Raw genomic sequence first — 57,671 nt, forward strand, 5'->3', positions numbered from 1 at the left:
CTGCACCCCCAAAGGCAACTGTTCCAGAAGGACAAGCGCATGCAGGCAGATTCGGCTGGAAGCGCGTGCCAACTGTTCGAAACTGGTTTCCAGAAGAGGATGCTGACTATCGGGGGAGTAGACCCTGGCGATGCTTTTCACGAGTGCATGAAGTTCCGTCCGGATCGCCTCGGTATCCAACCCACCGTCGACCCAGTATCCATTGATACGAATCTTCTCATAAACCCGTTCTGCCTCGGCTTCAAGAATTCGATTGACCTGTTTGTCTTTCTCAGAAAGCTGGCTGATCGAAGCCATATCTGCTTCCGAAAATACCTGCTCGCTCTTGTCAGGGTATTCCATGATCTCCTGAAACCGCGCCATACGCGTCGCCAGATCTCTTTCCCGCTCGGCTAGTCGGTCTGAGAGCTGGTTGAATCCATCCGCGGTACTTGCACGCAGCACTTCGAATTCTTCTCGTTCGCGTAGAAGTGCATTCCTGACGGAATCGAGGCTGGTTGCCTGGTCATCTGTCGTTCCCTGCCTGTTAGCTGATCCCCTGAGAAGGATCACAATCATTGCCAGACTGATGAAAAGTGCGACGGATCCCCAGCCAAAGACAGTTCCATCACCCGACTGAAAAAGCACCACCGCGACGATCACGTGACAAAGGATGCAGACGGAAACAGCCACTAGTCTTGTGTTGGTGGGCACGTTTGGCTCCTGGTTCCGTCATGAATCGTGGACATAGCGTTTGACGTTTTCAAAGAGCAGCAGCTCTAACGTTAAACACCGGCAAGGATACTGAAGCAGTGACTTCGGTCTGGACGGGTTGCGAAATTATCGAACACAGCCTTCGATTGCCGACGGTGGTACTACTTCAATTCGATCTCGTCTGCTTGTTTTGGTTGAGATTCCGAAGGACGAACATCACGCTGCAGATCGTAGATCACCACGGGTTCTGCTTTGAAGTTCGCTGCGGGGTATTTTTCCCTGGCCTTTTGTAGTGCTTTTCCCCGAGCGGTGTCATCGACTTTGTATCGCGAATGCAGATCCTTGTGTTTCTGAGCGAGCTCGATTTCGCCGATCTCGCGATAAAGGCTGGCGAGATTGTAATGAGCGTCAACGTTTTCAGAATCTATGGAAAGCGTCCGATGAAAGATCTGAATGGCCTCTCTCATCCTTTCGGCACGCTCTTCTTTGCGAGCATCACCTCGAATCTGCAGCGCGCGATCGAAGATTGTCTGGCCTAAGAGATTGTTAACAACGTAGTCGCGGCTGAAGTCAAATTTTCGTCGGACTGTCTCCTCGGTTTTGTATTCCAGCACCTGTCGGAAATTGTCTTCAGCCTCCTTCAGGTAACCCTGTTGTCGATTCACGACTCCGCTGAGCCAGGCAAGGGTCCACGGTGGAGCTGGTGGATCGGTGTAAGTTGCGGCTCGCTTCACAGCTTCAACAGCTTCATCCAGTTGTCCGTGTCCGGCTTCTTCGAACAACACACGGGCCAGATTTAAAGGTCCGTCGTAGCGTCCCAGCTGCTCAACATGCCGAAACGCATCGGCCGCCTGTTTGAGTTCCGCTTTCCCCTTCAATAGCAGGCCGATGCCGTAGTCGTTCCATCGCTGCCATTCGGGAATCGTGGAGGGAGCATTCTCGACGTCAATGCCACTTCCGTGTACAGGAAATGTCATCTCGTCTTCGGCCAGCAATGTAATAGGAAGTTCATTTCGATACGCCTGCCCGGCTTGATGCCCTCGAATTGGACTTCCCATCTCCGCCAGTTTCCTGTCAACGTATTCCATGTAGATCGAGTCGAACTTCCGATACAGAAGCCGCGCCTTGACCGTGACGGGATGCGCTACGTCGTGCGGGACGGTAAATCGATAGTGAGCGGTCTGCCCTGCACCAGGAGGAATCTGGTTGGTGTAGAGTGGGATAAAGATATCCTGAGCATTTCTCCGGTCGATGCGATTACCATCTTTATCCAGCATGAAATTGTTGACGAAATGTGCGTACGGATCGACGCTGTTGTCTTCCAGCAGTTTTCCACTTTCTCCCAATGTTTGGCCGTCACTGGTCATGGTCAGATGCAGCCAGATCTCGTTGGAGTCCGTCGTCCCCTGCGTAAAATGGTGCCCCATTTTCAATGTTCTGATCACTGCCTCCAGCAGGTAGGTCTGGCCGGGTTTCAATGGCGGGACTTGTGGCCGCAATGGAGCTGTCAGCGGTGCTTCGACCGAAGGACCTTCCCGCAAGCCAAACAGATCGACCCGCATGACGCCCTGAAGATAGTCCTGATGAGCCTTGATAACCTCCGGCTGGTCTCTGAGCCAGGCAACAGCAGTGTTCGCGGACGGAAACAAATGGTTGTGGACCTTGAGCTGCCCGGATTCATCCACGACCTTCGCACCAAAGTCACTGGATTCGCCGACGGGCATGTGACATTCGTTGCAATTGTTCTGTGCAGTCGGCGGGTAGTAGAAGCTCCTTGAACCATGTCCGGATACTCCGCTCAATAGCCATGAGTCATAATGATTCTGTCCGCGCAGAAAGTCACGATAGTGGTTCAGTGCAAATGGCAAATGCACTTTGTGACAGGCGCCGCAGTATTCGGATGTCTTGTGAAGCGGCTTCAGGAATGTCTTCTTATGGAATGACGGTTTTGCTTTGACAAGCTGATTGTTCACCCATTGAAGTACCGGGTTCTCGCTGAATGCGAATGGGTAATGTTGAGGCTCTTCAATCGTGAAGTCAGCGTTACCAACATTGCTGTTGACATGAGTAATTGCGTGGCAAACGGTGCAGGTGATGCCGGACTTCGCCGTTTCGTGGTTCAGCATATCGAAGTTGGGATCGTCGAATGCTCCGCTGAAGAATGGCACAGGATCATGACATCCGGCGCAAAATCGTGATCCCTGAACATTTCCATCTCGCTGCATCCCGACTTCACGAGTTTCAGCAACCGATGCGAGATAAGCCGGGTTGTTGAAAGAACTGAACTTGTGAACGCTGTTCGCCCACTGGTCATGAGCGTCCTGATGGCACTTCATGCAGTAGTCATTCATATCCAGCGTCTTTGCCGGAATGAATTTGCCGGTCGCGGTCCGTGCGAGTGACGGTTCAAAGTACCTGGTACCTGTCTCTGGTCCGACAACATTCCAGTCGCGAGGATCCTGCGACTGCAGAATCACCATCCCTATGGCCGCGGCCCCGGCCAGACTGGCGAGCGCCAGTCCCGACTTCCATCGCATTCGCGGGCCGACAAGGCGATGCAGCCAGTAAAGCCATCCTGCCAGAACCGGACACGCCACATGCATCCAGTACACAGCATTTCGAGCTGTTGGATGTTTCAGGTCAAATACTCCGTCGATACGAAGGAGCAGAAATCCGGAAAGGAGCACGAGAAGACAAACGGCGAACAAGGCATACCCAATGCGAACCGTCCGACGAATCTTCCGATCCTTCGTATTCTGCATGTGGATGATGCCGAAGACCAGAAATGGTCCGACGATGCATAGACCGAGGACAATATGAACCAACAACATCAAAACGTAAAAGTAGTCCTGATATGTTTGACTGGTCCACCACTCCAGACAGGTCACCCCCGCAAGGTACGTGCTGTTTGCGCCGATCAACGCCAGCAGAGCCATCATCACGTAGAACAGAACTCGCAACCGAGGCCCGATTGCCGTTTTGACAACTCGCCTGGGAATGACCGCGCTGGACGCAGTGCCCTCTTCAGAGTCTGATGGAATGACAGCCATGGTTGTCTCAGTTTATCTGCGTCATGGATTGGTAATACAAGTATGAAGAATCATCACTTCTCGGCCCCCCGCTGGGCGACCGTCTGCCGCCTCACTCGGAATCATCTGCAACCGGCGCAAAAGTCGGGGCAACTGCCTGCGGTACATCACTGTACGTTCGAAAGTTGCCCCTTGTTTGCTGATTCACTCGCGGAACGGGTCATCAGACTTCAGGATATAACGGTAGTGAAACGCCGAAGAGCCTCTTCTACGTTAGCTCGGCTATTGAACGCGCTCAGGCGAAAATAGCCCTCTCCTGCAGCCCCGAATCCGCTTCCCGGCGTTCCTACCAGATGTCCCTTCTGCAACAACTTGTCAAAGAAGTCCCAGCTTGACAATCCGTCGGGAGTCTTGAGCCAGACGTAAGGGGCGTTAACTCCACCAAAAACGCGAATTCCCAGCGACTCAAGTCCATCGCGAAGCAACCTGGCATTGGTCATATAGAAATCAATCAGACCCTTCATCTGTTGACGGCCTTCATCGGAATAAGCCGCTGCCGCCCCTTTTTGAACAATGTAGCTCGCACCGTTGAATTTGGTCGAATGCCGTCGACTCCAGAGTTGATGGAGTGAAACTTCTGTACCGTCTGATGTTGTGGCAGTCAGTTGCTTCGGGATCACGGTCATGGCACATCGAACACCCGTGAAACCAATGTTCTTGCTGAAGCTGCGAAATTCAATCGCGCAATCCTTCGCACCTTCGATTTCAAAAATGCTGTGGGGAATCTCCGGGTCGGAGATGAAAGCTTCGTAGGCTGCGTCGAAGAGAATCAGAGATTTGTTCTCTCGCGCATAATCCACCCACCGCTGGAGCGATTCCTTGGTCGCCACCGTTCCTGTTGGATTATTCGGATAACACAGGTAGATGATGTCAACCTTTTCCGACGGCAGATCCGGGACGAAGTTGTTGTCTTCTGTCCCCGGCAGGTAAACGAGTCCCTCGTACCGACCGCTGGCGTCTGCATCACCCGTATGCCCTGCCATGACGTTGGTGTCGACGTAAACCGGATAGACCGGGTCTGCGACGGCAATTCGGTTATCCGGGCCGAGGATGTCCAGAACGTTGCCGGTATCACACTTCGAGCCGTCGGAGATAAAGATTTCCTCCGGCGTGATATCCACACCGCGAGCCTGAAAGTCGGATGCAGCGATTGGTTCACGGAGAAATGAATAGCCCTGTTCCGGACCGTAACCATGGAACGTGTCGCGGTTGGCCATTTCGTCCACGGCGTCGTGCATGGCTTGCACGATCGCTTGTGGCAGGGGCTCTGTAACGTCTCCAATACCGAGCCGAATGACCCTGGCGTCGGGGTTGCTTTTGGTGAACGCCGTGACACGCCGACCAATCTCAGGAAACAGGTAACCAGCCTTCAGCTTCAGGTAGTTCTCGTTAATTTGAAACATGAACCGTCGTTCTCACGTTTGTCGCCAATGAAACAATGCGCTGCTGCGCTTAATGCAATACGGGGTCGCATTGCCAGTCAGCGGCAAATCTTGTGGAGATCCGAAGCAGATTTCCACCCGAGTACGCAAGATTGGTGCAATTCCATCAACAAGGAATCACACGAGTGCGATTCGCTGGTTTCTAGCGGCCGACCAGCATTCCGAGGTATTCCTTGCCCATGGCGGTGTTGGCCGCCAGTGCATCCGCGGACGGAATCAGCATCAGGAGAACTTCTCCTGTTGTTGGAGGGTTGATGTCGGGAGACTTTCGGAAATCTGCCGGTAATGGCTGCGGATTGAAGTTGTTCCGGCGGGCCAGCCTGAGTGCGCGAGGCAGGTGCCATGCGGACGTCAGGATCCCGATTCTCTTGTCCGACGTACCAAACCGTTCCCCAAGTGTCTTCATTTCTTCCGATGTATTCCGACCACCAAGCTTTTCGATCGCAGATTCAGGGACTCCAAGTTTCTGAAGCACTTCTGCTGAAACATCGGATGGATCGACCCCTGAGGAATTCATGGATTCGATTCGCTTACCCGTGCAGATGAAGTTCTCTGTAATTCCCTGATGAAACAGCTGCGCTGCGAGAATCAATCGGTCACCTGAAGAGTTGCCCTGCATCCGGTTGTTACCGCCGATGGAACCTCCGCCCCCCAGCACGACGACAACGTGGAAAGGCTCTTCTTCCAGCGGGCTGATCGCAAGGAATGGCGATTCCAGAGAGTCGGCCACCCAGCCGGCGACAAATCCGCTTCCCGCGAATGTGACTGCCAGCCAGATCATAAAAATAAACATTGCTGATGCTTTTTCCCGGCGGGCGATTGCCACCGCACAGGCGAACAACAGGAGCATCCAGATGATCCCAACCGGCATTGCAATTGCCGTCGCAACTTTCTCGGCCGCCATTCGGCCTAGACTAATCCAGATGGTTGCCAGACTGACGCTCGTGATCACCACAAATCGGATTGCAATTGCATGAAGAGAAACGGAGTGCATAGTTTGCAACTTTGCTGCAGTGATCAACGCATGGCATGCGCTACTGCAATGGGAAAGCTTCAGCGAGGGATGGTGTAGGCGGTATTCCGCTTTTCGATGAGAACAAGGGTCGTGCACCGTTCGTTGACGGAATGTTGGACCGTATTCTCCTGTTGTCCCCATCGCACTTCAATGCCGACCACCTCATTTTCCGGTTTCCCGCTTTCGCTCCGAAACACAAACACAGACTGAAATTCGTTGCTTGCCTGATACCCCGAACCTGCCTGGACCTGACGGAATTCAGATTCATCGGAATGCGTACCAGACAACGAAATCAATGTGCCGACGGCATCCCTGGAGACTGAGGTGCCAACCACCTTTACCGCAACGCTGTTGACACGATCCTTGATTTGCAGCCCCGAGATGTTCTCCAGCAGTGCGTATCCTGAGTTCAGGTGAGAAACTGCCAGGTCCTCTGCACCATCACGATTCCAGTCCAGCCGAGCCACAGCCCGGCCAAGCCATTCCTGCTGGAAGTAGTCAGAGTCTGCGTTTTCTGCACGTACTTCAGAAAAACGCCGGGAGCCTTCGTTCAGAAAGAGCTGCGGACGCATCGCCCACGGTATCCCGCGATCCCTGAAATCGTCCACATGACCATTGGCCACAAACAAATCCAGCCGACCATCCAGGTTAGCATCGATGGCCTGAGTTCCAAACCCAAGCGACTGAATACTCGCCGGACCAAGGTTGGAATGGACGGAATGGTCAAGGAAAACGGACGTCCTGCCAGTCGGTTGATAGAACGTGTTTGATTCCTCGTAAAAGTTGGTCACGAAGATCTCAAAGAATGTATCCCTGTCAAAATCCGCAACGGCCACTCCCATACACGCTTCGGTTCTGCCGGTCTTATCAAGAGCAACTCCGAGCGGAAGCGCAGCCTCACGAAATTGAGGGCCGGTGTCTCCTTCAGAAACGCCGGCGGGCTTCTCCACTTCATTGAGAAACAGAAAATTGGGCGTACCATCGTTCGCAATGAAGAGGTCTGCGTGTAAGTCGTTGTTGAGATCACCAACGATCAGACCAAGTCCCTTTCCTTCATAGCCGGCAAAGCCCATGGCAGCTGTTCCATCAACGAATGAACCGTCGCCCTGATTCACGAAGATTTGATTCTGGCTGCCCGGAAATGCCTGCGGTGCGCAGGAGTCACGTGGTCCGGATTCATCCCTGCAAATCCGTGTCAGATAGTCGCCCTCGACGTAGCTGATTGCGATCAGGTCCGGCAGACCATCTTCGGTGATATCGGCGATGCCGCAGGAGGTTGACCAGCGTTCTGCATCGCCATTGACCTGTTCGGAGACGTTCGTGAATGTGCCATCACCGTTGTTAAGCATGAGTCGGTTGCGACCAATATTTCCGATGAACAGATCAGGGAATCCGTCGTTGTTCCAGTCACCAGCCGCAACACCCTGACTATAGTCCGCCAGCACATGATTCAGCGCGACGTCCGACACATCAAGGAATTGGTGGCCTCTCACGTTGCGGAATACCCCCTCGTTTGGCACGATCTCCCGACGATGTTCGCTGTCAACTGAATTCAGATAAGTCCCCTGCGCACAGAATATGTCCGGCCACGAATCACCATCCAGATCGATGACACCTACGCCACCGCCAGTGAAGTCATATGCCCATTGTTGCCCCGTAATTCCGGTTGAAGTACCGTTATTGAATTCGAACTCGAAACCTGATGCCTCGGCAATATTCCGGAACATCCTGTTCGTTGTCCAGGCAGGTGATTCATCCGAAGCCACATCGACGTGCGATTGACTGTTGGTTTTGCGGAAGAGATCTGCCACGACATGGCTCAGGTCTTTCGTAACGATTGCCCGTTGTGCCGTTTCACTCAGTTTTGGCAGTTCACACCGCTTCTCTGTCGGCGGTAGACGCGTTCTGCGTTCCTCTGCTCTGCTATCAGGTTGAGACTCGGTAATTCCACGTGTCTGCTGACGATTGGCAATGAGAGTTTGCCATGCTTCTGCTTCAATGGCTAATCCCAGCGAGGTCGCAAGGTCCTGCCCCTCGCGCAATGTATCGATCGTAACGACAGACTCATCCCCTGCAGTGGCCGCATGGTCCAGCAGTTTTTGGTAACGCTGCAATTGCTGAGCTCGCAACAGGAAAAGCTCCGCGTCTGTTCCCAGTTGCATCAGCTGGAGACAAATCCCAAATCCATAGTTCGCCTGAATAGAAGCCGGAGTCAATTCCAGCGCAGAGAAAAAACAGGATGCCGCGAGCCGGGGCTCATTCTGCTGCCGAGCGTACTCGCCCGCGACCAACCAGAACCCTGGGTGAGCTTCAGCCCCGCCGGGCTTGATGTCAAACCAGGTCCTAAGTTCTCCGGACGAGTCTTCCAGAAGAAGCAGGTTGCCGAGTTGTACCCACGCATCGACGGATTCGGGATCCTTTTGACATGCCGTTCTTAAAAGAGCCTCCGCGTTCCGGAAATCCTTTCGGAGCAGGAGTGGCTTTGCTTCAGCCAGCCATAGTCCGCCGCATGTCGGGTCGGATTTCTGCAATATCTGAATCAACGCAGTTGCCGGAAAGGCGAGATCACCCTGAATGACGGCGATCAGCCGACTCAAATCCCCAGGAGCCTCATGAAGCGCGGAAATCTGCAGGACAGCTGATTCGTGATCGCGTCCCTGCAACTGTAGCGTGAACAGCAATCGATCCCTGGCAAAGGTACTGGAATCATCAGACTCAAAAGCCGACCGGAAGCACTGTTCAGAGCGTTTGACCTCGCCCTTCCAGTCGAGCAGCAGATTTCCTGCCATCATCATCGCGTTGGAGTATTGTGGGGATCCGGGAGCGACGCGAAGACAGTAGTCCACTGCGGTCTGGTAGTTCCCCAACTCCGCACTGGCAACAGCAGCGTGAAAAAGAGTCTCGGAGTGATCGGGATGTAAGGCAAGGATGGCGGAGGCCAACGCGTCCGCATCACGGAATCGCCCGTCGGACATTGCGATCCGGAGGTCCGGCAAGGCGTTGCCGATAGTGGCAGCCGCAGAAGCATTGTTCGCGCGAGGCTCTTGATCGTTCCCGGTATTACAACCCGGAACACAAGCAAGCAGCAGACTGAAAAGCAAAGTGAAATTCAGCAGGCGAGAGAGCATCAGTGCGTTAATGATCGCGAAAGTAAAACGCCCTCTGGCGAAAGCGTCAGAGGGCGTGATGTTAACTAAGCACCATCTTTTCCCATGCTTGGATCGTCGAAGCCAACCCCGCCATTGGGGTCGTCGTCTCCGCCGGGTGCACCCGGTGGCGGAGGTGGTGGTGGTGCACCATTCGGGACTGCACTTCCTCCACAGCCAACAATATTGGCCGTGATCATCAGCAACATTGCGAAAACCACAATTCTCATTGGACCTTCCTTCGCGAACAAAAAATCGACCGTTTTGGCACCGGACTGAACCAACCGCTGATATCACGATGAATCATCGTCGATCGTTCATCTGCAGTATTGACTTCAGTTGCTCGCTCGCCGCTCCGGCTCGATCAAAATGCGGGTCAAGCCGCAGGCATTGTGCATAGCCAGCCATCGCCTTGTCAAACTCTCCGATGGCTCTGTTTGTTTCTCCCAGGTAAAACCACGCCTCGGCATGCGCAGGCTGCATTATCACACATTCCTGCAGACCCTCCAATGCTGTACTGAGTTCGTTGTCCCGAAATGCCTCAACTGACCGCAAGTATCGGACTCGCTCCTGGTGCAAAGCCTGTTGCTCAACATTATTCGCGTAAGAATCAGCCAGCAACTGATGCAAATCCACTGATGGCTTCATGGCAAGAGCACGTTCCCAGATCTGCCGCGCTTTTTCCTCTCGACCTTCCTGCTGCAGAATCAACCCTTCGAGTTCCAGAATGTCGGTCCCGTCGTTCGAATTCTTTCGAATCTCGCTAATCAGGCTGCGCGTGGCCTGCAGGTTGCCGAGTCCAAATTCAACATGAGCTGCTGCCAGAAAAACCGACCGATAGTTCCATAATTCATTTCGTCGAATGATCCGAAGGGCTTGAGCCAGTGCTGCTTGTCGCTCCTGAAGCGTGCCGGTATTTTTGAGCTGCATAGCCTGTGAAAGAACGGCCGAAACTCCGTGCCTGGCAGCGAACATCGTGATGAAGCTCTGTCCATATTCCAGCACCAGCATGTAAGTGGCGCGTTGCTCGCGGGACGCCCATTCCTCAACAGCTGCGGGATCATTTCTCAAACGTGCCAACTGAAGCTGAAGCTGTGTCAACTTGAGAGAATTCGGATATGCGGCGAGTTGTTCCTGCAACAGTGTGGATGCTTCATCGAGACGATCAGTTCGCAACAGAATTCGTATCAGCTGATAGGTGGCTGCTGCCGAATTCGGAGTTTTCCGGAATGATTTTTCTGCATCCGCCTCGTTACCATCTCTTAAGTGACAGCGACCGATCTGGTACCAGCAAGTTTCCGCCAGTTGCGGGTCGGCCCGTCGAATGGTGGCTTTGAATGCTTCAACAGCCTCAGCGGTCTTGCCAACTCTTTCCAGACAAAATGCCTTCCCGTACATCGCCTGATCATCGTCCGGAGCCATTCCGGCGGCGTGATCGAAGCAACGCTCTGCTGCAAGATAGAACCCCGTCCCCAGATAGGATTCGGCAAGGTAACGCCAGTCTTCGCTGCTGCCTTCAATGGCTCTGAGACGCAGGTTCTGGATTTCGTCGGCGGCGTCATCATCAAGTTTGTTGAGATTCGGAACCGGAGGCACTGACATCCTGAGTCTTCGGACAACAACCACGGAAGTAGCAACGGATTCCAGGAGGATCACGGCCAGCAACAGTTTGAATGCTGTTTTCATTTTGTCAGCACCACCTTCCCTGTCGCGTTCGGGACACCCTGGTTCTGCCAGATCGTGACCCGACCAATGCGATCATAGGGACCGCGGATATGCAGACCTCCCGCGACAATGTCGTTAATCCCGTCTCCCGAAATGTCACCGATGGAGACTGTGACCAGATGGGTCGGAGCGCTGGCCACCTGCCATGTCGTGAAATTCTGCTGACCATCATTCTCGAGCCAGACCAGGCTGGCACGATCTGATGCATCCCAGACATTAGCCATGCTGACCAGGGCAACATCGTTGTCACCATCCCCGTCCAGATCACCCACATCGGCGGCGTAGGTTCCGCCGAGCGTCGCAATTCTCCGGCTTTCGAAATTCCAGTCTCCCTTGTTCTCCAGCCAGAAGCAACCGTGGTAAGGCTGGGGAAAGGGATCGAAATCTTCAAGGTTGTCACCAGCAGGAAGTAGCAGGTCCATGTCGCCATCCTGATCCAGATCGGACTTGACCAGACCGGCGCTCCCGAGGTCAAAATTCCAGGTAAACCAGATTTTTCTCGCTTTGAACTGCCCGGTGCCCGTGTTCTCGAACCCCCAGATTTCTTCTTCATCCTGTGAAATCACGGCGGCAAAATCGAGATCGCCGTCGCCATCAAAATCTGCCGCAGGCACATGAATGACGCCCGGAGCCGTCAGCAGTTCGTGCCGGACAAAATGGAGCTCGCCCCGGTTCTCAAGCCACAGAACTTGACCTCGGTTGTACCCGAACACTGCAACAGCGAAATCGATGTCACCGTCTCCGTCAAAATCCCCCGGCTGTACATCGGCGACTCTTCGCACATCGTCCAGGATGACATGCGGTTGAAAACTTCCTGAATCGTTGACCAGCAGGATCACCTTGCCAATAACGTCGTCGTCCGGTTCGATGTTGCCGAGAACCGCCACCGCGATATCCGGATCAAGATCGCCATCGATGTCGCACAATGTTGCATGGGCGGGAGCGATGACATCTTCGAGTATTGTCTGTTCATTCCATAAGCCCGATGCATACTGCATAACAGAGACAGTATTGCGACCTGCATCACAGACGATAATCCCGTTCCCGCTGGTGCCTGATGTGCCGGTCAGCCCGGTCACTGGCTGCACATCGACATGACAGATTCTCGGATGCCCGACCGGAGCGGATGGAATCACCTGCCGGAACGCCAGCTTCGATGTTGGAAACTGTGAGCCATCCACCGGCATTTCCACCTGAAGTTCTGTCGCAGGGACCAGCGGTAATAGCAGGTAAGTACAGATGGGTATTGCCATCGCTGTAATCACCAGAAGAATGAGCTTCCACTGAGGTTTCATCACCGACTATCCTGGCTCCGGAATGAAGACACCTGGAGACATTTCCGGCAGGGAAAGAATCTCTGCTTCACGAGTTTCAGTATCAACTACGGCGACCGTCGGTTTCCGAAACATCCATCCGCCGACTTCACCTGGGTTTACGAATAAGCGTCCATGCCGATCCTTCGCAACACTCGATCGATGCGTATGCGCAAAGATGACGACATCAGCACCATCGATGCAGTTTCGAATGTCTTCCAGCTGATGGGCCATCAGGAAGTGAACGCCGTCGGGTGATCTCCAGCAGATCGCTCCAAAGCCGACAGTACCGATAATCTTCATCCCGCCGAGGATGCCGGTTTGATTGCCGTCGTTGTCACCAAAGCAGGAAATGACGGGGCACGTCAGTTTGCGCATAGACGGTACGACGAGCGGTGATACGAAGTCACCAGCCAGCAGAACTGCTCTCACCTGAAGGTAGTTAAAGAGATTGATTGCGTGCCGAAGATTATCCACGTTGTCGTGAATATCTGACATGATGCCGATTTTCATTCGGGAACATTCTTCCAGGGGGAGTTGAAAATGATCAGGGCACCAAAAATAAGGCCTGACGATGAAGGACATCGCCAGGCCGTTATTCGTTCAAGCGGGGCTCCTCAACGAATCGATCACAAAACCTTTGTCACACCGGGCATTGGAATCGCGTATTCGAGGTTCTCATTCGGAAGCACTGGCGGCGTGTCTTCAAAGCTATGGTACTGCTCCACTGGTGAGATGCGAACTTCACTCGCCAACGCATCTTTCCATGAAACAGGCTTCCCGGAATACGTCGCCATACGCCCCAGTACTGATGTCATACTACTGTAGGCACCGTACTCCGCTTCATTGGGGATTCGACCCGCTCGCAGGTCAGCGAACAGATCGTGGTGTTCCTGCTGGTGGCCATCATGCAGACCGCCGCGGCGTTTGCCGTTGGCGTCCTTCTTCGGGAACTCCCATTTCACATTGCCCTTCGCGTCATAGATGATCCCGTCAGCGAGGTGGCAAAATCCATCGCTGCCGTGGGCGTATTCATCCACTTCATTCCAGCAGTTTGGAATATGCCGACATTGACTCAGCAGTGGCACTTTTATGCCATCGCTGTCTTCATAAGTGAATTCAACGAAGTGATGGTCGTAGATCTCGCCGTATTCTTTTCCGGTTCGAACCTGACGCCCCCCCTGGCCCTGGGCCATGACTGGATAACCTTTCATCAGCCAGTTGATGACGTCCAGATTGTGAATGTGCTGTTCGGTGATGTGGTCACCGCAAAGCCAGTTAAAGTAGTACCAGTTTCTCATCTGGTATTCCATTTCTGTTTGTCCATCCTTGCGAGGGCGGACCCAGACACCAGCACCGTTCCAATAGCAACGAGTTGCCACAATTCGGCCGATGGCGCCATCATGAAGTCGCTGGATCGTTTCTTTGTAGATGGGTTCGTGGTGACGCTGAAGACCAACAGCCACAGCCAGATTCTTCGCTTTGGCTTCCTGTGCGACCGCAACTACCTTTCGTACACCTGCGGCATCGACAGCGACAGGTTTCTCCATGAAAACGTGTTTGCCAGCGTTGATTGCTGCTTCGAAATGCAGAGGACGGAATCCGGGAGACGTCGCCAGGATTACAAGATCGATGTCCTGCTCCAGAACCCGTTGATAGGCATCGAAGCCAACAAAACGACGGTCTTCAGGGACATCAACTTTGTCTTTGTGGGCTCTGACCAGAGTCTTGTGAGCACTCTCCAGATTGTCAGCAAATGCATCCGCCATCGCGACCAGTTTGGTCGGACCTTCCGTGTTCATCGCCTGCTCAGCGGCGCCACGACCTCGTCCCCCACATCCGATCAGACCGATCTTGATGGTTTCGTCGTAACTCGTGTGGGCAGCCATGACAGGGCTGAGTCCTGTCAGCAGGCTTGCTCCAGCGGTTGCTGCTGAACTGGTCTGCAGAAAACTGCGGCGGGTAGTTGAATCGGAATTGTTTTTCGCCATCGCTTTTGGGCTCCGGGTAGATCGGTGAATTTACAGCAAACCAAATGACCGTGTTTCCATGGTAACGTCTTGTTACCCCAGATCAAAGTCGGTCGAAGTTAAGGTAGATCGGTGGTACCCATGAGGTATCGGTCCACTTCACGTGCCGCTCCACGTCCTTCATTGATTGCCCAGACAACCAGGCTCTGCCCGCGTCGACAGTCACCGGCGACAAAGACGTTGCTGACGTTCGTGGTGTACTTCTCGTGTTCTGCCGTGAACCAACTCATCCCGCCGCGACCCTCGCGGATATCGATTCCAAGCTGCTGCGCTGCCGGATGTTCGGGCCCGAGAAATCCGAGTGCCAGGAAGACCAGGTCCGCAGGATATTCCTTCTCACTGCCCGGGATTGGCGTGAATGGAGCTCCACCTTCGGTGATTTTCTGCCAGTCGACTTCACAGGTCTTAACGGCCTTCACGTTGCCATTTTCATCACCAATGAATTCGAGTGTCTGTACGCAGAATTCGCGAGGATCGCGGCCAAACTTTGCTGCAGCTTCCTCATGACCATAATCCACACGGAACACGCGAGGCCACTGCGGCCAGGGATTGTTTGACGAACGCTGCAACGGCGGCTGTTCGACGATTTCAAAGTTGACAATCGACTTGCATCCATGCCGCAATGATGTGCCCAGACAGTCATTCCCGGTGTCACCACCGCCGATCACAACCACGTGCTTGTCTTTTGCATTGATGTGGTTTCCATCAGCCAGATTTGAATCCAGAAGGCTCCTGGTATTCGGCCGCAGGAAGTCCATCGCAAAATGAATTCCCTTGAGCTCCCTTCCCGGAGACGGCAGATCTCTTGGACGAGTAGATCCCGTACAGAGCACTACGGCGTCAAATTCACTCTTCAGCTTGTCCCCCGGGACATCCCGGCCGATTTCCGTGTTGGTAACAAAAGTGATTCCTTCCTGCTCAAGCAGTTTCACTCGACGTTCAACAATGTCTTTCTTGTCCAGCTTCATGTTCGGGATGCCATACATCAGCAGGCCGCCCACGCGATCATCCCTTTCAAAAACCGTCACCAGATGGCCAGCCTTATTGAGCTGGGCTGCGCAGGCAAGCCCGGCCGGGCCTGAGCCGACAACTGCAATCTTCTTCCCTGTACGGGCGGCGGGCGGTTCCGGAACAATCCATCCGTGCTCGAACCCATGATCAACGATCGCACATTCGATGTTCTTGATCGTAACCGGGGGTTCATTCACTCCAAGGCAGCAGGAACCCTCACACGGCGCCGGGCAGACTCGCCCGGTAAACTCAGGGAAATTGTTCGTCTTGTGAAGTCGGTCCAGAGCATCCCGCCAACGACCGTTGTAAACCAGGTCATTCCACTCCGGAATCAGATTATTGATGGGACAGCCGCTTGCCATATTGGCCATCATCTCGCCGGTATGGCAGAACGGAACTCCGCAATCCATACATCGCGCGCCCTGCTTTCGCAGTTCAGGCTCGTCCATGTGATTGTGGAATTCGTTCCAATCCAGAATTCGCAGCAGCGGTTCACGGTCGGTTGGTGTCTGTCGGGCAAATTCTTTGAAGCCTGTTGGCTTTCCCATGACTCTCTACTTTCATTCTTCAGAACGTTGTGCGTGAGTAACTGAACCAGAAGGACCGCCAGCATTGATGGGCGGATCCTTCTGCAGGCGTCAGCGAGAAGCAACAGCGGCTTGTTCTTCGGCAAGCTCTCGAAGTGCTCGTTTGTAGTCCACAGGCATGACTTTCCTGAATTGACGCAGGCTGTTGACCCAGTCGTTCAGGATTGATTTTGCCACAGTGGAGCCTGTGTATTTCAGATGGCTTTCGATCATCGTCTTCAGTTCAGACACATCCTGCTCTTCAACGACGTCCTCCAGTTCAACCATTTCCAGATTGCAATTCACGAGCAGCTTGCCCTCAGGGTCGAAGACGTAGGCAATGCCACCGGACATGCCAGCAGCAAAATTGCGACCTGTCTGGCCGAGAATGACGGCTCTGCCGCCCGTCATGTATTCGCAACCATGGTCCCCGACACCCTCGATAACAGCCGATGCTCCGGAATTTCGAACGCAGAATCGTTCGGCCGCCACTCCTCGGAAGTAGGCCTCACCCGACGTCGCGCCATAGAGCGCGACGTTTCCGATCAGGATGTTTTTCTCAGCGACAAAATCAGACGTTTTCGGTGGGTACACAATGATCCGCCCACCAGAAAGTCCCTTGCCGGTGTAGTCATTTGCATCTCCCTCAATCTCGATCGTTATGCCGTGGGCCAGCCACGCTCCGAGACTCTGCCCTGCCGAGCCCAGGGCTTTAATGTGGATCGTGTCTGTCGGCAGACCTTTGGCACCGTGGGCCTTGCTCACTTCGTTGCTCAGTATGGTGCCGAACGCCCGATCAATATTCTGAATGGTCGTATCAATCCGAACGTGCTTTCGTTCACGGATTGCGGGCTGACATTTCTCCAGAAGTTCCATGTCACGGACATTGTCGAGCGCATGATTCTGGTCGACGGTGCAGTAGGTGCCCACGTTTTCGTGAGGCTTCTTTGCCGGCGTCAGAATGGGCGACAGATCGAGGTGTTTTGCCTTCCAGTGGGCCACATTCTCGTCCAGTTCCAGCATATCAACACGTCCCACCATTTCGTTGATGGTCCGAAATCCCAGTTCGGCCATGATCTCCCGCGTTTCTTCGGCGACCATGAACAGGTAGTTGACGACGTGTTCCGGCTTGCCCTGAAATTTCCTGCGAAGTTCCTTGTCCTGTGTGGCTATGCCAACCGGACAGGTATTCAGATGGCACTTCCGCATCATGATGCAGCCAAGAGTGATCAGGGGGGCAGTTGCAAATCCATATTCTTCTGCTCCCAGCAGTGTTGCGATAACAACATCGCGACCGGTCTTCAGCTGACCATCCGTTTGCAGTCGAACCCGACTTCGCAGGTCATTCATCACAAGAGTCTGGTGGGTCTCTGCGATCCCCAGCTCCCACGGCAGCCCGGCATGCTTGATGCTGGTCAGCGGGGAAGCACCGGTACCACCTTCGAACCCTGAAATCAGGATGTTGTCGGCATGGCCTTTTGACACGCCGGTCGCAACTGTTCCCACGCCAACCTCAGAGACCAGCTTGACGCTGATTCGGGCGGCCCGATTCGAATTTTTCAAATCGAATATCAGCTGTGAAAGGTCTTCAATTGAGTAGATGTCGTGGTGAGGTGGCGGGCTGATCAAGCCCACACCCGGTGTCGAAAGGCGAGTCGCAGCAATGATCTTGTCGACCTTATGACCAGGGAGTTCGCCGCCTTCTCCGGGCTTTGCCCCCTGCGAAATCTTGATCTGCAGCTCGTCGGCATTGGTCAGGTACCACGAGGTCACGCCAAATCGTCCGGACGCGACCTGCTTGATCGCCGATCGACGCAGATCGCCATTCGGATCCGGTGTGAATCGGTCGTACTGTTCTCCGCCTTCACCAGTATTGCTTTTGCCGCCCAGACGGTTCATCGCAATCGCCAGTGATTCGTGAGACTCTGCCGAGATCGAACCGTAACTCATCGCTCCCGTGCAGAAGCGTTTTACGATTTCCTGAACCGGTTCGACTTCACTTAGAGGTACAGGTTTCCCCGTGCGAAACTTCAGCAAACCTCGCAGATTGCATGCACGCACAGTTTCTTTGTTGACCAGCTCTGCGAAATCGCGATAGGCATTCTTATCCCCGGTTCGAGCCGCTTGCTGAATCCGTCCGATCGTGTGTGGATTCCATGCATGCTTCTCTCCATTCCGTCGCCAGTGGTAAAGCCCGGGGTTCGGCAGCTCATGCGATATGCTGTCAGGATTCTCCGGGAATCCAAGATGATGTCGCATCAGGGATTCCTGCGCCAGTACGTCAAATCCCACACCTTTGATCCGGCTCTGAGTTCCGGCAAAGCAAAGGTCAATGACCTCTTTGGCGAGACCAAGTGCTTCGAAGATCTGAGCACCTTTGTAGCTTTGAAGCGTCGAAATGCCCATCTTGGCCATGACCTTCAACATGCCGTTTGCGACACCGGAGCGGTACGAAGCGATGATGCGATCGTCGTCCCAGTCTTCGGACAATTTGCCATCAACGCGAGCCTGTCGCAGCGCGTACAAGGCCAGGTAAGGGCTTACGGCATCAGCCCCATAGCCCATCAGAAGACAGAAGTGGTGGACTTCACGCGCCTCACCGGTTTCGACAATCAATCCGATCTGTGTGCGTTCTTCATGGCGCACAAGGTGATGATGAACAGCACCCGTCGCCATCAGTGCGCTCACGGGGACGCGTTCCGCGCTGATCGCCCGGTCAGAAAGAACGATCAGGCTGTAGCCATCGCGAATGGCTTCGCGAGCTTCGCGGCAGATTCGCTCCAGTGCCGGCTTCAGCCCTTCGGTCCCTTCGGCTCGAGGGTATGTGATGTCGATCGTTCTGCTGCGCCATCCGCGATAGTTGATCCCCTTCAGATTTGCCATCTGATGATTCGTCAGAATCGGGTGAGGAACAGCAAGGCGGTGACAGTGCTCAGCCTTGGTGTCCAGGAGGTTTCCTTCCGGCCCGATGTAACACTCCAGCGACATAATCACGTTTTCACGGATGGAGTCGATCGCTGGGTTCGTCACCTGAGCAAACATCTGATGGAAGTAATCATAAAGCATGCGAGGCTGTTCGCTCAGGCATGCCAGTGCAGCATCATTGCCCATCGAACCGATCGGGTCCTTGTCTGCCTTCAGCAATGGCAGCAGCATGAACTGCATCGTTTCGGATGTATATCCAAACGCCTGCATCTTGTTCAGCAGTTCCTGATCTACAATCCGTTCCGGTGGCTGAACTTTCGGAAGCTCGCTGAGCATGATCCGCTGTTCTTCCAGCCATTGCTTGTAGGGGCGTCGTGATGCAACGTCAGCCTTCAGCTCGGCGTCATCGATAATTCGCCCCTGCTCGAAGTCTACCAGAAACATGCGACCGGGCTGCAATCGCCCCTTGTAAGCGACGTTTTCGGGTTCGATATCCAGCACACCAACTTCGCTGGCCATCACGACACGGTCGTCTTTGGTCACATAATAACGGCTGGGACGCAGTCCATTTCGGTCCAGCGTGGCACCGATGTAGTGACCATCGGTAAACGAAATCGAAGCCGGGCCGTCCCAGGGTTCCTGCAATGCTGAGTAGTACTCGTAGAATGCCCGTTTGTGCTCCGGCATCGTCTGATGGTTTTGCCATGCTTCCGGCACCATCATCATGACGACTTCCTGCAGCGTTCGACCTGAGTGATACAGCATCTCCAGAGCATTATCAAAACAGCCGCTGTCGGACGTGTGAGGTTCCACAATCGGGAACAGTTTCTCGAGGTCGTCCCCGAACAATTCGCTCTTCATGATTCCCTGGCGGGCAAACATCCAGTTGGAGTTGCCTTTCACCGTATTGATTTCGCCATTGTGACTCATGAATCGCAACGGCTGAGCGCGGTCCCAGCTTGGGAACGTATTGGTTGCAAATCGGGAGTGGACCATGGCAAGGTGAGATTCGTAGTCTTCAGCCTGCAGGTCCTTGAAGAACCTGAGTACCTGAAACGAAGTCAGCATCCCCTTGTAAATGATCAGCTTTGTCGAAAGGCTGCAAACGTAAAACGCAAGCGCCTGTGACATGTCACTGTTGCGGAGTTTGTGGCTTGCCAGTTTTCGAATGATGAAGAGCTGCCGTTCGAACGCTTCAGCGTCCAGACCGGCCGAAGCCCCGACAAACAGCATTTCCATTGCGGGAGCAAAGTCGCGGGCGGTCTTGCCGATGTCAGCACCTTCAAAGTCGACGGGCAGTGATCGCCAGCCCAGCAACTTTTGGCCCTGATCGGCAATAAACTTTTCAACAGTTTTCTTGCAGGTCGCACGCTGCTCCGGGTCCTGCGGAAGAAAAACGATGCCCGCCGCATACTGTCCGGGCTCCGGAAGCGAGATGCCCATTTCTTCCCGGGCAACCCGCGTCATGAACTTGTGCGGCAGCGCCGTCAGCATTCCGGCACCATCGCCGGTGTTCTCTTCGCACCCACACGCGCCGCGATGGTCCATATGCCGCAGGATGCGGTCGGCATCATCGATAATTTGATGGGTCCTGAGCCCCTTGATATGAGCGACAAAGCCGACACCGCAATTCTCATGCTCATTCGCAGGATCGTACAAGCCCGTCGCTTCGGGAGCTCCGAAGGGTGGTCGGGATGTCATCGGATACTGAGTGCTGCGGGTCTCTTCCATGTCGTCGGCCTTTCAAATTCAACTCGTCTGGATATCCGGACTGATTGACAGCCCGGAATACCCGTTCAACCTGGGTTCTGCCGACTTGTGACCGGTCGGCGCGGCGTGCGCATCGATTCTGCCACCCGGACCGCATGACACACGAAACTGAGGTCAGCGAAGGTGGCTATCTGGCTTTCGCGGCCGCGATGGCGGCCCAGCGTTTCACCGCCGCGGAGGCGACAGTTGCGAACATGCAGTGTTCAACCACCCGATCCGCCATCGCGCAGTCGCACAAAACCGAACGCCTGACGGCATCAGCGGTTTGTACCCCAGCGGGATCGGTTGCGAACAAGTGATTGAGATTCGGCATTTGCGTGGTAGACAATACTGGATTTCTGAATCAAGCGTACCGGCGAATCACGCCTCCCACATCGGGAGAACGCCTCGTATCGCGTCCCGGTGAAACTCGCCAACTTCGCCGGAAGGCTTTACCATCGATTTCCGTTTTCAGCGGGATTCTCACACGTGCGCTAGCGGAAAACAAGTTTCACCGGATCAGTTCTGTGTCCACACTGAGCATTTGTCCAGAAAACAGATCTGTGGCTTACCGAAAAATCGCAAATATCGTGCGTTTCACGAGCCTTAAGGCATTCCAAACGCGAGAAATCCGACTCTGCATCGCAAGGGGAAGCCGTCAGGCAGCTGTCAGATCGCTGTTCTGAAACGCTTCGGGCGGTCACCTACCGGGACCTAACGGAGGATGGAAACATCTTCCAGGTCATTCAGGATTTCGGCTCGGCGGTTGCGAGACGCCTCGGCAGCCGGGATAGCCTCCGGACCGTCACTGAATGACAGACGCAGTCCATCGACTTCGATCTCCTGAATGTAATACGGCTGTGCCGATGTGAGGCGCGCGACCGAGGAGAGCGGATTATTGAAGATCCCCTGTCGCCGATTGCTGCTGGAATCTCCATTTTCCTGAGAATTCGGGCGAGACATAATCACATGGATGGCTGGCGTTCCCTGATAGTTGAGCGTTAATCGAATTTGTGAGCTGGAATTTTCGCCCACTTCGCGCGAAGGACGCTCTTCGGCTCGCGGCACGAAGTTCATTTCAAGGCCCCGTGGTGTCGGTCGATAGCCAGCCGTATGAAACACTGATTCGCCGTCCGAAAAAGTGGCTTCTGCGTCTGCCAGTTTCCATCCGGAAACCGCGGCCAGGGAAATCGCATTTCTGCCACCCGTGAAACGCCGGGTTGCGACCAGGGTCGAAGACAGGTAGTGCTGGGCCGAACGTGGCAACTGATCCGGCCCAAGCGATTTGGCGCACAAAAGAAGACCTGGAATTGGCACCCGAGCAACGATGGATTCGTTTTCCAGTAGTTCTGCGAGTCGGGCTTTGTCGTCGGAATGATAATACAGGGACACGAGGGCGATGGTGCTCTGGTCGTTTTCCAGTTTGTAGTCCATGTTGCAAAGGATCAGGTCCTCGGCATCGCGGTACTTCTGATGCCTTCCGAGCACCCAGGCACAGACCAGGTTTGCTTCCCAGTTTCGGTTCGAATAATCGTAGGCTTTCTGAGCCATTGCGACGGCGTTCTGGTCACCGTTCTGTTCCAGTATCAGCGAGAGGTTAGCCATGCTGCTGGCCATCATGTCATCCTGACGGAAGTGCCCGTCCCCGATTTCGGCCAGTCGCAGATAGGTACGCCGTGCTTCATCCAGTTGTCCCAGCTGTTGTTGCGTTCGCGCGACGTAGTACCAGTATGGCGGATAGCACTCCATGAATTTTTCCAGCCGCCCAAGCATTCGCAGTCGGCGTTCTCCATCGGGCTCAGACAGAACGTCCGACAGCTGATCGAGGTCCTGATCTCGCAAAAGCCAACGGTCCGGGATGTCATTTTTTCGGCTGAGACGCCAGAAACTGTCCAGAAACGTGCTGGAGCGGTTCATCAGACCAGAGAACTGAGATTTCTCGACGTTCCAGAGGTCCGAATCTCGCTTGATTTGCGTGCTGCGATAATCCCACCAGCTGTTGGCGCCGGATTGAATGACGGAACCCAGCTGTCCCGTTGCCACCTGGGCTCCGATGACAAAGATTTCGGTCCCCATCTTGCGCTGCATGCCGCGCCGAAACTGTTCGTCAATGACGGTTCGTTCACGCTCGCTGATCGAAAGTTGTCCGATTTCATCCAGAATCGCGCGGTACAGACTAATTACCTCAGGATCGTCAATCTGATTCAGGTCCAGATTGTTCAGGATACGCTGTTGTTCTTCCACAACAACATCTTTGCCGGGAGCTCGGCGAATTCGGTGCAATGCCGCTCGACAATAGTTCAGCGTCACAGCGGTCTGCCGGCGAACACTTTCCGCACCTGAAGCTCCACTGGGTTCATCTGCGATTGAGGCTGAATTTCCGAAGAGAATCAGCAGGAAGGCAGTCACCAGGATACGGATCGAGAGGACACGGATCAAGAAGGTACTGAGGTGGGATGAGTTCATGGGTTAGCGTCGCGTCTGATTCGAAAGCCACTGAAGCGGACGGTACTAAACTATCCATCGTTGGTTAGGCAGACTCATGTGACTGCACCGTACTTCAGTAAAGCTCCTGACTACACCGCTGACGGCTCATCCCTGAACCGCGCAGGCCTCTGACCGTCTATCGTTTCATTTCAGCACCGGAAGGCAACCATCAAACCGCCGGAGATCTGACATCTCCTTGCCATCTCGATTGCTGTGACGATTCCGCAACGTGGAGAATCGGCGAATTTTGCGGGGTCAGCAGTAAGTGCGCTGCCAATGTTGACTCAGTGACTGCAGTCGCAGCGGATTTCGCGGTTGGCGTCGAAAAAAACTGGTATAGCCTCAAGTTTTGATTTCGGGTTAGTATCGGCGTTCGTCATCGTCAACGGCTGCCGTTGGCTGGGGAAGAATGCTGGCAGGAGCGCTGGCATCTGGTGGGGATCGGTAATTCTCGATTTCAGAGGCGGAGCCTCTGTGGAGGTCGGTGTGCGCAAGAATTTCCTTTCGTTTTCACTTCCGTTGGTTGGTCAGGAAGAAATTGATGAAGTCGTAGACACTCTGCGATCAGGGTGGTTAACTTCCGGCCCGAAAACAAGGCAATTTGAATCGGAATTCTCTGAGGCAACACGATCGCACGGAGCGCTGGCGTTAAATTCGTGCACTGCGGGACTTCACATTGCCTTGAAGGCATTGAACATCGGCCCCGGGGACGAGGTCATAACGACTCCATTAACATTTGCCGCATCAGTAAATGTGATTGAGCATGTTGGGGCGACTCCGGTACTTGCAGATGTCGAACCGGACACGCTGAACATCGACCCGGCCAACGTTGAGCGAGCTATCACTTCCCGTACAAAAGCTGTCATTGCCGTCCACTACGCCGGGCATCCTGTCGAGCTGGATGCACTGCGAGATATTTGTCAGCGCCACCAACTGCATCTGATCGAAGACGCTGCTCATGGCATCGGAGCTGCTTTCCGAGGCCAGCCAATCGGCTCCGGAAACAACCTGACCGCTTTTAGCTTCTATGCGACCAAGAACCTGACCACCGGGGAGGGCGGCATGCTGACGGGGCCGACGGATCTGCTGGACCGGGCGAGAATCCTGAGTTTACATGGGATGAGCCGGGAAGCATGGAGCCGCTATGCCGCTGGCGGGAAGTGGGCCTATGACATTGTTGAACCCGGTTATAAGTACAACATGACTGACATTCAGGCAGCGCTTGGACTGCAGCAGCTTCGCCGGTTCGAAAAAATGCAATCGCGTCGCGCCGAGATTGTTTCTCAATATAACGCCGCATTTGCCCCACTCGCCGCTTTTCAGACTCCAATCACGCGACTACATGTGCAGAATGCATGGCATCTGTATGTGCTGCGACTGAACGAGTCAGAATTGTCCATCACGCGTGATCAGTTCATCGACGAAATGACCGCGCGAAACATTGGAACTTCGGTCCACTTCATTCCCATTCATTTCCACTCGTTTTACAGCAGCAAGTATGGATTGAAGAAGGGCGATTTCCCAGTTGCTGAAGATGCATTCCGCCGAATGCTGAGCCTTCCGCTCTCCCCATCCATGACGGATGAAGACGTCAGCGACGTAATCGATGCCGTGCTGGAAATACGCTCTGAGTTCTACTACCGACGGATGGCTGCTTAACGGCTAACCTTCTGCTTTCGGTTCCGACGCACATCGCGGCTGGGTCTTCGTCGTTGTTTGGCGATGGCACTGTATGTGACTATGCTTACCGAGTCTGGTGAGAATGGTCCACTGCAGGAGCTGTCGAATGCGTTATGCTCAACTCGCTTGTTGTCCCGGCAATCATGGTCTGTCTGGCATGAGTCATCGCCCGCGTGGCACGCACTGGTTTCGTGTGCTGATGGTGCTGGCAGTGCTCGGTATTTCTCAGCGTTCGATTCCTGCCGTCCAGAATATTGCTGTCGAAAATGAAGATTCGCGACCCTCTCTTTCTCTTTCTGAGTGGACGCTGGCTGAAGAAACGGTTTATGAAACACGAGTCATCGTTCGCGACTCCGGCGTATCCGGACCAGTGGTCCTATTGACCGGCGGTATTCATGGCAACGAACCCGCTGGAGCCGCCGCGGCAGAACAGATTGCCAAATGGCCGATTCATTGCGGCAAGCTGATCTGTGTCCCTCGCGCGAACGTACCTGCATTGACGGCCGGAACGCGTTACATACCGGATGTGGAAAAGGCAGTTCGTGATCTGAATCGCAACTTCCATCACGAAGAGGGCGTGGTCGCCCCAAAGGGTGAGCTTGCCGCTCATCTATGGACACTCATCGATCGATATCAGCCAGACTGGGTGGTCGACCTGCACGAAGGAATTGATTTCGGAAGGCTGAATAAAAACAGCGTGGGCAGTTCCGTGATTGCTTCCACAACGCCCGCCGCGGAGGCGATGGCGGAACTCCTGATTTCCTGTGTCGATCAGGAAATTGCTCTTGCTGACCGCAAATTCATGCTGCGAGGTCCGGCGGTTCGGGGAAGTCTTGCCAGGGCCGCTTCGGAGCAATCGAAGTCATGTTCAACACTCATTCTTGAAACGACCGTCAAAGGTCAGTCGCTCGCATTGCGATCGCGTCAGCATCGTCGGATGGTTGCGACACTGCTTTATCGGCTTGACATGATCAGTTCTCCTGAGCTTGCCAATCAGTTTGTTTTCGACGTCGATCGGCCCAGGTTGAATATTGCTTTATTTGACGATGTCGGCGTTGCTGGAAACGGGATCCCTTCACTTCAGAGTCTTTGGGGGGATCGGAACGATGTCACAATTGATCGGCTGTGTGGTGCCGATGTTCGTGCGGGTTCGCTGCAGCAGTTTGATCTGTTCTGCTGCAGTGGAGGATCAGGCAGCGCCCAATCGCGCTCGCTGGGCGAAGCCGGACGGGCCGAAGTGAAAAAGTTTGTGAACGATGGCGGCGACTATGTCGGCATCTGTGCAGGTTCGTACCTTGCGTGCAGCGGATTTTCGTGGGGGCTTGGCATCCTGGACGCGAAGACTCGATCGAACCTCTGGCGTCGAGGCAGAAGTACGCTACCGGTAGGATTCAATGACCACGGACAACAGTTTTTCGGCACATCAAGCAAAGAGCTTCCCGTACTTTACGCCAACGGCCCCGTCATCGAACCCCACGAACAGCCCGGGATTGAAGACTTTCAAGTTCTCGCGGTATTCAACGAAGAGGTTGCTCGGAATGAAACTCCCGTCGGACTGATGAAGGGAACTCCAGCCATCGTCCTTGGCACTTTTGGAAAAGGAGAAGTGCTTTGCATCAGCCCTCATCCGGAACAAACAAAGGGAGCGACCGACCTAATCGTCCACGCGCTGGATTCACTTTCGGATTGAGCCAGTAGATGAAGGCGAACGCGACCTGCCGGAAGGAAGTAGTCAGGCGAGACCTTCTGATTCAGACATGCATCAGGCGGCTTTCGGTTGGGACGTGCACCTGGTTGCCTGCTTCGGCGCAGGTTGCTTGTAGTTCTGCCACCAGATTCCGAATCGTTTCATGGCGGCGACATCCGGGCGCGGTGAAGACCGAACGACAGGTTTAGCGTTCATGCTGACTTCTCATCCCTGAGTTCTTGAAATTCAATCGGACAATAGCTCCGATCGCCGATTGACGTCAATGTCATTCTGAGGTTCCCCTGATTGCAATCACAAGAGTAAGCTCCAGCAGAGATTTCACGCGACTTTTGCCTGAATCCCCTCGGCTGATGAGGTCCAGCGATTGTCGATTTCCAGCCACAGCCTGATGTCCGGGTTTGGGCTGAACAATCTCGAACTGGATCTCCTGGATTCCATTTCCACGAGGAGCTGGGGCGGAAACATTGGTTCCACTGAATCGTTGTCCGATGCGACAGGGCCGATTCCAAGACAACTGATACTCAAGTCTACAACTTCTTCGTCGCGCCAAACCCAATATCCGCCAGCAACGGCTTTCCCACGCTCACAATGGACGCCAAGACGTCGCTACCGTTTGAGGTAGCCAACTCAAAGCTGAAATCTCTGACCGCTTCGTCTCCCCGTGAATGGAGGGCGCCGGACTCGGAGAATGTCTTCAAGCATCACTTCAGTGGCAATCCGAACTGCAACCCATGCTGAGTATCGTCACACCGATGATGACCGTTGCATCAGGTGCATGAGTGACAAAGAGTGTACGCACGGTCGATCTCCAGACCTCCGAATCCAGCTTTCCGTCATAGGGTATCACTCGAGAATGTGACCAGCCGTTTGATCCCAGCAGTTCGTCAATCTGGTCGCCAGCCATTGTGTTCGTCGTATGAACAAGGACCGGGACGACAGGAGGCCCGTAATCAGCCATTTTGCGACCTCTATCCCGTCACCTGGATCAACAAGGCGGCCATCATCCGACGTTACCATGTCCAGATCGTTGTCCAGGGAAATCAACGCGACGTCATAAAGCCCGGTCGATTCCAGGTGTTCAATCATCCTCCGTGCCACTGCGAAATACTCGACTACAGCCCATGCGGAAAAGGTCCGCGAGAACATCAGACATCGCTGCTCGTCGATCCGGATTATCCTCCAGAATCACACTATTCTGCACCTCCCGACACTATCGTAACACCACTGGCCAGCTGGAGTCGACATGAGAAAGAGTTTCCTGACGGCGCCCGGCATGATGCGAAAGCCCTTCAGTTCCAGCACTTGCAACGGCCAGCAATCCTTCTGCGTCAGAAACTGAAAGGTCCCTGACAGGCAGAGGTCCTGAACCCTGCCTCGCTCAATGTCAGATCCTCGGCATACATTGTGGGAGCGTGCACCGCCCAGCACCTGGGACATGTAGGTAGCACCGTCCGGCAAGACGAAGATACTTCCATTCTCGTCCTGAACGAACACGTACACACCATCCGCAATCCCCGGTTCAATCTCACGAGACCGAGGATCAGGATCGTATCTGCGGCTGTCCAGAGTGGACTCTTCATTCCGATTCATCTGAGAAACACGACGATTGGTTCCGGCAGGATGTTATCGTGATCGCAGTTCTTGATTCAATGACCGCAATATTGTCGGTCCGGGCGAGTCTTGTTGGATATCGACGCAGCACAGCAACGCGGCAGTCTACATTGAGAATCTGTGTCCCGTTGTTGAGTTCTGCGAGTGGGTGTCCCAGTCGGGCGTGACCGCGAATCAGCAGTGATGGCCGAAGTCGCCTAACGTTTGACGAATGATGGACGAGCCGCGTTGCCTGCGATCCGGATCATCAGGGCCGTCGTGCATCACAATGATGTCGCGCCGCACCCGTGAGCCGTTCAAGATGCAATGTGAAATCCTCATCGGGTTTGCGATGCGGCTTTCGTGGATTCCCAGCATGCCACCAATCCCGGCACCAGGCCGCTCAGCATAACTCGCTGACCGTCGAGATAATGCGAATTGGCGGAAATCCGTTGGGCTGGTGCCTCAGAGTTTCCAAATATGTCATGATTGCCTGCGACGCCGACAACCCATTTGAATTGCCTGGCAAATGCCTGCCAGACGGAGGTGACATCGCCTGACCCTCCACGTTTGTCGAGATTCGGAACGGTGTAGAAGTCTCCGGCCAGGATGACGCCCACTCGTTCCGGGATAATGCTCAGTTCCGGAAGCAGTTCAACGGCAAGTCGCTCCGGCAGGACCTCACCCAGGAGTCGCGGCGGTCCTCCGATTCCATCTTGAAATCGTTCCCGACCCTGCAGATCAGCCGTGGCGATGATCGCATCAGATCATCCGGCAGGCCGGACAGCTGGCCAACATGAACAGGCAGTCGATCGACGTAAAATGATCCCTGTCCCCGACCTGCATTGAGGAATGGGATCTCTGAAATGGGTTCGTTATTGAATGAAGTGATTCTCATCGCATGAAAGACAAAGTACATACGCTTCGGGTTCGTCAGGCAAATGAGTTGGGTTCAGTGTCAACGAAAAAACACCCCTGATCCGATTGCTCGAACCGGGGTGTCGATTGGCACTGACCGAACTGTTTACAGCTCAGTCGCTTCAACCTCGGTAACGAAGCGGCCGGCGTCACTGGACAGAAACGCGGCGATCACCTCGAACACGGCGTCACTGAAGCCGCCGACGTTCAGAATGTCACCTCGTTCCGGAGCCTGCGTTGTCTGGTAGGGCTGCAGGTCGATGCAGATCAGCTTCGGTGCGGCATTGCCGCCTGGTGCCTGTGGCAGCCGAGACTGATTGTCAACGAACTTCTGCCATTCCGTCATAACCCCGGTCGCTCCGTTTCGTCCGCCGTAGTACAGGCGGCCCTTGGTGATCCAGCTTTCGTTGTCGCTGGCCGGGACCGCCCCCGCGAACTTCCGCGTCGAGAACTTCGCGTTGGCCATCTGCAGCGGCAGCGAGCAGTCTGTTCCACCGCCTCCGTACTTCGCCAGCCGTTCCGAGAGACTCAGGATAGAGTCGGACGGATCGACCTTCACATCAAACGCACGGGTGTCGAACGGGATCACGACGCTGTCCGGGTTGCGACGCAGAATCGCTGCCGCCACAAGGGCGGCAACGTCCCCACCGCATCTTCGACGTCGCTCCACGACCACAGTTTCCCGTGACCGCGGACTGCATCGAACCTGAAACGTCAAGACCAATCACGATCGGTCCCGGCAACTCCGGCACGTTTCCACAGGCAATCTCGGCCGCCTTGTGCAGGCTCGCCTTGATCGTATTTGGGATCTCATCCGACACGTTTAGGTACGCAGCGAAATACTGGTACGGGAACTGTCGCGAACGACGAATTTCGTTTTCATCCGCCAGCCGGTCAGCCACGTACCGCACCATTTCCACGTCCTGAAAGACGCCGTGACGTTGCAGAGTATTCAGGTTCATCCGCAGCGCTGCGGTCCCATCGACAGGCAATCGCCGACCAGACCTGTGGACCGCCGTATCGACGGGAGATCCCAGCGGGCACGCAACGCCTGGCGACCTACGTCTCCCTGCAGCAGCGCGACCTGCTGTTCGGGGTTTCCGCATGACGGAACTCGACCAGCAACCGGACCTGCTCCCGGAAGATCACTTTCGGTTGCCGGCGCCCACTTCGGCTGCTCCTTATCCGTCAGCCAGCCAAACAGAGCACGCCGGCCGTTGTCCGCTGGCGTTGGTCGAGCCATCCGCAGGATGTCCCGGAGCGATGGATCGTGACCGATCGGCGCTGACAGCAACTTTTCCGGCGAAGCAGAGTTCAACCACCGCTGGAATGCCCGCTGCAGAGAACTCGACAGAGACTTCTTGCCGAACTGGCCCGAACGAATCATCTGGAACAGCGTCCGCAACACGACCGTTGTCGATGACTCGATCAAAAACCTGATGGAACAGAACCGTGTCCCGAGCCGCCAGAGTCGCCGCCAGGGCCGCCGACATGTCCTTCATGCAGGCTCGCTCCCGCGCAAAGACTGCCAGCTTTGCCAGGTACACGTTGTCGTTCACCTGATCGATGAGCGTCTTCAGCGTGGCAAGCTGAGTCTCAGCGCTTCGCATAGAACGTTCCGTTGAAACATCCCGTCGCCGCAAACTGCGGCAGCGCATGTTTCGGCTCCAGAGCATAGGCCGGTCCGCCCGCTTCGTTGCGAACAGTCGCCCGCGGCAGGATGGACTTCAAACTTGAAAACAATGTTCGATTTGCCATGGAAGAAGAGTGAAGTTAAAGAGTGAAGAGTGAAACTGGAGTACCGGGACGGGCGCGTCCGGGAGGAAATCTCTGATGAAGACAGACTTACCCGAACGAACGTTCGCGTTCGCACTTCGAGTTGTGAACCTTTGTAAGCACCTTGATGAAGCACCCGGAGTTGCGCGGACGATGTCGCGACAGCTTCGGAGATCGGGCACATCAATCGGAGCGAACGTCGAAGAGGGCAGGGAGGTCAGAGTCGTGCAGATTTCATTTCCAAGTACAGCATTGCCTGCAAGGAGGCTCGGGAAACGCTCTACTGGCTGCGACTCGTTCTGGCAGCTGAACTGGTTCCGGAGACGCGAATCGAATCTCTGATCACAGAATGCAACGAGCTGGTTGCCATCCTGACATCAATCATCAAACGCGATCGAGAAAACACGTCTCACTGACCTGCCTTCCCTCTTCTCACTTCGTCATTCTCAATTCTTCATGGACTCCAAACCGTCAGTCGAGTGTGTATAATGACAGTAAGCGTACCGGTTGGTTCGCCAGGTTGCCCAGAAGAATCCACCGGAGCAGGTGAGAGACGTGACGTCGATTGTTGAACAGCATTATCAGGCTGCGATGAGTGCTCTTACACCATGTCAAAGCCATGGAACGATGTGCTGCTCTGACTGCGTGGGGGCGGCAGAGTTGCTGGACGCATCATTGAAGGCAAGGGCCCGCTGAATGACGTGGAACTGGAAATGGCAAGTCGCACTTCGAATTTACGGCAGTGATCCACGCACTCGCCGACTGATCGACAGGGAATGGCCAATGTTTCCGATTGAGGCGTTCCAGCATACGATCGACAAGCGCCGCCGAGATCCTGAAGCGGCATGGAATCAGATTCCACTTAACCGGCGGCGTGACGAGTTCGCTGTATGCCGATCCGCGGATGACTCAGGACATCGACATTGTCATCGATCCGGTCGCAACGCAACGAAGCCTTGAAGGAATCTCTCGTCACTCAGACGTCCAGACTTCCTGCACTCTGAAAGCGACGTTCGGTCGGCCGTGAGAGACGCGGGACTGTTCCAACTGTTTGACAAAGAGGAAGCCTTGAAACTGGATCTGTATCCGCGCGAACTCATTCCGGGAGAACTGGACCGGTCCGTGTTGCTGGAGGTGTTCAAGGGCGTCCGTTATCCCGTTGCATCGCGGATTGACATCTCGTCTGCCAAACTGGTTTGGATCAGTAAGGGAAGTCACAAAGGACGGCGTGACCTGCGGTATCTATGGCGCACGGCAACGGACGATGAGACCGATGCGATCCAATCAATCGCTGTCGGGCTTGGGCTCGAACAACTGCTGGTCGAGGTTCTCTCGGAGCCGGATGAGATCGAGTGACAGAAAGTTTAGGGGCGGCTTCGCCGACTCTGCATCCGCAGTCGACGGTACACGTCTCGCGTTTCCTTTGGATTCATACCTCGTTTGGAGATCGCGAAAAACTTTCCACCGTAGGTGGCCCGGAATTCATCCGGAGTCGTGTCGGCGACATCCTTCTCCAGCCAGACATCCCATTCGGTGCTCGGTGACTCGGGGCGGATTCTCAGACGAACTTCCCACCAGGAATCGTCACGTTTCATGCATCTGACCGTCGGTCCCACAATGCATTGAGCAGCAGGAGAGCGGCTCTTATTCTTCCTGACCTGCTTCAGCAGACCTGTGTTCGGGCAGACGTACATTTCGCCCGGACGCATTCCTGCGCGATATCCCCACGGACGCACAGCAACGATCTGCCGATCATGAATGATCACGTGGCGCTGAACGTAGTCGTACACATGACTCAGCACATGCGCCTGTACGGCATTGTCGAATGAAACAAATTCGCACAGTTCCTGATGCACCTTGTTCTGGGGCCGCCCGATATTCGATCGCAGGAATCGTCGCATCGGTCCCGGTGTTCGTTGAGCATCCGCTGCCGGCCTTTCCAGCGGCCCAGCATCGGCTCGTTTTTCGGTAAGTCTTCGACGGGCGTTGACTGCTCGAATTTACGGTATCCCTTCTTGCGCGATGGGAGCCGTGACCCGTATCGGGGGCGTTCGACAATCACTTTGGCCATGTCCTGACGCATCAAATCCACTCTCAACAAAAACAAAATTCGTCCCGACGAAGGGATGATCAGAGAACGCCCCTTTCGGGGCATCAGGCGCGTTTGGCCACTCCGCCACAGCGTGTCGCCACGCTGGTGGGATTCGAACCCACGAGTCCTTGCGGACACCAGACTTCATGGACTCCAATCGGGCAGTCGGAACAAGTTCCACGTTTCGAATACGGATCAACGAAGGGATGGTCAGAGACTTTTGGTGCTCTCCCACTGAGCTACGGCGGAAGAAGTTAGAAGTTTGAATTGGGAAGAGTGAAGGAAGAACTGAATTCGTTTTTCACTTCACTTTTCGCTCTTCCAAATTCTGACTTCAACCGCCGGTGGGATTCGAACCCACGACCTCCCCGATAAAAGCGGATGGACTCCAAACCGGCAGTTGATCCGTGTATCAATCTAACCGCGTGATACAGACTCCATGTCTGGTGATTGCGTTCGCCAAAACTTGACTATTCATCAAACTTCAGCAGAAACCTGGGGTTGATAACCTTGAAGCTCAGGCGACCACCAATGTCCGGATCATGAATTTCAGATTCGGGTCGAAACACAACTCCTTCGCGTTGAACACTGGAATTCAGAACGCTGGTGCCGATCGACATTTCGACCAGTTGATCGACTGTGTGATCAAGTGTGATAACATCGATTTGTGGAACCGACTTCAGACCACTCACCTTCAGAATCTCCTGCTGTTGCGTTCGATCCACAAGCCGGTATTCCCGAGCATCCAGCACGTTAAAGACATACAGTTCCGGTTCCTTAAGTTTGTACTTGTTTCCCTGCACACCGGGCCCAATGACCTCGCCCTGAATAGCCGGACTGATTCCGAACTCTGCCTGCATTCTTTTAAGGAGGGAACGCAGTCCCAGAGTCTCGGCAAGCCGACATAGGGTGTTGGACATGTCAGTGTCATCCAGCCACTGATTACGACTACACAAGCCGAATTCGCCTTCGTGCAGAAACGCGGTGAACGATGTGCCGTCCAGCTTCTCGGTGACCGCGAACCGCATGCCACGGTACCGTTCAAGGATCTGTTCAAGCACCTGAATGCGAATCTCATCCGTTTTGGGAAGGAACGCAGGAAATACGCCTTTGATTCGTCCACCCATGCCCACCGGTATCGGAGGTTCGTACTTGATGATGCCCAGAGCTTCGGTTACGTCCAGTCCGATATCGGTCGCTGTTTCCGCGGGAAGAATGCTGAGTGGAAAACAGATCCCCTGAGAGACCTGCCCCCGCAGCTTCATGGTTTTGATGCGAAAACCGGCACGCTGCAGAACCTGGCCGCCCTCTTCGATGGCAGGCTTGAAGCAACTGGCCCGCAGGAATTCAAACTCGGGCTTCTCCGGAAGGAGCGAATCGATTTCGCAATAAACCAGTCGATCCCCGACTGAGTGTTCCCCCTTTTTTGCAACAATCCACCATCCAAGAATGCGCAATCGTTCAATGGCATCCGCACCTGGAATGGAGCTCACTTCAGAGACCGTTTGAATGCTCGCCAGTTTTCGCATCGGAGTTCCCGGACCTTGAGATTTGACGAGACACGGAATCCTCTCAGCCCGTCAGGTGGAACGAACAAGAGTCAGCCATCGAGCGGACCCGTCTGCTAAGCAGCTGGTTCTTCTGGAAACGCCGACGCGGTTGTTGTGACATTTCATGTGCGTCATACCCGTGCGGCCGCATCGTCTGATTTCCGGAAACCTCAACGAAGGTTCGACGGGACATCGTGCCTTGAGGCACACCGTGACAGGGTGTTGATGGAGTCCCGACAGGCAGTTGAGGTCAGTAACGAGACCCATCAGGAACGAATTGGTTCGCGAACCGGTTTCGCTGGCGGCATCAACGAGTGGCATTCTGATCTCAGGCCCGCTGAATGGTGCCGGCGCAAAGCAATCGCGACAGAGGCGATCTTTGCCGCTGCCAAGGCTGCAACTGCGGGACAGAATTAATCCGAAATGGGCATAGAGATGCCTGTCCCCTGAATACACGAAAGGGTCGCGAGACGTGCATTTGCTGTGCGAAGTTTGCCTTCGGTGGTTCGGTGCGTGATGATCACCAGACGGGCGACTCCCTGATTGCCTTCGGTTTCGTCGGGGGTTTCATCCTGCCGAACGCTGCTGATACTGATACCACAGAGCCCGAGGACATCCGTGATATCTGCAAGAACGTGAGGACGATCAGCAACGACAAAACGCAGGTAGTATCGGCGACTGAATTCGTCGGGTGGATGAATCGGGACGGGGGTCTGATGTCGTGTTCGCAGGATCGACGCAAATGTCAGCGGAGCTCGCCCCGTGGCGTAGTCAACGAGATCTGCGACGACGGCGGATGCCGTTGGCATCTGTCCAGCCCCGGCTCCCGACAGTCGCAGCGTCCCAAGGGCATCACCTTCGAGCGCGATAATGTTATCCGCCCCACCGGTTTGCGCGACCGCACGTTCAGCGCGGACGAGCGTCGGTTGAACCGAAACCTGAAGCCGGTCCTGAACCATCCGTGAAATTGCCAGTAACTTGACTTTGTATCCCAGTTCGAGGGCAACCTGCAGATCGAGCAATTCGACCTGACGAATCCCCTGGACGATGATCTGGTCGAGTGCGACTCGAGTACCAAACGCCAGCTGCGTCAGGATGGCAAGTTTCTGGGCGGCATCGATCCCATCAACGTCCATCGCAGGATCTGCTTCTGCGTAACCCAGTGCCTGGGCTTCGGCAAGAACATCCTCATACGTCAGCCTGCAGTCGAGCATCCGGGACAGGATGAAATTACTGGTACCATTCAGAATGGCCTCGATCGAACGAATTTGGTTGGCCGTCAGGCATTGTGTGACGGCGGCGATCACGGGGATGCCGCCAGCTACCGCGGCTTCGAATGAGATGCAGCAGCCATTCTCTTCGGCGAGCGAAAACAGTTCCTCACCATGGGCGTGCAGAAGCGCTTTGTTTGCGGTGATAACGTCTTTGCCGGACTGCAGAATCTGAGTCATGTACTGCAGTGCCGGGTTGATGCCGCCCATCACCTGAATGACAACATCAATGGCCGGATCACCGATCACGCTGTTGATGTCGTCTGTGACCAAAGAGGGATCAATGTCGACACTGCGAGGGCGCGTTTTGTCCCGCACGACGACTCGGCGCAGGTTCAGGCGGCGACCGGCGCGGGCCGCCAGCTGATCGGCGTTTGCCTGAAGGATCCGAATGACTCCAGAACCGACAGTGCCACATCCGACAATTGCAACATTCAGATCAGTTTCAAAATCGCCGTTCATACGCGTTATTCAGACTTCTTGACAGATTGGGTTAACTGGCGACATCCTCAGCGGGGAGGAAACTGTAGACGGGATCGCTCCAGGGGGGAATGCTGGATGGCATCTCTCCCGCTTGACGCCGGAGTGGTCTCACATCCCATAATTCATCGGCATCCGGGTTCGGACCGCTGTTGAGACCACGGGGTGTGGCCCTATACTGCGACGTTTGTTGCTCTTCACTGCCTCCGGGATGTTTCTGTAATGTTTCCGGGGCAACAGGATGCCGGATTATTAATCATGTCCTCCGCAACCCTGACAACCATGCAAATTGGAGCGGTTAGTTACCTGAACTCTCGTCCACTGGTCGAGGGCCTCGATCAACTTCTGCCGACGGCAGATTTGGTCCTGGATTACCCCAGCCGACTCGCGGACGCACTGGCCGCGGACCAATTGGATGTTGCGCTGATTCCATCGGTCGAGTACTTCAGACGCCCCGGGTATGAGATTGTGTCGAATGCCTGCGTCGCTGCACGCGGCGAGGTGATGAGCGTCAAGTTGTACTGCCGCACGCACCCTGGCAGGATCAAGACCCTGGCTCTGGACGAGGGTTCTCGAACGAGCGCGGCTCTGTCGAAAGTGATCCTGGCCGAGAAATACGGTGTGATTCCAAAGACAGAGCCACTTCGAATGGACTTCAGCACCCGGCAGTCCTCTGCGGATGCCGTTCTGTTGATCGGAGATCGGGCGATGATTGCTCCCGATGAATCGTTCGAAGAAGTAATCGACCTTGGTGCGTTCTGGTATGACTGGACAGGACTGCCTTTCGTATTTGCCATGTGGGTTGCCCGCCGCAATGCTCAAACCGAAGGTGTCGATGCCGCCCTTTGTCAGGCTCGAGACCTCGGGCTGAAAGCCATCCACCGAATCGGACGCAATGCGGCGGCGGATCTTGGCATCACGGAAGAAACAGCAATCCACTACCTCACGAAGAATCTGCATTACCACCTGACCAGCGCAGAACGCAATGGCTTGCGTTTGTTTTGCGATCTGGCCTCTCAACATAACCTGGTGAACCCGAATGTTGACATCGTCTTCCGAGATTTCGTGCCTGCTTGAGAAAGCGGTTTCCGGTGAACGTCTGACTCGCGCCGACGGACTGGCTCTGCTGAAGTCACACGACCTTGCAGCCATCGGAGCTGCTGCAGACGCGGTAACGCGCCGACTGCACCCGGAACCTTTCCGCACGTACAACATTGATCGCAATATCAATTACACCAATGCCTGCACAGCTGTTTGCGATTTCTGCGCGTTCTATCGTCCGCCCGATCATCCGGAAGTTTATGTCCTGCCTGTGGAGACACTCCTTCAGAAAATCCAGGAGACCGTTGATCTCGGCGGTGATCAGATTCTGCTTCAGGGCGGACTCCATCCCAAACTGCCGCTCGAATGGTACGAAGAGACCCTTTCGACTCTGAAGAAGCATTTTCCGGCAGTGAATATCCACGGCTTCAGTCCGCCGGAGATCTTCCACTTTACGAAAATCAGCAAGCTGCCACTGAAGACGGTTTTGGAACGGTTGCGAGCTGCGGGTCTGGGAAGCATTCCGGGCGGTGGAGGAGAGATTCTGGTGGACCGAGTCCGAAAGGAGATTACACGCGGCAAGGTTCTCTCGGATGACTGGCTGAATGTCATGCGAGTCTGGCATCAGCTTGGCGGAAAGTCCACGGGTACGATGATGTTCGGTCACGTCGAAACCCTCGAAGAACGAATCGAACACCTGGATCGCATTCGGGAACTTCAGGATGAAACAGGTGGATTCACGGCGTTCATCTGCTGGACATTCCAGCGCGATAACACAGCGATGGATCATCTGGCCCCTGCGGGTGCGTTCGAGTATCTGAAGACGCAGGCTGTCAGTCGATTGTACCTGGACAACATCAACAACATTCAGTCGTCCTGGGTGACCCAGGGTGAAAAAGTGGGGCAGCTGGCGTTGTTGTTTGGAGCCAATGACATGGGCAGCCTGATGATTGAAGAAAACGTGGTATCTCAGGCTGGCACCGTTCACCATCTGACGGTGGACAAGATTCGGCGTTGCATTCAGAACGTCGGTTACATCCCGCGGCAGCGGAATGTGTTTTACGAATATATCGATCAGCCGGATCAGGTGCGTCCGGAACCGTCGAAGCCGATTCTTCCGGTTCTGCAGTCGTAATCATTTGCTCAGCTCGCTGCTGTTTCGCGCGATCCAATCTGTGTGTGGTAGATTTGCCACAGTCATCTGCGCTCATGTTGCGCGATGGTGCTGGAAGACATCAGATTTGACGCCGGGACAAATTCAACAGGCAGCGAATACGCATGATTCGAGTTCAGGGGCTGATCAAAGAATTCGACGACGCGAGGCACGGAGTGTTTCGTGCTGTCGACAATGTGTCTTTCGAGGTCAAGCCGGGCGAGATTTACGGGCTTCTCGGGCCCAACGGGGCTGGCAAAACAACTTGTCTTCGAATTCTCAGCACCGTGCTTCGCCCGACTCGCGGCACCGTTGAGATCGACGGACTGAACGTGATTCGCGATCCGGAAGGAGTGCGAACACGCATCGGTTTTATGTCGTGCAATACAGGAATCTATGATCGAATGACGGCCTGGGAAATGGTCGAATACTACGGTCGGCTGTATGGAATTCCGGAAGAAAGGCTGCAGCTCCGTTTGAAGGAGATCTTTGATATTCTGCAGATGAACGATATTCGCGATCGACTTGGAGGCAAGATGTCGACAGGTATGAAACAGAAGGTTTCGATTGCACGAACGATCGTTCATGACCCCCCCGTCATTATCTTCGACGAGCCCACATCAGGGCTTGATGTCCTTGTCGCACGAGCAGTACTTCAGGCCGTCGCTTCCCTTCGGGATCAGGGCAAGTGCATTATTTTTTCGACCCACATCATGAGGGAGGTCGAGAAGCTCTGCGATCGAATTTCGATCATTCACCGCGGTCGCATTCTGGCAGAAGGCACGTTGCCGGAACTTGCCGACGAGTATAGCCAGCCGGATGTTGAGGAACTGTTCTTCGATCTGATTCAGCGGCGAGAAGAAGAATTCGAATCCGCAGTGTCGAGCCCGGGCAGTGCCAAACAACTTTGAAGACGATTCGTCTGTCGAATGGACTGAAGAATGAGCTGGAAAAACATCCGATTGATATTCATGCGTGAAGTCCGCGACCAGTTGCGCGACCGACGCACATTGTTCATGATCACCATTCTGCCGGTGATGTTGTATCCGATGCTCGGACTGGGCATTGTGGAGATGATGCTGACATTCAGCGAGCAACGCCGAAATGTCGTAATCCTGAATACGGACCAGCTTCCGGCTGATCCTGCTTTGCTCGCTCAGAATGGTATCGCTGAAACCTGGTTTGCAAATTCTGATGATGCGTCCAAACTGCGAATTGTGACGGATCTGAAGTCAAACAGTGCATTGCCCGGCGATACAGACGAAAATAAACCCGACATTCGTCAGGACGGACAGGCTGCCAGTCGGAAGCCGGCTGTTCGCGGACTGACTGATGAACAACTGCTGGAGGCCGGGCGTCGAATTCAACAGCAGGTTTACGCGCAGTACAAACTACTGCCCGATGGAGTTGAACGGACAGCGAATGACGTCGCGCCCGATCCACAGACACAGATTAATCAGCTGTTCGAAACCAGTGGGATACAGGTCCTGATTTGTATTCCCCCCGATTACTCTGAGTCGCTGAAGCGAATGCAGGACCATATTCAGGATCGTGGAAACGAAAAGACCGAATTCAGGGCTGCCCCGATTCTGATCGTAAAGAACAGCGCGGACGACAAATCTGTTGTCGCCGCTGGTCGAATCAAGGGAGCGCTGGATCGGTGGGAAGAAGCCATCCGAGCGCAGAGTTTTCAGGCGGCGGACTTACCAGCGGAGTTGCATCACCCGGCACGGCTGACCTGGATTGAAGTCGCTCGGGATGAACAGGTTGCTGCCAGTGTCTGGAGTAAGATGTTTCCGGCGCTGCTTGTGATCATGGCATTGACAGGGGCTTTCTATCCGGCCATTGATCTTGGTGCTGGCGAAAAGGAACGGGGGACAATGGAAACCCTGTTAATTAGTCCCGCGCGGCGGGTCGAACTTGTGCTGGGAAAATTCGGCACGATTATGCTGTTCAGCATCTGCACTGCGTTGCTGAATCTGGTCAGTATGGGGTTCACCGGCAAGAACATGGCGATGGCAATGGGCGGCGGGTTACCCGGTGCGATCAGCCTGGAGTTGCCAGGAGCGTCATCTCTGATCTGGCTCTTCATACTCCTGATACCGCTCGCCGCACTATTCAGCGCGCTTTGTCTGGCGCTGGCGACATTCGCCCGTTCGACCAAAGAGGGACAGTATTATCTGACCCCCCTGCTGATGGTCGTGATGGGCATGACGATGTTTTGCCTGTCCCCTGCCGTTGAAATGACGCCTTTGTACAGTGTGCTTCCGGTCGTCAATGTCGCATTGCTGCTCAAGGGACTGCTGCTGGAAACAGCGGCAAGCAATAATCTTGTGGTCTACGCGGTTCCTGTGTTGATCTCAAGCCTCGGCTACAGTCTGCTGGCACTTTGGTGGGCCATCGAGCTCTACAACAGCGAAGACGTTCTGTTTCGTGAAGCAGAAAAGTTTGATCTGCGCCACTGGTTTGCCCAGTTACTGCGCACAAAGGATTCTGTACCAGCATTTCCTGAAGCGGTGTTCTGTTTTGTCCTGATTCTGATGTTGCAGTTCGGTGCAATGTCGTGGCTTCAGCCAGACCTGAAATCGCCAGATGCCGGCCGAAATATGATGCGATTAATGGTGATCCAGCAGATGGTGATGATTGCCTGTCCGGCCGTTTTTATGGGCGTTCTGCTAACAACAAGTCTTCGGGCAACTTTCCGACTGCGAATGCCGTCGCTGCAAGCCATGGCCACAGGTATCGGCCTGGCATGTGTCGCTCATCCCCTGAGTGTTGAGCTGAGTCAGTTTCTTGTGGCTCACCAGGTGTTTCCTCCGTTGCCTGATGGAGCTGTCAAAGTCATGGGGTTGCTACGGGCGGGCGAACAACCGACATGGCTGCTGATTGTGGTATTCGCACTCACCCCTGCCATTTGCGAAGAACTCGCGTTTCGTGGATTCATTCTCAGCGGGTTGGCTCGTGGTGGTCGCCTTGCCATTGCAGTCGTGATCAGCAGCATGATGTTTGGAATCGTCCATATGATTCCACAGCAGGCATTTAATGCCGGATTGCTGGGACTGGTATTGGGGATCCTGGCAATCTATAGCCGAAGCCTGTTCCCGGCGATTGCATTCCACCTTTGCAACAATGCCATCGCAACATTGCATGCCGGTGGTTTCGAATGGATTCGAGCGGACGGCGTGTTTTTCACTCGCGACGTCGATCATTCTCTGCGATATGAGGCTCCCCTACTGATACTCTGCGGGGTCGCAGCCGCGTTGATGATCATTCACATGGTCAGGGAAATCATGCTGGAACAGGATCTGAAACGTCGGGGAATCATCCCTTCGTACCATGATTCCAGTGAGGCCTCGACGCCAGTAGCTTGTACCGAATCTTAAACTGCGATGAAGGCTTGGCAGAAGCGATTGCTCCGATCGACTTCTCACTACGCGGTGGCACTGAAAGCCTCGGTGTCAGGTCGTCGCAGGCTGATGTTGGTATTCGACTGAGAACCAGTTGTTCGCTGACGCTTCGGGTTGCCTTTCTTTCGTCCTTCGACGGACTGCTACGCCAGGAGGTCGTCGATCATTTCAGAGTCGCGTGTGATGTTGGTCAATCGCTTGTCCGCGCCCTGGTGGCGAAATGTCAGTCTCTTGTGATCGATACCAAACGCGCTTAGCAGCGTTGCCTGAAAATCGTTTACGTGCACAGGTGCGACGACGGGATTCCATCCAATGTCGTCGGTCTCACCGTGTACATATCCGCCACGAAATCCACCGCCGGCGGCGAAAATACTGAAGGCATTGGGATGATGATCACGCCCGGAAACATTGGCACTGTTGTGTCGGTTTTCGCCCAGGGGGGTTCGCCCAAATTCGCTGCCCCAGATGACGACTGTATCGTCCAGCAATCCGCGTTGCTTCAGATCCTGAATCAACGCACCGATCGGCTGGTCTACCATTCCCGCATTGTACGTGAGTTCCTGATCCAGCTTGGAATGATGGTCCCATGAAGCGAAAATGATGTTCACAAATCGCACACCACGTTCAACCATACGGCGAGCCAGCAGGCAATTTCGAGCAAACGAACCATAGTGCTCACCCGGTCCCACACGCCCGGATTTTTGCGAAGGATCTTTTCGATCAACGCCGTAGGCAGCCAGAGTCGCCTGCGTTTCACCCGACAAATCGGTCAGCTCTGGTGCGGCCGACTGCATCCGAAATGACAGCTCATAATTTGCGATTCGACTCGCAATTTCGGGGTCGCGATACCTGTCCAGCTGGAGACCATTAATCGTTTGCAGCACATCCAGACCCTTGCGTTCCAGCGAAGGGGATAACCCGGGCGGCAATTCCAGATTCAGAATGGGCGGGCCCTGGTTACGCAGCAGTACTCCAGCATGAACAGAGGGAAGATAGCCACTGCTCCACAGGGTCGCGCCACCACTTGAACCTCGTCCCGCGGTCAGTACAACGTAGCTTGGCAGGTTCTGGTTCTCAGTGCCCAGACCGTAACTTAACCATGCACCCATGGAAGGCAGTCCGAACTGCGCTTGCCCACACTGCATCATCAGTTGCCCCGGATGATGGTTGAACTGATCGGTATGCATTGAATTGATCAGGCAAATGTCATCGGCACACTGCCCGATATTTGGCAGCAGGTCGGACATCCAGGTACCGCAGTCTCCATACTGACGAAATCGGCGAGGCGACCCGAGCAGTCTGGCGGTGTCCTTTTCGATAAAGGCAAATCTCACACCCTTCAGAAGCGATTCCGGGAGTTTCTGTCCGTTCAGTCGATTGAGCTCTGGCCGATAGTTAAACAGATCAAGTTGCGATGGAGCACCGGCCATGAAGATGAAGATGCAGTTGCGTGCTCGTCCTGCAACGTGAGAGAATTTTGTCGCAAGCGGTGGCGTCGGCGCGATGCCTGCATCCATTGCCATTGCACCTTCGGACTGAAGCAACGAGGCAAGCGCCAGACCCCCAAGCCCGCTGGCGGAAGAAGTCAGGAACTCACGACGAGATGCCTCGCGGCTTGTGAGTACGTCTCCGATTTGGATGATCGGGCCAGACATTGAATTCCCCTTCATGGCTGTCCGTGCTGCTTAACTATGCACTCGAGGAAGCGGACAACCTTCCTCGATAATCGCCGCTTCGATTTGAGCCAATTCGGCGAGTCGTTGTTCCACATCACTTTCACTGACGAAATTCTTTGCCAGACGCACATAGGTGGAATGGTGTCGGGCTTCGGATTCGTAAAGACTGCCGTAGAACGCTGCCAGTTCGTCATCTTTCAGATGATCACGCAACAAGACAAAGCGTTCGCAGCTGCGAGCCTCAATAAGGCTTGCAATGAGCAATCGATCGACGGCCCGCCCGGGTTCCTGCTTTCGAACGTGTTCTTTCAAGCGGCGTCCGTAAGTGCCAGGCTTCAGGCCGCGAAAACGAATTCCCCTCCGTTTTAACAGTTCCCGCACCTGTTTGAAGTGGTCCAGTTCCTCAAGCACAATTTCCGACATCTCATCGCACAGATCATCGTGTGCCACGTAATCGAACATCAGGTCCATCGCTGTTGACGCAGCCTTCTGTTCGCAATGCGCGTGGTCGATCAGGATCTCGGGAAGATCAGAGTCGACTTGAGTTAACCATCGTTCGCTTGTGTTGGATTTGAGGTGCAGCATTTCGAAATGATAGGCAGGAGAACAGTGGGCTCGCAAACATGGTCACTCAGAATAAGCCGACGATTGGATCTGCGTGATAGACCAGATGGGGTCTCTCCAGTTCGTCAAGCCAGGAAATTTCGCGAGGAAGACCCAGCGATTCGTAGATCGTCGCTGCAAGATTCTCCGGCGTTTGCGGTGAGTTTTCCGGGTACGCTCCGATGGAATCGGTGGATCCGATCACTCGTCCTCCCTGAATTCCGCCGCCGGCAAGCAGCACACTTTGAGCCGCACCCCAGTGATCCCGTCCGGGAAGTTTGTAGTGGCTTGGGAGTAACGAAATCTTCGGGGTGCGACCAAACTCTCCCGCCATCACAATCAGAGTCTGATCGAGCAATCCGGACTCCTGCAAGTCGTCAAGCAGTGCTGACATCGCTCGATCCGTCGGAGGAAATAAATTGTTCTTCAGATGTGGAAACGCATTCCCGTGGGTATCCCACGTTTCATCATTTCCAAGGTTGACCTGTACGAGGTTGACACCCGCTTCCACCAGACGGCGAGCCATTAGCAGGGACCAGCCAAACGAATTCCTTCCATATCGATTCTGGATTTCCGGTTCGGCGTGGGTGACATCCATTGCTCTTCGGATTGATGGGTCTGTCAGGAGCGAAACCGCGCCGTTTCTGAAACGATCGAACTCTCCCGTTCCTGCAGCCTGATCAAGGCGTCGACACTGTTCTTCGAGCGCGGTGAGCAGGTTGACGCGCCGTTTGAGTTGTGGTTGGGTTAATTCATGCGGCAAACTGAGGTTCGGTGCTTCAAAGATGCGGGAATCGGGTTTTCCGCGGTCCTGGTGATCGAAGTCAAACTGAGGAAATGCGCCATACGAAGAAGCATGAAACGGCGATGCTTCAATAAACCACGGATCTCGGCGGGTCCCCATGAGCCCGGCAAACTGTCCGGGAATGATTCGCCCGGAATTGTGGACCAATCGTTCCGGAAGAACTGCGGCTGGGGGAAGGTTATTTCTCGCGACGGTTGTGGCACCGGCAATCGCTGCAATCGAAGGCCAGTCCTGTGGGCGAGGTTCGTTGGGTTTGAACCCCGGGGGTAACTGACTTCGTCCGGTCAAGATCATATGGTGCCCGGCAGAGTGCTCATTCGATGTGTGAGTCAGAGAGCGACAAAGTGACCACAAGTGGCTTCGAGCTGCCAGTCCGGGCAGGTGTTCGCAAATCTGGAGGCCGGGCGTCGCTGTTGAGATCGGAGAAAACTCTCCGCGGATTTCGTCCGGAGCATTTGGCTTCAGGTCAAAACTGTCGTGCTGACCAAGGCCGCCGGAAAGGAAAACGAAGATACAAGCTTTGAACGGTTCACCAGTTGTTCTGGAACCCGAGTCTCTGGATGAGTCAGCATTCGATTCTGCTGCGAGCGTTCTGAGCCCGGACAAATGGTTCATTCCCAACCCAAGCAGGCTGATTGCCCCGGCCTGAACTGCCGTCCGACGATTCAGGCCAGCTGAGGGATGATATGGAACTCTGGACCCGGTTTGCATAGACACGCCCTTCATTCAACGAGACGTGCCAATGTACTCGCGGGGGAGGGAAATTGAAAGGTAAACTCGGCGGGGCCGCCGTTCAGACTCATCCTGAACTGAAAGCTCAGCCCTGATGGTAATCCCGTCAATCGAGTTGCAGATCGATCCAAACCAGTCGATGGTCAGAACAATCGATGAGATCAAAATCAGGCTCGTCAGGCCGCGGCCAGAAGACACCGCTTGCAACAATTCTCAGATCGCGTGATGGCAGCACATAATCCACTCGCAGATTTCCTACACTGCGATCTCCAAAATCAGCGGTGTCATGGGCGTGCGGGCCACGGTGAGAACGGTTCCGCTCCCCCTGATTCTCTGCCGCATAAATGGCTCCGCTGCTCGTGGGAGTTGGTTCTGGTTGAACTCGAGAATGCTTTAACAGAAGGTCAATGGCATGATTATGGGTATCTCCGTCGACCGGATCTGCATTCAGATCGCCGAGAATGATGAAAGGAGCATCGTTTGATAGCCCCCCTGAGAGGCCAGCATCATCCACAATCCAGTCTTTATCGCTGACATAGTCCGCCCAGAGCCGGATCTCGTCGTGATTCCTTCGACCATTTCGATCTTCGGGGCCATCAAACGCTGGCGGTGTGGGATGCGATGCCAGAACGTGAATGGTCCGTCCGGGAAACGATATTGGTACGTCCCAATGACTCTTGGACGAGAGTGAGAGGTGCTGCAGATCTTCAACGCTGTACCATGGACGTGATGTCGCAGGATCAATCGGAAGCACTGCCTCTGGCATCGCGTTCCATTTCAGGTCTTTAAACGTCCTGATACCAGTACGATCAATTGGAAATTTTGAAAGAATGACCATTCCGTACTGCCCTGGGAATCTTCCGAAACCAATCGCGTCGGCAGGCCCGTCCGTTTTTCCATCGTGATCAAAGTCGCGTCCCGAGGGGACGCCTGTATTCACCGGCAGAGACAATACGTGTGGATAACGAAGGGGATCGCCACGCAGAAATCCGACATCTTCAGAGGGCTGAACGTCGAGGTAATGCGTTTGAAACAACCGAATGGCATCCATCGCCGCATCGAAATCAAATTCATTTAACAGCACAACATCAGGGCGAACGCGCCGAATGACTGACGCCACCTTCTGTAATTGTCGATTCGAGCCATTCTGCAGATCAGACAGCAGTTGCCCTGCCTCATTCCGGTTCATGCTGCAGTTAAACGTTGCGACGCGAACGTTCTCTGAAGCATTTGCCAGCGAACACGTCAGCAACAGGTAAGCGTGAAGAACTACACAACCTAACCAGGGAGAACCTAACCAGGGAGAACCTAACCGAGAATGGCCTAACATCAAAACATGCTCTTTCAGACAAAAGACCAGGACGTGCTGTGGCCACTATCGAACTGACACGACGGCTTCTGCGAGTCGTCGCATCCCTTCCCGAATGCCATCGACTCCCTGAACTCCAAAGCTCAAACGCATTTGATTCCTCGGGCGGCCAGCCATTGATGTCGGATAGGCCAGTTCACCGGGAACGTACATCACCTTCTGGTTGTGGGTGGATGCGTAGAACAATGGGCTATCGAATCCCGTGGGGATAGAATCAGGCAGTGTCATCCAGACATACATTCCACCATCCGGATGAACGCAGTGAACTCCATCAATTTTGGCAAAGAAGTCATCGGCTGCTTGCAGCATTGCGTCCCGCTTCATTTGGTAGCCCTCTCGCACCTGACGAACGTGCGCCTGATAAAGCCTCGACCGAATAGCTTCGCACAATAAATTCTGGTTGAGGTGGGCTGATCCAAAGTCGTCATATCCCTTGAGGTCGCAGATGGGCTTTACCAGTTTTTCCGGCAATACTCCAAAGCCCACCCTGACCCCGGGGGAGAAGCTCTTGGAAAATGTCTGCGCAAGGATGACAGTCGATCGATCCACATCGTACGACCAGATCGAAGGAAGGGTGCTTCCTGAGTACTGCAGCTCCCGATACGCAGCATCTTCCAGTATGTAGATCTGATGCTCGGCAGAGAACTTCCTGACGACTTCCAGCAATTCAGGGCGTCTCTCGGCCGAAATACTGTTTCCGGTTGGGTTGTCGTAATAACTGACCGCATAGACCATTCGAACGCGGTGTAGTTCTCCATCGCGTTTCAGTTGTTCCAGAACCTCCCGCAGCTTTGAAGGACACATTCCATCTTCATCTGCTTCAATGGCAATTGCCCTTGCTCCCACGGCATCCAGAACGCCGAGGTAAACAAAGTAGGTCGGGGCGGCAACAATGCAGATATCGCCGGGATCGAACAAAGCCTGTGTCACCAGATTCAGGAGTTGCTGTGACCCGGTAGTCAGAACGATATTCCCAATCGCTGCCGGTGGACCCGTAACCACGGCGGATGCTGATTCCAGATCTGTCAGCCACTCCTGAATTACGGTCCGCAATTCTTCCGGGCCCGGTGTAATTCCGTACTGCAGAATCTTCCTTCCGTCCCGGGGCGATTCCAGAATTCGCTCAAGGCACGTTCTGGCAAGGTCCACGGGCAGCGTCTGCTCATCAACCAATCCCGCCGCAAGCGAAATACAGTCTGCGTTCTCTACAGCCTGTTGCATCAGGAAACTGATCGCCTGACCAGACGCCCGACGGGCATGTTGACTGAGTAATGGTTCGATCTCTGCCTTCGAAATGACGGACATGATAAGAATGATTTCAGTGGGTTGCGGGGCGTTAAAATGAAGTGGAAACTATTTCAATAGCCAGATGGAGATCCATGCTTCCGTGGATCGGATCCACCTTCGACAAGCTCTCCTTTTCGCGAAGCAGCCTGAGCGGCAGCAAGCGAGCGATTCTGCTGAACGGTGTGCCCGTATGACTTCATCATTGGTACCAGGCTGCCATCTTCAAGCAAAAGATCATTGGGAAACCACTGGTGATGAAATCGATCGGCAGCCACAGCCTGTTGGGCAGACAAGCCAAACAGCTGGTGGTTCAGGAGAGTCTGAATAGTTGCCGAAATAATTCGCGGCCCCCCGGAAGCACCGCAGGCCAGAATGGCCTTTCCATCTCTTACCACGATTGTTGGAGTCATACTCGACAATGGCTTCTTCCGAGGTTGAACAGAATTCGCTTCACTTTGAATCAGACCAAATGCATTCGGTTTGCCAGGATTCGCCGCGAAGTCGTCCATTTGATTGTTCAGAATGAATCCGAATTGCGGCACAACAACAAAGCTTCCGAAAGTCAGATTGATGGTTTCGGTGCATGCGACCGCGTTTCCTTTACTGTCCATCACAGAAAAATGACTGGTCCCGCCGTCCGGCTGGCTGAAGAAGCGTCCGTAGTCCTTCGAATCCAAAGTCGACTGGTCTCTGATACGCTGTGCCTGTTCCCGAGCGTACCGGTCACTTAACAAACGCGCAACCGGTACTTGCGCGAAGTCGGAATCTCCAAGAAACTCGGCCCGATCAGCAAATGCATGCTTCATGGCCTCAGTTACGACGTGGACATACTGTGGTGAGTTTCTACCAAGTGACTGGAGTCTCCGATTGTGGAGATCTTCCCACCCCTGAAGAGTCTTCAGGGTCTGAATGAGCGCGACCCCTCCGCTCGAAGGTGGTGGCATTGTCAGAACCGTATCTGAGTGAAATCGTCCTTCGATCGGATCTCTGACAGCGGCGATGTCACTTCGCAAATCGGATTTTGTAATCAGGCCATGATCGAGTGTCATCGCCTGCAGGATTGCATCAGCGACATCCCCATCATAAAAACCCTGAGAGCCCTTGCTGGCAATTGCCTGCAGCACGGCCTTCTGCGGTGAGTAGAATCGATCGCCCTTCTTCCAGGGCTGCCCCCCGTTGAGATAAAGCCGCTTCAATTGTCCAAAGCGTTCTTCGTAACCTGGAAACCGCTTGAGTTTTGCAAGCGTTGATTGCTGAACTTCCATGTCATGATCATCAATTTCAACGCCCTGATCACACAATTCAATCGCAGGCTGAAGCAGCTTATGTAATGGTAAACTGCCCCAGCGCTCTGCTGCGTAGCACAGTCCTGCAACCGTGCCCGGGATGCCAGCCGCCCTGGCACCGCGAACGCTCTCTGACTCAGGAAAGTTGGACTCGGAACGACTGTACATTTCCGGAGAAGCCGCGGCCGGCGCACGTTCCCTGTAGTCCAACGCGATGCACGATTGCGATTCCACGTCCCAGATCAGCATGAACCCACCGCCGCCAATCCCACAACTGGCAGGCCGCACAACGGACAATGCAAATGAGGTTGCTACTGCGGCATCCACGACGTTGCCGCCTTGTTTCAGCATTCGGACACCGGCTTCACTGGCCGCGGGGTGGTCTGCCGCGACGACGCCGTTCTGGAATTGTTGTGCGGCGACGTGTCGAGACCCGAATGGAACTGTCAGAGCAGCAATCAGAATGACCAGAAGTTGAGATGGGCAAAGCAAGACAGTGGGGCGATTCACTGAAATTGAATCCCCGTGTGATCGTGCAAATTCAGGAGATGTTTTCATTTCGGTGGACTCCCACGAGCCTTGGTTTCGTTTCTAAGGGAACACAGCAAAAGGAGACTGTCCGCCACAAAGCATTGTTCGAACTTCGGCTGCCAGAAAAAGCGATCCCGTAACACAAATGGTCATGCCTTCCGAGCCGGATTGCAGAGCCAGTTTTATGGCCACATCCGGGTTTTCTGCAGGAGAGACATGAATTTCTTCGTGGGGTTTGCCTGAAGTGTTCAGTGGAATGACCTTTTCCACCAGTTCACGGGGTGGAATGCTCCTCGGATTTCCGACGAATCGCGTCAGAATAATCTTTTTGAAATGCGGCACCAGTAGTTTCAGCATTGCGGCAGCATCCTTATCAGCTGAAGCCGCAAAAATCAGAATACGCTCCTCGAACGGCACGCCCCGGCACTCCAGGCACCGAAGAAAGGCTTCGATTGAATCCGGATTGTGTGCTGCATCGACGATAAGAGTGTGGCCGGAGTATTGGAGTTGTTCAAACCTTAAGGGCCAGAATGTACTTCGAAGACCCTCCGCGATTGCGCTCGGCAATATGGAAAACCGTTTGTCCCGACAAAGCAATAAGCAGGCCTGCACAGCGAGAGAAGCGTTGGCTACCTGATGCTGACCGACGAGTGGAATCTGTAATGCGGGCAGTTGGGTGAATTCTGAACAGTTCCTGTCGGTCGAAAAGCGGAACGACTGACCCAATTCGCTATCAACAACATTGCTGAAATCAAAATCAGTCCCCAGACGCAGTCTTTCGCTGTTCCTGGAAAACGCTGTGTCCCGAACAACCTGATCTGCTTCTGGTGGTAGCATTCCCTGAACGACGGGGACACTTGGTTTGATAATCCCCGCCTTTTCTGCAGCAATCAATGCAACCGTGTTGCCGAGAATGTGAGTGTGATCCAGTCCAATGCTCGTGATGATGGTCACCAGCGGCGAGCACACATTGGTACAGTCCAGTCTCCCGCCAAGTCCAGTTTCAAGAACGACAATGTCAACCTGCTGATTGTCGAAGAACATCCACGCGAGCAGTGTCGTGATCTCAAAGAACGTGGGAACACCCAAACTCGATCGACCTGAGTGGTCAAATTCTTCAAGTACGAGTCTGACGCGATCGACAAGCTCAACCAGCTGCGCTGGGTTCGGCATGGCACCGTTCACGCGCATCCGTTCCTCGAAGCGAACAATGTGGGGAGAGGTGAATAAACCGACATTCAACCCTGCTGATCTCAGGATAGAATCCGTCATGGCTGCGGTGGATCCTTTCCCTTTTGTCCCTGCAATGTGGACCGCGGGAATCCGCAGGTGCGGTGAGTCGATCCGTTCGAGCAATTGCTGGATTCGCTCCAGCCGAAAGGGGTTACACTGACCGCTGGGACGAATTCGCTCGTAGTCGATGCGATCGTAAAGCCAGCAGACGGCCTTGTCATACCCCTCGTTGTTGGTCGTTTGCGGTTTGTCCATGCCGGCAGGTTCGATCGAGGGTTATTTGCCCGAAGTTCTTCAACGATCTGTTTCCATCATAGTTGTGAATTGTGAAGATTCTTCGCCCACTCATCCAGTGACGCGGGAAGTTGTCATAAGACAAAGCGACTCAGGTCTTCATCACGGCAGACATCATCGAGCCGCTGACGAACAAATTCAGCATCTACCACAATCGTTCGCGGACCGCAGTCCGGTGCCTCAAAACTAATTTCTTCCAGCAGTCGCTCCATAATCGTCTGCAGTCTTCTGGCGCCGATATTCTGAGTCGACTGGTTCACCTGAAAGGCAACGCTGGCCAGTTGATCGATGCCATCTGTCGTGAACTCCAGGCTGACATTATCGACAGACAACAGGTCGGTGTACTGTCGGGTGAGGGAACCTGATGGCTCTGTAAGTATACGGACCAGATCCTCCCGGGTCAGGTCCTGCAGTTCAACACGAATTGGAAACCGACCCTGAAGTTCCGGCATCAGATCGGCAGGACGAGAGCGGTGAAATGCTCCGGCGGCGATGAACATGATCTTTTCTGTGGAAACAACGCCGTAACGAGTACTCACAGTCGTCCCTTCGACGATTGGAAGCAGGTCACGCTGCACCCCCTGGCGAGAAACATCTGCGGACCTGGAGCCCTCGCCCGAGCTGCAGATTTTGTCGATCTCATCGATGAAGATCATCCCGGAATTTTCTGCGAGCTGGACGGCTTCTTCCTGAATGCTTTCCTTGTCCAGAAGTCCCTCAACTTCCTGTTCCATCAAATTGCGTCGAGCGTCGCGGACTGTGAGTTCACGCGAACTCTTCTGCCGTGGCATCATTTTCTCGAGCATTCCCTGCAGATCCATATCCATCTGCTCCATGCCCATGTTTGTAAACACCTGAACCGGGGAACTCTTTTGTTCAACGGCCATCTCCACGGTTCGATCTTCCAACTTCCCTGCGCGAAGCATCTGCCTGAACTTTTCAATCGTACGTTCACGGCGGGCGGATGCCGATTCCGGCGTTCTTTCTTCGACAGAAGGAGCCTTTCCCAACTCCCCGACGTCTACTTGCGGAATAGAGACTGCCTCCTCGGGCATGGAAACAGACGAGCTTTCTGATCTGTCGAAATCGTGGTCTTCGTCCAACGGGACCAGCATTTTGAGAAGCCTTTCCTCAACTCGCTTTTCGGCTTCTGCTTCCACCTCGCGCCGTCTTGTCGCTCGGACCATCCCGATCGCAGACTCAACAAGGTCTCTGATCATACTTTCAACGTCACGACCGTAGTAACCAATTTCGGTGTACTTCGTCGCTTCGACTTTGATGAATGGAGCGCCCGTCAATGTCGCGAGGCGCCGAGTGATCTCCGTCTTACCGACACCGGTGGGGCCAATCATCATGATATTGCGGGGCGTCACTTCCTTCCGCATTTCATCCGACAATTGTAGCCATCGCCATCGATTTCGAAGGGCAATCGCCACGGCTCGCTTTGCAGCCTGCTGACCAACGATGTGCTTATCCAGGTGTTCCACAACCTGTCGGGGCGTCATTTCTGACACGGTAGTTCCTCAATGATGATGTTCTGATTGGTATAGATGTCGATCTCTGCCGCAATCTTCAGTGATTCGCGAACGATCTCAACGGCCGTCAGATCGGAATGTGCCACCAGGGCTTTGGCCGCAGCAGTTGCGTACGCACCTCCGGAACCAATCCCCACAACCCCATCGGTCGGTTGTACGACATCGCCTTGTCCCGTTAACAGCAGCGTCAATTCTGCGTCGGCAACAATCATCATGGCTTCAAGCCGTCGCAAAGCCCGATCGGTCCTCCAGTCTCGAGCCAGATCTGTGGCCGCACGAGCAATGTTCCCCGGATAGTCTTTTGCCTTCTGCTCAAATCGTTCGAGCAGCGCGAAGGCATCGGCGGTGGAACCAGCAAATCCTACGAGCACGCGTCCATCGAGCATCCGTCGGAGTTTCTTGGTATCCGATTTCATGATGGTATTTCCGTAAGTCACCTGACCATCGGATCCAAGCACAATCGAACCTTTGTGGCGGACAGCCAACACCGTGGTGGCTCTCCAGACAGGACGTTCGTCGCCCGTTTTGCTACGCATTGATATTCCCGTGGAGCTTGATTGACGAAGGTGCGCCAAAGAAGTGGGTCAGTGCACCCTGTTGCTACGAATCGCTTTTATCCTGTCCGGGACGAAATACCATTTTGCCGAAAATCATGCGCCCGGCACTGCTTTGAAGAACGCTCGTCACGATGACACTGATCTCCCTGCCGACGAGATGAGCCGCGTTCTCGCAGATCACCATTGTACCGTCGTCCAGGTAACCGACACCCTGTTGTGGCACTTCGCCTTCCTTAATGACTTTAATGTCCAGGCGTTCTCCCGGGATATAACGTGGCTTCAGGGCGTTGGAGACGTCATTCAGGTTGATCACCGGAATTCCCTGAACACTTGCAACCTTATTCAAATTGAAATCGTTGGTGATGACTCCGCCACGCAGTTGTTTGGCGAGTGCGACGACCTTCTGATCGACCGTCATCATCTTAAAGTCAGTTCGCTGTGTTTCCTGAACGCGAACATCGACATGGCGGTTTTGCTGCATCCGGCCCAGAACCTCCAGTCCACGGCGACCGCGTACGCGTCGATTCTTGTCGCTGCTGTCCGCAATGTCCTGAACTTCCGCCAGTACGAAATCCGGCACAATCAGCTGGGACTCAATGATTTGCGTTTCGATGACATCAGCGATTCGGCCATCGATCAGCGAGCTGCTGTCAACAACCAGCGGGCGACCACTTTTCAAATCCCTCTGGAACTCGACGTAAGGAATGACAAATCGAAAGTCGTCTTTGGTTTGCAGCAGCAAAGAGACGCAGAGATACGGCATGATCAGCAGCGTCATCAGGACGACTGCCGTATGAAACGGGTTCGTGACCGGAACAATCGGAGTCAATGCCTGAATCATCAGATAGGCAAGCAAGACACCAACGAGTATTCCGAAATAGACCGCCGAAATCACCTCGATCCGCTTCTTGCGAATCATCACGTCAGCAATTGTCACAATCTGGGAGAGGAACAGCAGGACAAAGAACGCAAGTCCCTTGTTCTGCTCGATGATTCTGGGCAGCATGGAATTGCCGCCCATCACGTCATCTGTTTTTATGTACGCGAGGATTGCCCCGGCACAAATGATCAGATAAAGCAGGCGCAGAATGAGCAGCAACATTTTGATTGGGCTCGTGGAATGTTCTAAGACGGGGGCGTGTCAGGCGGGATCGTTTATCACTCTTGGCATTGTGACAGAAAAGAACACGTTGGCAACCTTGTTGGCGCGGAGGACAGGTAATCCTTACTTCTCGCTCGGCTGAGTTGCATCGAATTGCTCCCAACGGCGAGAATACTTCCCGGTCCAGTGAATTTCTAACGAACAAGTGAGAACCTTGCAGAATCCTGCCCCAACGATTCAAACGCGACTCCGGTCTATGCGTCCGTTTCTTCGAGTCGGAAAAATTGCAACATCGCCGCAATGCCTGATCCCCTGCGCGTTGCTTGTCGTAGTCCTGAACGTGTCGGACTTCTGTTTTGGCCGCATGTTACGGAGCCCCGCTGTCGGAGGCAGCCTGAATCTGCTTCAGGTTGCCGAACTGGCGTTTGACAGTTGTGAGCCCCTTCGTGGTATGCTTCAAGGCTTTGAAGAAATCGTACTCGGGGGACCATTCCACTCCATCGGAGTCTTTCTCCGGTTTATTTCTCGGCTGATAATTCTGGGAATGTTTGGCGTTGGTATCGCGAGAGCGACGGCTTATGGGATCTGCAGAGACCAGCGGCTGGGAATACTGTCGACGCTACAGAGTTCAGTAATGGCGACCGGCCGGGTTTTCCAGAATACATTGCTGGCAGGACTCCTGATTCTTCTTCCATGGCTCCTCGCCCATGCTGCCGGGCTGGCACTTTCCCTTTGCAACAGCATCGGTTTGCAGTCAATCGTCAGCGAACGTGTTCTCATTACGGTCCCATGGCTGATCAGTACTCTTTCGGTTCTCGTCATGGCCGTGGTGGTCTTTGGCTGGAGCTTTTCCATTGCGGCGATCGGTGTTGACCAGTGCGGAAGCGGGGATGCAATGTCTCGAGGCATAAGTTACTGCCTTTCACACAAGACAATGACCGTCGTCTGTTTCCTGCTTGCTGCCATGATGATGGTTGCCATCGGCAGCGTATTTCAGCTACTTGGCTCCGACGGCGTGGTTTTGACTCAGTCGATTTCAGTCTGGGCCATTCCGGATGGATCATCAATTACTCGTTCAGATTTTCACGTCTTCGTTACGTGGCTGAAGGAGACCGTACAGTTGAGCATTTTCTTTGCCATCGTTGGAGCGAGTTACATTTTTCTGAGATATCTGGAAGACGGAGTGGCAGTTTCCGAGATGCAAACCGGATCGCAGAGGTAGAACCCCATGTGTCTGAAGTTACGCCTTTCAGTGACTTTACTTGTGGCTTTCCTGGTTACGCACGCATCGCAGAATACGTATCTCATCGCTGCGGACGAGTCAGCGGCGGTAGAAACCTTCGATGCCGGATTGAAGCCATTTCTTCGCGACTTTTGCTTTGAATGTCATGCGGGTGAAGACGCATCGAGCGAACGAAACTTTGATACGCTGACTGGTGAACTTTCAACGACAGATCAGTTGATAGAACTGCAGGAAATCCTTGACCAGTTGAACCGAGGCGAAATGCCTCCGAGGGAAGCGAAACAACCAACAGATGATGAGCGGCGGAAGGCCGCACAATGGCTTTCCACTGTGATTGGTGAATACCATCGAAGGAATCGGTCAACAGGTGGCCAAACGATTCTGAGACGCCTGAACGCACGGGAGTATGAAAATACGATTCGTGACCTGCTGCACCTGAATATGAGCATGTTCAGACCCACGGCGTCCTTTCCCCGCGATCAATTAATTGAACATCGGGATAACGACGGAAAGACGCTGGTGATGTCAGGGTATTTGCTGAGCCAGTATCTTGATGCCGCTGAACGTATTGTCGAAAAGGCTATGTTTCCGCTGAACCAACCCATCGTCCAGACCTGGCACTTTGAGGACGGGTTTCGTCAACAGCCAGAAATTGATCAGGTCCATCGAAATACCAGTCGATTCCAGTACCTGATTCTATATGACGTTCCCGGAGCCGATAAACATGAAGGCGCGTATGCTCCGATTCATGCGTTTGCCGACGGAGTGCCCTATGACGGATACTACGACATAAAGTTTCGCGCAGCCGCATTAAATCGCCTGCACCCTTACGACGATCGTTTCCTGGGCCGCGACAGCACTGAGCCGCTTCGTCTCGCAGTCGTTGCGGGGAATCGAAACGCAGGGCCATTGCATAAGCCACAGCCAATCGAACCTGTGCTGGCTGAAGTGACCCTGGCCGACGGCTGGGACAACTACCAGGTCCGCGTCTGGCTGGACGCTGGTTTTACACCCCGTTTCATTTTTCCAAACGGACTCATGGATGCTCGAAGCCTGTGGGGAAACCTTCATCGACGGCACAGTGATTTGTTGCCCGAACCGGCAAATCGAGGCATCGTAGAAGTTCGTCGGAACGCAATCACGAATGGAAAGCTTCCACAGATCCATGTGGACGATATTACAATCTCGGGGCCACACTACGACGCCTGGCCAAGGCCATCACAGCTCGCTTTGCTGGGAGAAGACTGGTTGCGGGTCGTGTCCTCAGGCGAGCTGGATTCCGCGACGTTGACGCGGAATCTCCGGCGGCTGGCCTCTGAAGCTTATCGCCGGCCAGCGACGGATGACGAAGTCGCGCGACTTGTCAAGATCGCCACGCAGCAGAAGGATCTCGGCAGAAGCGATTTGCAGGCGTTTGGCGACTCCGTGAATGCACTGATTAGTTCTCCCGCGTTTGCCTACCTGGATGAGACATCAGCGGGCGCAGATGGGCCGCCGGGGCGATTGTCTCAGTTGGCTCTTGCTGCCCGATTATCGTACTTCCTCTGGGCATCGATGCCGG

The 57,671-nt window shown here is 54.3% G+C and carries 43 protein-coding genes and 1 pseudogene (2 of these 44 running past the window's edge); 11 read left to right on the forward strand and 33 right to left on the reverse strand.

The window, feature by feature from the left end; translation table 11 throughout:
* From R3C20_07245 to gltB, 12 genes are all read right to left on the reverse strand, one after another.
* A protein-coding gene (locus R3C20_07245) for a hypothetical protein (protein MEZ6040284.1) crosses the window boundary here: on the reverse strand, nt 1–693 show its start. The gene continues 1,518 nt to the left of window position 1, outside the view; 693 of the gene's 2,211 nt are visible here — the first part of the coding sequence; it begins with the start codon at nt 691–693; the stop codon falls past the left edge of the window.
* Between the two features lie 161 nt (nt 694–854).
* Nucleotides 855–3,743, reverse strand: coding sequence for a multiheme c-type cytochrome (locus R3C20_07250; protein ID MEZ6040285.1), 2,889 nt, complete (start codon nt 3,741–3,743; stop codon nt 855–857).
* Nucleotides 3,744–3,952: 209 nt separating this feature from the next.
* Nucleotides 3,953–5,185: an LL-diaminopimelate aminotransferase gene (locus tag R3C20_07255; protein MEZ6040286.1), complete on the reverse strand. Its 1,233-nt coding sequence runs from the start codon at nt 5,183–5,185 to the stop codon at nt 3,953–3,955.
* Between the two features lie 181 nt (nt 5,186–5,366).
* Nucleotides 5,367–6,218 carry an ElyC/SanA/YdcF family protein gene (locus R3C20_07260; protein MEZ6040287.1) on the reverse strand — a complete coding sequence of 284 codons (852 nt, stop codon included), beginning with the start codon at nt 6,216–6,218 and terminating at the stop codon, nt 5,367–5,369.
* Between the two features lie 59 nt (nt 6,219–6,277).
* Nucleotides 6,278–9,367: an FG-GAP-like repeat-containing protein gene (locus tag R3C20_07265; protein MEZ6040288.1), complete on the reverse strand. Its 3,090-nt coding sequence runs from the start codon at nt 9,365–9,367 to the stop codon at nt 6,278–6,280.
* A 65-nt stretch (nt 9,368–9,432) separates the two neighbouring features.
* Nucleotides 9,433–9,615, reverse strand: a complete 183-nt coding sequence (locus tag R3C20_07270; GenBank protein MEZ6040289.1) for a hypothetical protein — start codon at nt 9,613–9,615, stop codon at nt 9,433–9,435.
* 73 nt (nt 9,616–9,688) lie between these two features.
* A complete protein-coding gene (locus R3C20_07275; protein ID MEZ6040290.1) occupies nt 9,689–11,071 on the reverse strand; it encodes a tetratricopeptide repeat protein in 1,383 nt (460 codons plus the stop codon).
* On the reverse strand, nt 11,068–12,405 hold the full coding sequence (locus R3C20_07280) for a VCBS repeat-containing protein (GenBank protein ID MEZ6040291.1): 1,338 nt from the start codon (nt 12,403–12,405) through the stop codon (nt 11,068–11,070). The genes R3C20_07275 and R3C20_07280 overlap by 4 nt, the downstream gene beginning before the upstream one ends.
* A 6-nt stretch (nt 12,406–12,411) precedes the next feature.
* Nucleotides 12,412–12,936, reverse strand: coding sequence for a YfcE family phosphodiesterase (locus R3C20_07285; GenBank protein ID MEZ6040292.1), 525 nt, complete (start codon nt 12,934–12,936; stop codon nt 12,412–12,414).
* A gap of 116 nt (nt 12,937–13,052) precedes the next feature.
* A complete protein-coding gene (locus R3C20_07290; GenBank protein ID MEZ6040293.1) occupies nt 13,053–14,414 on the reverse strand; it encodes a Gfo/Idh/MocA family oxidoreductase in 1,362 nt (453 codons plus the stop codon).
* 98 nt (nt 14,415–14,512) lie between these two features.
* Complete coding sequence (locus tag R3C20_07295) at nt 14,513–16,012, reverse strand: glutamate synthase subunit beta (protein ID MEZ6040294.1); 1,500 nt, start codon at nt 16,010–16,012, stop codon at nt 14,513–14,515.
* A 90-nt stretch (nt 16,013–16,102) separates the two neighbouring features.
* Nucleotides 16,103–20,686, reverse strand: coding sequence for a glutamate synthase large subunit (gltB, locus tag R3C20_07300; protein MEZ6040295.1), 4,584 nt, complete (start codon nt 20,684–20,686; stop codon nt 16,103–16,105).
* 134 nt (nt 20,687–20,820) lie between these two features.
* On the opposite strand from gltB, the gene R3C20_07305 reads away from it, so the two are divergent.
* Nucleotides 20,821–21,024: a hypothetical protein gene (locus R3C20_07305; GenBank protein ID MEZ6040296.1), complete on the forward strand. Its 204-nt coding sequence runs from the start codon at nt 20,821–20,823 to the stop codon at nt 21,022–21,024.
* A gap of 394 nt (nt 21,025–21,418) precedes the next feature.
* On the opposite strand, the gene R3C20_07310 is transcribed toward R3C20_07305, so the two are convergent.
* Nucleotides 21,419–23,170, reverse strand: coding sequence for a hypothetical protein (locus R3C20_07310; protein ID MEZ6040297.1), 1,752 nt, complete (start codon nt 23,168–23,170; stop codon nt 21,419–21,421).
* A 507-nt stretch (nt 23,171–23,677) separates the two neighbouring features.
* Here R3C20_07310 and R3C20_07315 point away from each other — a divergent pair.
* Together R3C20_07315 and R3C20_07320 are read left to right on the forward strand one after the other, a co-directional pair.
* Nucleotides 23,678–24,850 (forward strand): DegT/DnrJ/EryC1/StrS family aminotransferase, encoded by a 1,173-nt coding sequence (locus R3C20_07315; GenBank protein MEZ6040298.1) that lies wholly within the window; start codon nt 23,678–23,680, stop codon nt 24,848–24,850.
* 127 nt (nt 24,851–24,977) lie between these two features.
* Complete coding sequence (locus tag R3C20_07320; protein ID MEZ6040299.1) at nt 24,978–26,561, forward strand: succinylglutamate desuccinylase/aspartoacylase family protein; 1,584 nt, start codon at nt 24,978–24,980, stop codon at nt 26,559–26,561.
* A gap of 724 nt (nt 26,562–27,285) precedes the next feature.
* Here the strand turns inward: R3C20_07320 and R3C20_07325 are convergent.
* The 7 genes from R3C20_07325 to R3C20_07355 all read right to left on the reverse strand — a co-directional run bounded on the left by R3C20_07325 (nt 27,286) and on the right by R3C20_07355 (nt 30,845).
* Nucleotides 27,286–27,537: a hypothetical protein gene (locus tag R3C20_07325; GenBank protein MEZ6040300.1), complete on the reverse strand. Its 252-nt coding sequence runs from the start codon at nt 27,535–27,537 to the stop codon at nt 27,286–27,288.
* Nucleotides 27,538–27,764: 227 nt separating this feature from the next.
* Nucleotides 27,765–28,169: a hypothetical protein gene (locus R3C20_07330; protein MEZ6040301.1), complete on the reverse strand. Its 405-nt coding sequence runs from the start codon at nt 28,167–28,169 to the stop codon at nt 27,765–27,767.
* Between the two features lie 338 nt (nt 28,170–28,507).
* A complete protein-coding gene (locus R3C20_07335; protein MEZ6040302.1) occupies nt 28,508–28,789 on the reverse strand; it encodes a hypothetical protein in 282 nt (93 codons plus the stop codon).
* Between the two features lie 404 nt (nt 28,790–29,193).
* On the reverse strand, nt 29,194–29,715 hold the full coding sequence (locus R3C20_07340; GenBank protein MEZ6040303.1) for a hypothetical protein: 522 nt from the start codon (nt 29,713–29,715) through the stop codon (nt 29,194–29,196).
* Complete coding sequence (locus tag R3C20_07345) at nt 29,648–30,049, reverse strand: TROVE domain-containing protein (GenBank protein MEZ6040304.1); 402 nt, start codon at nt 30,047–30,049, stop codon at nt 29,648–29,650. The genes R3C20_07340 and R3C20_07345 overlap by 68 nt, the downstream gene beginning before the upstream one ends.
* A 219-nt stretch (nt 30,050–30,268) precedes the next feature.
* Nucleotides 30,269–30,697, reverse strand: coding sequence for a hypothetical protein (locus tag R3C20_07350; protein MEZ6040305.1), 429 nt, complete (start codon nt 30,695–30,697; stop codon nt 30,269–30,271).
* Complete coding sequence (locus tag R3C20_07355) at nt 30,684–30,845, reverse strand: hypothetical protein (protein ID MEZ6040306.1); 162 nt, start codon at nt 30,843–30,845, stop codon at nt 30,684–30,686. Before R3C20_07355 ends, R3C20_07350 begins: the two co-directional genes overlap by 14 nt.
* Nucleotides 30,846–30,920: 75 nt before the next feature.
* On the opposite strand from R3C20_07355, the pseudogene R3C20_07360 reads away from it, so the two are divergent.
* Together R3C20_07360 and R3C20_07365 are read left to right on the forward strand one after the other, a co-directional pair.
* A pseudogene (locus R3C20_07360) lies at nt 30,921–31,279 on the forward strand (four helix bundle protein).
* Nucleotides 31,280–31,931: 652 nt separating this feature from the next.
* Nucleotides 31,932–32,219 (forward strand): hypothetical protein, encoded by a 288-nt coding sequence (locus R3C20_07365; protein MEZ6040307.1) that lies wholly within the window; start codon nt 31,932–31,934, stop codon nt 32,217–32,219.
* A gap of 8 nt (nt 32,220–32,227) precedes the next feature.
* Here R3C20_07365 and R3C20_07370 read toward each other — a convergent pair whose 3' ends face one another.
* From R3C20_07370 to R3C20_07380, 3 genes are all read right to left on the reverse strand, one after another.
* Nucleotides 32,228–32,764 (reverse strand): hypothetical protein, encoded by a 537-nt coding sequence (locus R3C20_07370; protein MEZ6040308.1) that lies wholly within the window; start codon nt 32,762–32,764, stop codon nt 32,228–32,230.
* 661 nt (nt 32,765–33,425) lie between these two features.
* Nucleotides 33,426–34,484, reverse strand: a complete 1,059-nt coding sequence (locus tag R3C20_07375) for an RNA ligase (ATP) (protein ID MEZ6040309.1) — start codon at nt 34,482–34,484, stop codon at nt 33,426–33,428.
* 434 nt (nt 34,485–34,918) lie between these two features.
* Nucleotides 34,919–36,238 carry a homoserine dehydrogenase gene (locus tag R3C20_07380; protein MEZ6040310.1) on the reverse strand — a complete coding sequence of 440 codons (1,320 nt, stop codon included), beginning with the start codon at nt 36,236–36,238 and terminating at the stop codon, nt 34,919–34,921.
* 276 nt (nt 36,239–36,514) lie between these two features.
* Between R3C20_07380 and R3C20_07385 the strand changes: the two genes are divergently transcribed.
* The 4 genes from R3C20_07385 (at nt 36,515) to R3C20_07400 (ending at nt 41,833) form a co-directional block, all read left to right on the forward strand.
* Nucleotides 36,515–37,333, forward strand: coding sequence for a menaquinone biosynthesis protein (locus R3C20_07385; GenBank protein ID MEZ6040311.1), 819 nt, complete (start codon nt 36,515–36,517; stop codon nt 37,331–37,333).
* Complete coding sequence (gene mqnC, locus R3C20_07390) at nt 37,296–38,432, forward strand: cyclic dehypoxanthinyl futalosine synthase (protein MEZ6040312.1); 1,137 nt, start codon at nt 37,296–37,298, stop codon at nt 38,430–38,432. The genes R3C20_07385 and mqnC overlap by 38 nt, the downstream gene beginning before the upstream one ends.
* A gap of 143 nt (nt 38,433–38,575) precedes the next feature.
* A complete protein-coding gene (locus R3C20_07395) occupies nt 38,576–39,361 on the forward strand; it encodes an ATP-binding cassette domain-containing protein (GenBank protein MEZ6040313.1) in 786 nt (261 codons plus the stop codon).
* Nucleotides 39,362–39,391: 30 nt separating this feature from the next.
* Nucleotides 39,392–41,833 carry an ABC transporter permease subunit/CPBP intramembrane protease gene (locus R3C20_07400; protein ID MEZ6040314.1) on the forward strand — a complete coding sequence of 814 codons (2,442 nt, stop codon included), beginning with the start codon at nt 39,392–39,394 and terminating at the stop codon, nt 41,831–41,833.
* Between the two features lie 167 nt (nt 41,834–42,000).
* Here R3C20_07400 and R3C20_07405 read toward each other — a convergent pair whose 3' ends face one another.
* The 10 genes from R3C20_07405 to R3C20_07450 all read right to left on the reverse strand — a co-directional run bounded on the left by R3C20_07405 (nt 42,001) and on the right by R3C20_07450 (nt 54,867).
* A complete protein-coding gene (locus R3C20_07405; protein ID MEZ6040315.1) occupies nt 42,001–43,512 on the reverse strand; it encodes a DUF1501 domain-containing protein in 1,512 nt (503 codons plus the stop codon).
* A gap of 30 nt (nt 43,513–43,542) precedes the next feature.
* Nucleotides 43,543–44,118, reverse strand: a complete 576-nt coding sequence (locus R3C20_07410) for a tRNA-(ms[2]io[6]A)-hydroxylase (GenBank protein MEZ6040316.1) — start codon at nt 44,116–44,118, stop codon at nt 43,543–43,545.
* A gap of 46 nt (nt 44,119–44,164) precedes the next feature.
* Complete coding sequence (locus tag R3C20_07415; GenBank protein MEZ6040317.1) at nt 44,165–45,652, reverse strand: DUF1501 domain-containing protein; 1,488 nt, start codon at nt 45,650–45,652, stop codon at nt 44,165–44,167.
* 127 nt (nt 45,653–45,779) lie between these two features.
* Complete coding sequence (locus R3C20_07420) at nt 45,780–47,003, reverse strand: endonuclease/exonuclease/phosphatase family protein (GenBank protein MEZ6040318.1); 1,224 nt, start codon at nt 47,001–47,003, stop codon at nt 45,780–45,782.
* Between the two features lie 45 nt (nt 47,004–47,048).
* On the reverse strand, nt 47,049–48,347 hold the full coding sequence (locus tag R3C20_07425; GenBank protein MEZ6040319.1) for a PLP-dependent aminotransferase family protein: 1,299 nt from the start codon (nt 48,345–48,347) through the stop codon (nt 47,049–47,051).
* Nucleotides 48,348–48,400: 53 nt separating this feature from the next.
* Nucleotides 48,401–50,173: a gamma-glutamyltransferase gene (ggt, locus tag R3C20_07430; GenBank protein MEZ6040320.1), complete on the reverse strand. Its 1,773-nt coding sequence runs from the start codon at nt 50,171–50,173 to the stop codon at nt 48,401–48,403.
* A 33-nt stretch (nt 50,174–50,206) separates the two neighbouring features.
* Entirely contained in the window at nt 50,207–51,634 is a 1,428-nt protein-coding gene (locus R3C20_07435; protein ID MEZ6040321.1) for a folylpolyglutamate synthase/dihydrofolate synthase family protein, read from the reverse strand.
* A 113-nt stretch (nt 51,635–51,747) separates the two neighbouring features.
* Nucleotides 51,748–53,178: an ATP-dependent protease ATPase subunit HslU gene (hslU, locus tag R3C20_07440; protein ID MEZ6040322.1), complete on the reverse strand. Its 1,431-nt coding sequence runs from the start codon at nt 53,176–53,178 to the stop codon at nt 51,748–51,750.
* The gene (hslV, locus tag R3C20_07445) at nt 53,175–53,744 is read right to left on the reverse strand and encodes an ATP-dependent protease subunit HslV (GenBank protein ID MEZ6040323.1); all 570 of its coding nucleotides are present in this window, start codon (nt 53,742–53,744) and stop codon (nt 53,175–53,177) included. The genes hslU and hslV overlap by 4 nt, the downstream gene beginning before the upstream one ends.
* 64 nt (nt 53,745–53,808) lie before the next feature.
* Nucleotides 53,809–54,867, reverse strand: coding sequence for a PIN/TRAM domain-containing protein (locus tag R3C20_07450; protein MEZ6040324.1), 1,059 nt, complete (start codon nt 54,865–54,867; stop codon nt 53,809–53,811).
* A 205-nt stretch (nt 54,868–55,072) separates the two neighbouring features.
* Here R3C20_07450 and R3C20_07455 point away from each other — a divergent pair, with 205 nt between their 5' ends.
* A complete protein-coding gene (locus R3C20_07455; GenBank protein MEZ6040325.1) occupies nt 55,073–56,089 on the forward strand; it encodes a hypothetical protein in 1,017 nt (338 codons plus the stop codon).
* 6 nt (nt 56,090–56,095) lie between these two features.
* Nucleotides 56,096–57,671: the 5' portion of a DUF1592 domain-containing protein gene (locus R3C20_07460; GenBank protein ID MEZ6040326.1), read on the forward strand. The gene runs 968 nt beyond the window's last position; only the first 1,576 of its 2,544 coding nucleotides appear in the window; its start codon is at nt 56,096–56,098; its stop codon lies off the right edge, out of view.

The sequence above is a fragment of the Planctomycetaceae bacterium genome (genome assembly GCA_041398825.1).
Classification (GTDB): domain Bacteria; phylum Planctomycetota; class Planctomycetia; order Planctomycetales; family Planctomycetaceae; genus F1-80-MAGs062.

Excerpts from the sequence above, each read along its gene's own strand:
- R3C20_07280 (MEZ6040291.1), bottom strand. The coding sequence starts at position 12,405 with ATGAAACCTCAGTGGAAGCTCATTCTTCTGGTGATTACAGCGATGGCA.
- gltB (MEZ6040295.1), bottom strand. The coding sequence starts at position 20,686 with ATGGAAGAGACCCGCAGCACTCAGTATCCGATGACATCCCGACCACCC.
- R3C20_07270 (MEZ6040289.1), bottom strand. The coding sequence starts at position 9,615 with ATGAGAATTGTGGTTTTCGCAATGTTGCTGATGATCACGGCCAATATT.
- R3C20_07420 (MEZ6040318.1), bottom strand. The coding sequence starts at position 47,003 with ATGTTAGGCCATTCTCGGTTAGGTTCTCCCTGGTTAGGTTCTCCCTGG.
- R3C20_07265 (MEZ6040288.1), bottom strand. The coding sequence starts at position 9,367 with ATGCTCTCTCGCCTGCTGAATTTCACTTTGCTTTTCAGTCTGCTGCTT.
- R3C20_07350 (MEZ6040305.1), bottom strand. The coding sequence starts at position 30,697 with ATGCGAAGCGCTGAGACTCAGCTTGCCACGCTGAAGACGCTCATCGAT.
- R3C20_07255 (MEZ6040286.1), bottom strand. The coding sequence starts at position 5,185 with ATGTTTCAAATTAACGAGAACTACCTGAAGCTGAAGGCTGGTTACCTG.
- R3C20_07330 (MEZ6040301.1), bottom strand. The coding sequence starts at position 28,169 with ATGAATCGGAATGAAGAGTCCACTCTGGACAGCCGCAGATACGATCCT.
- R3C20_07375 (MEZ6040309.1), bottom strand. The coding sequence starts at position 34,484 with ATGCGAAAACTGGCGAGCATTCAAACGGTCTCTGAAGTGAGCTCCATT.
- R3C20_07295 (MEZ6040294.1), bottom strand. The coding sequence starts at position 16,012 with ATGGGAAAGCCAACAGGCTTCAAAGAATTTGCCCGACAGACACCAACC.
- R3C20_07310 (MEZ6040297.1), bottom strand. The coding sequence starts at position 23,170 with ATGAACTCATCCCACCTCAGTACCTTCTTGATCCGTGTCCTCTCGATC.
- R3C20_07305 (MEZ6040296.1), top strand. The coding sequence starts at position 20,821 with ATGACACACGAAACTGAGGTCAGCGAAGGTGGCTATCTGGCTTTCGCG.
- R3C20_07435 (MEZ6040321.1), bottom strand. The coding sequence starts at position 51,634 with ATGGACAAACCGCAAACGACCAACAACGAGGGGTATGACAAGGCCGTC.
- R3C20_07405 (MEZ6040315.1), bottom strand. The coding sequence starts at position 43,512 with ATGTCTGGCCCGATCATCCAAATCGGAGACGTACTCACAAGCCGCGAG.
- R3C20_07325 (MEZ6040300.1), bottom strand. The coding sequence starts at position 27,537 with ATGGCTGATTACGGGCCTCCTGTCGTCCCGGTCCTTGTTCATACGACG.
- R3C20_07260 (MEZ6040287.1), bottom strand. The coding sequence starts at position 6,218 with ATGCACTCCGTTTCTCTTCATGCAATTGCAATCCGATTTGTGGTGATC.
- R3C20_07370 (MEZ6040308.1), bottom strand. The coding sequence starts at position 32,764 with ATGCGACGATTCCTGCGATCGAATATCGGGCGGCCCCAGAACAAGGTG.
- mqnC (MEZ6040312.1), top strand. The coding sequence starts at position 37,296 with ATGTTGACATCGTCTTCCGAGATTTCGTGCCTGCTTGAGAAAGCGGTT.
- R3C20_07345 (MEZ6040304.1), bottom strand. The coding sequence starts at position 30,049 with ATGAACCTGAATACTCTGCAACGTCACGGCGTCTTTCAGGACGTGGAA.
- R3C20_07395 (MEZ6040313.1), top strand. The coding sequence starts at position 38,576 with ATGATTCGAGTTCAGGGGCTGATCAAAGAATTCGACGACGCGAGGCAC.
- R3C20_07355 (MEZ6040306.1), bottom strand. The coding sequence starts at position 30,845 with ATGGCAAATCGAACATTGTTTTCAAGTTTGAAGTCCATCCTGCCGCGG.
- R3C20_07425 (MEZ6040319.1), bottom strand. The coding sequence starts at position 48,347 with ATGTCCGTCATTTCGAAGGCAGAGATCGAACCATTACTCAGTCAACAT.
- hslU (MEZ6040322.1), bottom strand. The coding sequence starts at position 53,178 with ATGACGCCCCGACAGGTTGTGGAACACCTGGATAAGCACATCGTTGGT.
- R3C20_07380 (MEZ6040310.1), bottom strand. The coding sequence starts at position 36,238 with ATGAACGGCGATTTTGAAACTGATCTGAATGTTGCAATTGTCGGATGT.
- R3C20_07415 (MEZ6040317.1), bottom strand. The coding sequence starts at position 45,652 with ATGCAAACCGGGTCCAGAGTTCCATATCATCCCTCAGCTGGCCTGAAT.
- hslV (MEZ6040323.1), bottom strand. The coding sequence starts at position 53,744 with ATGCGTAGCAAAACGGGCGACGAACGTCCTGTCTGGAGAGCCACCACG.
- R3C20_07410 (MEZ6040316.1), bottom strand. The coding sequence starts at position 44,118 with ATGCTGCACCTCAAATCCAACACAAGCGAACGATGGTTAACTCAAGTC.
- R3C20_07275 (MEZ6040290.1), bottom strand. The coding sequence starts at position 11,071 with ATGAAAACAGCATTCAAACTGTTGCTGGCCGTGATCCTCCTGGAATCC.
- R3C20_07285 (MEZ6040292.1), bottom strand. The coding sequence starts at position 12,936 with ATGAAAATCGGCATCATGTCAGATATTCACGACAACGTGGATAATCTT.
- R3C20_07320 (MEZ6040299.1), top strand. The coding sequence starts at position 24,978 with ATGCGTTATGCTCAACTCGCTTGTTGTCCCGGCAATCATGGTCTGTCT.
- R3C20_07400 (MEZ6040314.1), top strand. The coding sequence starts at position 39,392 with ATGAGCTGGAAAAACATCCGATTGATATTCATGCGTGAAGTCCGCGAC.
- R3C20_07290 (MEZ6040293.1), bottom strand. The coding sequence starts at position 14,414 with ATGGCGAAAAACAATTCCGATTCAACTACCCGCCGCAGTTTTCTGCAG.
- R3C20_07450 (MEZ6040324.1), bottom strand. The coding sequence starts at position 54,867 with ATGTTGCTGCTCATTCTGCGCCTGCTTTATCTGATCATTTGTGCCGGG.
- ggt (MEZ6040320.1), bottom strand. The coding sequence starts at position 50,173 with ATGAAAACATCTCCTGAATTTGCACGATCACACGGGGATTCAATTTCA.
- R3C20_07250 (MEZ6040285.1), bottom strand. The coding sequence starts at position 3,743 with ATGGCTGTCATTCCATCAGACTCTGAAGAGGGCACTGCGTCCAGCGCG.
- R3C20_07385 (MEZ6040311.1), top strand. The coding sequence starts at position 36,515 with ATGTCCTCCGCAACCCTGACAACCATGCAAATTGGAGCGGTTAGTTAC.